This window comes from Roseomonas chloroacetimidivorans (genome assembly GCF_049629625.1).
Taxonomy (GTDB): Bacteria; Pseudomonadota; Alphaproteobacteria; order Acetobacterales; family Acetobacteraceae; genus Roseomonas; species Roseomonas chloroacetimidivorans.
The window spans coordinates 1-54,914 of record NZ_JBNBZS010000031.1; the positions used below are offsets into that span (position 1 = coordinate 1).

The 54,914-nt window shown below is 68.7% G+C and carries 52 protein-coding genes (1 of these 52 running past the window's edge); 19 read left to right on the top strand and 33 right to left on the bottom strand.

Features of this window, described 5'->3' with window-relative positions:
* From ACO1BU_RS20850 to ACO1BU_RS20860, 3 genes are all read right to left on the bottom strand, one after another.
* Positions 1-627, bottom strand: a 627-nt coding sequence (locus ACO1BU_RS20850) for an electron transfer flavoprotein subunit beta/FixA family protein (protein WP_424137896.1), incomplete at its 3' end; no start/stop codon positions are given.
* A gap of 184 nt (positions 628-811) precedes the next feature.
* Positions 812-1,015, bottom strand: a complete 204-nt coding sequence (locus tag ACO1BU_RS20855; protein ID WP_424137897.1) for a twin transmembrane helix small protein — start codon at positions 1,013-1,015, stop codon at positions 812-814.
* A gap of 98 nt (positions 1,016-1,113) precedes the next feature.
* Positions 1,114-1,536 (bottom strand): hypothetical protein, encoded by a 423-nt coding sequence (locus ACO1BU_RS20860; protein WP_424137898.1) that lies wholly within the window; start codon positions 1,534-1,536, stop codon positions 1,114-1,116.
* 79 nt (positions 1,537-1,615) lie between these two features.
* On the opposite strand from ACO1BU_RS20860, the gene ACO1BU_RS20865 reads away from it, so the two are divergent.
* From ACO1BU_RS20865 to ACO1BU_RS20895, 7 genes are all read left to right on the top strand, one after another.
* Entirely contained in the window at positions 1,616-2,665 is a 1,050-nt protein-coding gene (locus ACO1BU_RS20865; protein ID WP_424137899.1) for an NAD(P)H-dependent flavin oxidoreductase, read from the top strand.
* Between the two features lie 121 nt (positions 2,666-2,786).
* A complete protein-coding gene (locus ACO1BU_RS20870) occupies positions 2,787-5,183 on the top strand; it encodes a mechanosensitive ion channel domain-containing protein (RefSeq protein WP_424137900.1) in 2,397 nt (798 codons plus the stop codon).
* Between the two features lie 233 nt (positions 5,184-5,416).
* Positions 5,417-5,743, top strand: coding sequence for a hypothetical protein (locus tag ACO1BU_RS20875; RefSeq protein WP_424137901.1), 327 nt, complete (start codon positions 5,417-5,419; stop codon positions 5,741-5,743).
* A gap of 416 nt (positions 5,744-6,159) precedes the next feature.
* A complete protein-coding gene (locus ACO1BU_RS20880) occupies positions 6,160-7,740 on the top strand; it encodes a hypothetical protein (protein WP_424137902.1) in 1,581 nt (526 codons plus the stop codon).
* A gap of 246 nt (positions 7,741-7,986) precedes the next feature.
* Complete coding sequence (locus ACO1BU_RS20885; RefSeq protein ID WP_424137903.1) at positions 7,987-9,576, top strand: cytochrome ubiquinol oxidase subunit I; 1,590 nt, start codon at positions 7,987-7,989, stop codon at positions 9,574-9,576.
* Positions 9,577-9,581: 5 nt separating this feature from the next.
* Positions 9,582-10,631, top strand: coding sequence for a cytochrome d ubiquinol oxidase subunit II (cydB, locus tag ACO1BU_RS20890; RefSeq protein ID WP_424137904.1), 1,050 nt, complete (start codon positions 9,582-9,584; stop codon positions 10,629-10,631).
* Complete coding sequence (locus tag ACO1BU_RS20895; protein WP_424137905.1) at positions 10,631-10,735, top strand: DUF2474 family protein; 105 nt, start codon at positions 10,631-10,633, stop codon at positions 10,733-10,735. Before cydB ends, ACO1BU_RS20895 begins: the two co-directional genes overlap by 1 nt.
* A gap of 98 nt (positions 10,736-10,833) precedes the next feature.
* Here the strand turns inward: ACO1BU_RS20895 and ACO1BU_RS20900 are convergent, their stop codons facing one another.
* From ACO1BU_RS20900 to ACO1BU_RS20940, 9 genes are all read right to left on the bottom strand, one after another.
* Positions 10,834-12,288: an amidohydrolase family protein gene (locus ACO1BU_RS20900; protein ID WP_424137906.1), complete on the bottom strand. Its 1,455-nt coding sequence runs from the start codon at positions 12,286-12,288 to the stop codon at positions 10,834-10,836.
* Positions 12,285-13,796 carry an amidohydrolase family protein gene (locus ACO1BU_RS20905; protein WP_424137907.1) on the bottom strand — a complete coding sequence of 504 codons (1,512 nt, stop codon included), beginning with the start codon at positions 13,794-13,796 and terminating at the stop codon, positions 12,285-12,287. Before ACO1BU_RS20905 ends, ACO1BU_RS20900 begins: the two co-directional genes overlap by 4 nt.
* Entirely contained in the window at positions 13,793-14,281 is a 489-nt protein-coding gene (locus tag ACO1BU_RS20910) for a (2Fe-2S)-binding protein (protein WP_424137908.1), read from the bottom strand. The genes ACO1BU_RS20905 and ACO1BU_RS20910 overlap by 4 nt, the downstream gene beginning before the upstream one ends.
* A gap of 8 nt (positions 14,282-14,289) precedes the next feature.
* Positions 14,290-15,120, bottom strand: coding sequence for an FAD binding domain-containing protein (locus ACO1BU_RS20915; protein WP_424137909.1), 831 nt, complete (start codon positions 15,118-15,120; stop codon positions 14,290-14,292).
* Positions 15,117-17,495: a xanthine dehydrogenase family protein molybdopterin-binding subunit gene (locus ACO1BU_RS20920; protein WP_424137910.1), complete on the bottom strand. Its 2,379-nt coding sequence runs from the start codon at positions 17,493-17,495 to the stop codon at positions 15,117-15,119. Before ACO1BU_RS20920 ends, ACO1BU_RS20915 begins: the two co-directional genes overlap by 4 nt.
* A gap of 51 nt (positions 17,496-17,546) precedes the next feature.
* On the bottom strand, positions 17,547-18,536 hold the full coding sequence (locus ACO1BU_RS20925) for a Bug family tripartite tricarboxylate transporter substrate binding protein (RefSeq protein ID WP_424137911.1): 990 nt from the start codon (positions 18,534-18,536) through the stop codon (positions 17,547-17,549).
* Between the two features lie 79 nt (positions 18,537-18,615).
* Positions 18,616-19,902, bottom strand: a complete 1,287-nt coding sequence (locus ACO1BU_RS20930; protein ID WP_424137912.1) for a TRAP transporter large permease — start codon at positions 19,900-19,902, stop codon at positions 18,616-18,618.
* Positions 19,899-20,402 carry a TRAP transporter small permease gene (locus tag ACO1BU_RS20935; protein ID WP_424137913.1) on the bottom strand — a complete coding sequence of 168 codons (504 nt, stop codon included), beginning with the start codon at positions 20,400-20,402 and terminating at the stop codon, positions 19,899-19,901. Before ACO1BU_RS20935 ends, ACO1BU_RS20930 begins: the two co-directional genes overlap by 4 nt.
* 5 nt (positions 20,403-20,407) lie before the next feature.
* Positions 20,408-21,397, bottom strand: a complete 990-nt coding sequence (locus ACO1BU_RS20940; RefSeq protein ID WP_424137914.1) for a TRAP transporter substrate-binding protein — start codon at positions 21,395-21,397, stop codon at positions 20,408-20,410.
* Between the two features lie 166 nt (positions 21,398-21,563).
* On the opposite strand from ACO1BU_RS20940, the gene ACO1BU_RS20945 reads away from it, so the two are divergent.
* Positions 21,564-22,499, top strand: a complete 936-nt coding sequence (locus ACO1BU_RS20945) for a LysR family transcriptional regulator (protein ID WP_424137915.1) — start codon at positions 21,564-21,566, stop codon at positions 22,497-22,499.
* A gap of 36 nt (positions 22,500-22,535) precedes the next feature.
* On the opposite strand, the gene ACO1BU_RS20950 is transcribed toward ACO1BU_RS20945, so the two are convergent.
* Both ACO1BU_RS20950 and ACO1BU_RS20955 read right to left on the bottom strand, forming a co-directional pair.
* Entirely contained in the window at positions 22,536-23,858 is a 1,323-nt protein-coding gene (locus ACO1BU_RS20950; RefSeq protein WP_424137916.1) for an ATP-binding protein, read from the bottom strand.
* Between the two features lie 44 nt (positions 23,859-23,902).
* Positions 23,903-25,180 (bottom strand): ABC transporter substrate-binding protein, encoded by a 1,278-nt coding sequence (locus ACO1BU_RS20955; protein WP_424137917.1) that lies wholly within the window; start codon positions 25,178-25,180, stop codon positions 23,903-23,905.
* A gap of 38 nt (positions 25,181-25,218) precedes the next feature.
* On the opposite strand from ACO1BU_RS20955, the gene rsmI reads away from it, so the two are divergent.
* The 4 genes from rsmI to ydfG all read left to right on the top strand — a co-directional run bounded on the left by rsmI (position 25,219) and on the right by ydfG (position 30,541).
* Positions 25,219-26,070, top strand: a complete 852-nt coding sequence (rsmI, locus tag ACO1BU_RS20960) for a 16S rRNA (cytidine(1402)-2'-O)-methyltransferase (RefSeq protein WP_424137962.1) — start codon at positions 25,219-25,221, stop codon at positions 26,068-26,070.
* An 85-nt stretch (positions 26,071-26,155) separates the two neighbouring features.
* Positions 26,156-27,313, top strand: a complete 1,158-nt coding sequence (locus ACO1BU_RS20965; protein ID WP_424137918.1) for a glycosyltransferase family A protein — start codon at positions 26,156-26,158, stop codon at positions 27,311-27,313.
* Positions 27,314-27,446: 133 nt separating this feature from the next.
* Entirely contained in the window at positions 27,447-29,789 is a 2,343-nt protein-coding gene (locus ACO1BU_RS20970) for a xanthine dehydrogenase family protein molybdopterin-binding subunit (RefSeq protein WP_424137919.1), read from the top strand.
* Positions 29,786-30,541: a bifunctional NADP-dependent 3-hydroxy acid dehydrogenase/3-hydroxypropionate dehydrogenase YdfG gene (ydfG, locus tag ACO1BU_RS20975; RefSeq protein WP_424137920.1), complete on the top strand. Its 756-nt coding sequence runs from the start codon at positions 29,786-29,788 to the stop codon at positions 30,539-30,541. Before ACO1BU_RS20970 ends, ydfG begins: the two co-directional genes overlap by 4 nt.
* Positions 30,542-30,646: 105 nt before the next feature.
* On the opposite strand, the gene ACO1BU_RS20980 is transcribed toward ydfG, so the two are convergent.
* From ACO1BU_RS20980 to ACO1BU_RS21010, 7 genes are all read right to left on the bottom strand, one after another.
* Complete coding sequence (locus tag ACO1BU_RS20980; RefSeq protein ID WP_424137921.1) at positions 30,647-32,215, bottom strand: DegQ family serine endoprotease; 1,569 nt, start codon at positions 32,213-32,215, stop codon at positions 30,647-30,649.
* Positions 32,216-32,312: 97 nt separating this feature from the next.
* Positions 32,313-33,665, bottom strand: coding sequence for a sensor histidine kinase (locus ACO1BU_RS20985; protein WP_424137922.1), 1,353 nt, complete (start codon positions 33,663-33,665; stop codon positions 32,313-32,315).
* Complete coding sequence (locus ACO1BU_RS20990) at positions 33,662-34,357, bottom strand: winged helix-turn-helix domain-containing protein (RefSeq protein WP_424137923.1); 696 nt, start codon at positions 34,355-34,357, stop codon at positions 33,662-33,664. The genes ACO1BU_RS20985 and ACO1BU_RS20990 overlap by 4 nt, the downstream gene beginning before the upstream one ends.
* Positions 34,358-34,522: 165 nt before the next feature.
* Positions 34,523-35,923 (bottom strand): AtzE family amidohydrolase, encoded by a 1,401-nt coding sequence (locus ACO1BU_RS20995; RefSeq protein WP_424137924.1) that lies wholly within the window; start codon positions 35,921-35,923, stop codon positions 34,523-34,525.
* Positions 35,920-36,126, bottom strand: coding sequence for a DUF4089 domain-containing protein (locus tag ACO1BU_RS21000; protein WP_424137925.1), 207 nt, complete (start codon positions 36,124-36,126; stop codon positions 35,920-35,922). Before ACO1BU_RS21000 ends, ACO1BU_RS20995 begins: the two co-directional genes overlap by 4 nt.
* 120 nt (positions 36,127-36,246) lie before the next feature.
* Positions 36,247-36,756, bottom strand: coding sequence for a DUF3016 domain-containing protein (locus tag ACO1BU_RS21005; protein ID WP_424137926.1), 510 nt, complete (start codon positions 36,754-36,756; stop codon positions 36,247-36,249).
* Positions 36,757-37,083: 327 nt separating this feature from the next.
* On the bottom strand, positions 37,084-37,290 hold the full coding sequence (locus ACO1BU_RS21010) for a hypothetical protein (RefSeq protein ID WP_424137927.1): 207 nt from the start codon (positions 37,288-37,290) through the stop codon (positions 37,084-37,086).
* Between the two features lie 113 nt (positions 37,291-37,403).
* Between ACO1BU_RS21010 and ACO1BU_RS21015 the strand changes: the two genes are divergently transcribed.
* Positions 37,404-37,898 (top strand): helix-turn-helix domain-containing protein, encoded by a 495-nt coding sequence (locus ACO1BU_RS21015; RefSeq protein ID WP_424137928.1) that lies wholly within the window; start codon positions 37,404-37,406, stop codon positions 37,896-37,898.
* A 26-nt stretch (positions 37,899-37,924) separates the two neighbouring features.
* On the opposite strand, the gene ACO1BU_RS21020 is transcribed toward ACO1BU_RS21015, so the two are convergent.
* Positions 37,925-38,311 (bottom strand): response regulator, encoded by a 387-nt coding sequence (locus ACO1BU_RS21020; RefSeq protein ID WP_424137929.1) that lies wholly within the window; start codon positions 38,309-38,311, stop codon positions 37,925-37,927.
* A 119-nt stretch (positions 38,312-38,430) separates the two neighbouring features.
* On the opposite strand from ACO1BU_RS21020, the gene ACO1BU_RS21025 reads away from it, so the two are divergent.
* Complete coding sequence (locus ACO1BU_RS21025; RefSeq protein WP_424137930.1) at positions 38,431-39,171, top strand: Crp/Fnr family transcriptional regulator; 741 nt, start codon at positions 38,431-38,433, stop codon at positions 39,169-39,171.
* A 113-nt stretch (positions 39,172-39,284) separates the two neighbouring features.
* Positions 39,285-40,808, top strand: a complete 1,524-nt coding sequence (locus tag ACO1BU_RS21030; protein ID WP_424137931.1) for a sensor histidine kinase — start codon at positions 39,285-39,287, stop codon at positions 40,806-40,808.
* A 41-nt stretch (positions 40,809-40,849) separates the two neighbouring features.
* Here ACO1BU_RS21030 and ACO1BU_RS21035 read toward each other — a convergent pair whose 3' ends face one another.
* The 5 genes from ACO1BU_RS21035 to ACO1BU_RS21055 all read right to left on the bottom strand — a co-directional run bounded on the left by ACO1BU_RS21035 (position 40,850) and on the right by ACO1BU_RS21055 (position 46,830).
* On the bottom strand, positions 40,850-41,233 hold the full coding sequence (locus tag ACO1BU_RS21035; protein ID WP_424137932.1) for a response regulator: 384 nt from the start codon (positions 41,231-41,233) through the stop codon (positions 40,850-40,852).
* Positions 41,230-43,173, bottom strand: coding sequence for a PAS domain-containing protein (locus ACO1BU_RS21040; RefSeq protein ID WP_424137933.1), 1,944 nt, complete (start codon positions 43,171-43,173; stop codon positions 41,230-41,232). The genes ACO1BU_RS21035 and ACO1BU_RS21040 overlap by 4 nt, the downstream gene beginning before the upstream one ends.
* Positions 43,174-43,414: 241 nt before the next feature.
* Positions 43,415-44,602, bottom strand: a complete 1,188-nt coding sequence (locus tag ACO1BU_RS21045) for a glycoside hydrolase family 1 protein (protein WP_424137934.1) — start codon at positions 44,600-44,602, stop codon at positions 43,415-43,417.
* 10 nt (positions 44,603-44,612) lie between these two features.
* Positions 44,613-45,761, bottom strand: a complete 1,149-nt coding sequence (glf, locus tag ACO1BU_RS21050) for a UDP-galactopyranose mutase (RefSeq protein ID WP_424137935.1) — start codon at positions 45,759-45,761, stop codon at positions 44,613-44,615.
* Positions 45,762-45,978: 217 nt separating this feature from the next.
* Positions 45,979-46,830: a manganese catalase family protein gene (locus ACO1BU_RS21055; RefSeq protein ID WP_424137936.1), complete on the bottom strand. Its 852-nt coding sequence runs from the start codon at positions 46,828-46,830 to the stop codon at positions 45,979-45,981.
* 418 nt (positions 46,831-47,248) lie between these two features.
* On the opposite strand from ACO1BU_RS21055, the gene ACO1BU_RS21060 reads away from it, so the two are divergent.
* The 4 genes from ACO1BU_RS21060 to ACO1BU_RS21075 all read left to right on the top strand — a co-directional run bounded on the left by ACO1BU_RS21060 (position 47,249) and on the right by ACO1BU_RS21075 (position 49,937).
* Entirely contained in the window at positions 47,249-47,764 is a 516-nt protein-coding gene (locus ACO1BU_RS21060; protein WP_424137937.1) for a YciE/YciF ferroxidase family protein, read from the top strand.
* A gap of 55 nt (positions 47,765-47,819) precedes the next feature.
* Positions 47,820-48,329 carry a ferritin-like domain-containing protein gene (locus ACO1BU_RS21065; protein WP_424137938.1) on the top strand — a complete coding sequence of 170 codons (510 nt, stop codon included), beginning with the start codon at positions 47,820-47,822 and terminating at the stop codon, positions 48,327-48,329.
* 168 nt (positions 48,330-48,497) lie between these two features.
* Positions 48,498-48,923 (top strand): DUF4142 domain-containing protein, encoded by a 426-nt coding sequence (locus ACO1BU_RS21070; RefSeq protein ID WP_424137939.1) that lies wholly within the window; start codon positions 48,498-48,500, stop codon positions 48,921-48,923.
* Positions 48,924-49,019: 96 nt separating this feature from the next.
* A complete protein-coding gene (locus tag ACO1BU_RS21075) occupies positions 49,020-49,937 on the top strand; it encodes a c-type cytochrome (protein WP_424137940.1) in 918 nt (305 codons plus the stop codon).
* Between the two features lie 96 nt (positions 49,938-50,033).
* Here the strand turns inward: ACO1BU_RS21075 and ACO1BU_RS21080 are convergent, their stop codons facing one another.
* The 6 genes in view from ACO1BU_RS21080 to coxB are tightly spaced (at most 23 nt apart) and all read right to left on the bottom strand, a layout consistent with a single transcriptional unit that may run on beyond the window.
* Positions 50,034-50,582: a c-type cytochrome gene (locus ACO1BU_RS21080; RefSeq protein WP_424137941.1), complete on the bottom strand. Its 549-nt coding sequence runs from the start codon at positions 50,580-50,582 to the stop codon at positions 50,034-50,036.
* A complete protein-coding gene (locus ACO1BU_RS21085; protein ID WP_424137942.1) occupies positions 50,563-51,462 on the bottom strand; it encodes a cytochrome c oxidase assembly protein in 900 nt (299 codons plus the stop codon). Before ACO1BU_RS21085 ends, ACO1BU_RS21080 begins: the two co-directional genes overlap by 20 nt.
* Positions 51,459-51,767, bottom strand: a complete 309-nt coding sequence (locus ACO1BU_RS21090; protein WP_424137943.1) for a hypothetical protein — start codon at positions 51,765-51,767, stop codon at positions 51,459-51,461. Before ACO1BU_RS21090 ends, ACO1BU_RS21085 begins: the two co-directional genes overlap by 4 nt.
* A gap of 23 nt (positions 51,768-51,790) precedes the next feature.
* Positions 51,791-52,393: a cytochrome c oxidase subunit 3 gene (locus tag ACO1BU_RS21095; RefSeq protein WP_424137944.1), complete on the bottom strand. Its 603-nt coding sequence runs from the start codon at positions 52,391-52,393 to the stop codon at positions 51,791-51,793.
* On the bottom strand, positions 52,390-54,315 hold the full coding sequence (gene ctaD / locus ACO1BU_RS21100; RefSeq protein WP_424137945.1) for a cytochrome c oxidase subunit I: 1,926 nt from the start codon (positions 54,313-54,315) through the stop codon (positions 52,390-52,392). Before ctaD ends, ACO1BU_RS21095 begins: the two co-directional genes overlap by 4 nt.
* Positions 54,312-54,914: the 3' portion of a cytochrome c oxidase subunit II gene (gene coxB, locus ACO1BU_RS21105; protein WP_424137946.1), read on the bottom strand. 411 nt of this gene lie beyond the right edge of the window; only the last 603 of its 1,014 coding nucleotides appear in the window; its start codon lies beyond the right edge, outside the window — the gene reads right to left on this strand; its stop codon occupies positions 54,312-54,314. Before coxB ends, ctaD begins: the two co-directional genes overlap by 4 nt.

A 54,914-nucleotide genomic window follows, 5' to 3' on the forward strand; every position in this document is an offset into this window, starting at 1 on the left:
CACGCCGAGATCGGCGGGCTTGATCGTCTCGATCGGCTTCTTGCGGGCCTTCATGATGTTCGGAAGGCTGGCGTAGCGCGGCTCGTTCAGGCGCAGGTCGGTGGTGACGATGGCCGGAAGCTTCAGCTTCACCGTCTCCAGGCCGCCATCGACCTCACGGGTGACATTGGCCGCACCGTCGGCGATCTCGACCTTGCTGGCAAAGGTGCCCTGGCCCCAGCCGAGGAGGGCGGCCAGCATCTGGCCGGTGGCGTTCATGTCGTCATCGATGGCCTGCTTGCCGAGGATGACGACCTGCGGGCCTTCCTTCTCGACAATGGCCTTCAGCAGCTTGGCCACCGCGATCGGCTCGACCGTGTCAGCGGTCTCGACCAGGATGCCGCGATCGGCGCCCATGGCGAGGGCGGTGCGGATCTGCTCCTGCGCCTGGGACGGGCCGATGGAGACGGCCACGATCTCGGTCGCGATGCCCTTCTCCTTCAGGCGCACGGCCTCCTCGACGGCGATCTCGTCGAAGGGGTTCATGGACATCTTGACGTTCGCGGTCTCGACGCCCGTGCCATCCGGCTTCACCCGGACCTTCACGTTGTAATCGACGACGCGCTTGACGGGGACGAGGAGCTTCATGCCGGGCGACGGTCCTCTGGCAGGCGCCGGTGCCCGGAAGGGCGAGCGGCGGCGTGTTTGGGGGACCGTGGTCGGCCCCGGACGGGCGGGCGCAAGGCCCGTCGCCGGGCTTCGCATCCGCGGAATCGAAGGGGTCTATACGGCCCGCCCCCAGGCGCGGCAAGCGGTGGGGCGGGGCGGCGCTTCAGCCGCGCGACAGCAGAACCAAGAGGGCAAAGAGGATCAGGGTGACGCCCTGGATCGTCACGCGCCAGCGCATCAGGGCATTGGAGCGGCGCTGATCGTCGCTGCCCCGCACCATGCCGGCCATGCCCATGAAGAGCGTGGCCAGGGTGGCAAGCATCCCGAGGCCGACAAGGATCGTGAGGAGCGTGATCATGATCCGCATGATCTGGGCATCATGCCGCTGCGCGCAACGGTTAGGCCTGCCTGTCCGCCTCATGCCAGGGGTGCGGCGGGAACGGGCGTCCGGTCAGCTTACCCGGCTCAGCTTGCCCGTCGCTTACCTTTGGCGGGCACATCCGGCACCGGTTCGGGGCCAACCATCTTGCGTACCACGGCCAGCAGGGCGGCCTTGGTGGGAAAATCCAGCATGCGGTAGGCGCGCAGGAGGGCTTCCTCGTCACCAGCCAGCAGGCCGAGGCTGCCTTGGTCCTCCTCCAGCACCTCGGCTGGTGGAGCGACGTCCGGGTCCAGGCCAACAAGCCAGGAGACCGAGGTGCCGAGCACCTCGGCCAGGCGGACCAGCCGGGCGCCACGGGGAACAGTGGCCGTGCCTTCCCGCAGGCGGAGGAGGAGGTCAGGCGGAAGGCCGGCCTGGCGGAAAGCCTCCTCGGGCGAGAGATCCAGGCGCTCCAGGCGCGATTCGATCAGCTCGACCATCGGGGGCGGGGTGTTGTCCTGATCCATCGGGCTCCGGGCTGGGGTTAGGTTGCTCCGGGGTGATATGTAGGGATTCACCGGACAGGAGTGGACGGGAGGAGCAGCCATGGCCGTTGAGGATCGCCGGATTCTGGACCTTTTCGGCATCGAGCTGCCGATCATTCAGGCGCCGATGGCCGGGGCGACGACGCCTGAGATGGTGATCGCGGCGAGCGAGGCGGGTGGGCTCGGCTCCCTGCCGGCCGCCCAGTACGCGGCGGGGCCCTTCCGGGAAGCAGTGGCGGCGGTGCGGGCCGGCACCTCCCGCCCGATCAATCTCAACTTCTTCGCCCATGTCATGCCGCCCGAGGATCCGGCGCGGCAGGCAGCCTGGCGCGCCCGGCTGGCGCCCTATTACGCCGAGGCCGGGCTGAACCCCGCCATGCCGGTGCCCGCCGGGGGGCGTGCGCCTTTCGATGCGGATTTCTGCGCGGTGGTGGAAGAATTCCGGCCCGAGGTGGTCAGCTTCCATTTCGGCCTGCCCGAGGCGGAGCTGCTGGCGCGGGTGCGGGCGGCCGGGTGCAAGGTGATGTCCTCCGCCACCACCGTCGCGGAAGCAGTCTGGCTGGCGGAACACGGGGTTGATGCCGTGATCGCCCAGGGATTTGAGGCCGGAGGGCACCGCGGGAATTTCCTGACCCATGACATGGCCACCCAGCTCGGCACCATGGCGCTGGTGCCGCAGGTGGTGGATGCGGTGGGCGTGCCTGTGATCGCGGCGGGAGGAATCGCGGATCGCCGGGGCGTGCTGGCGGCCTTTGCGTTGGGCGCGGCTGCCGTGCAGGTCGGCACCGCCTATCTCTTCACGCCCGAGGCGAAGATCCCGGCCGCGCATCGCGCCGCCCTGGGGCGGGCCGCGCGGGATGGCACGGCGCTGACCAATCTTTTCACCGGGCGGCCGGCGCGCGGGGTGGTCAACCGCATCATGCGGGAGGTTGGGCCACTGTCGGACCTTGCTCCCCCCTTTCCGACGGCGGGCGGGGCGCTGGCGCCGCTGCGGGCGCGGGCTGAGGCGGAGGGGCGGGACGATTTCACCAATCTGTGGTCCGGCCAGGCAGCCGCCCTGGCAAAGGAGATTCCGGCGGGCGAGCTGACGCGGCAACTGGCGGGGTGCTGAGGCTGGCGCCACAGGCGCTGGTATGTGGCATTGCCTGAGCGGCGGAAGTTAAGAGGAGATTAACAAAGGTCAGGGTTCCCTGCTTGACCTTGACGGATCGCCTGGGGTCCAAACCCGCCCCATGCGGTGTCCCACCCCCCTTCTGGCCCTGCTGGCCATTCTGTTCGCGGCGCCGGCCCTGGCCCAGGCGCCGGTCCAGCCGCCGGCCCGGACGACGGCTCCGGCCACGCCTGCGCCTGCCACGGCAGCCGCAACGCCTTCCCCGGCGGAGGCGGAGCGGCTGTTGGGCCTGCTGCGTGACGATGCGCGGCGGGCCGAGCTGATCCGGAACCTGGAGGCGCTCTCGGCGGCTTCGCGGATGGGGGGCGCTGGCGCGGCCGCAGCACCCGGCGCGGCGCCGGCTACCACGCCCCCTGCTGCGGCGCCGGCCAACACCACGCCGAGCGGGGCCGCCCCTGAGCCGGCTGCACCGGCGAATGGGACCGCGCCCGCGCCTGCGGCGCCGGCGGATGCCGGGGTGCTCGCGCCTAACACTCTGGGGGCGCAGCTGTTGATGGGGGCGTCGCAACGGCTGGCGACGCTCTCGGACCAGATCGTCACCAGCATCCAGGCGGTGACGGACCTGCCCAACATCATCTCCTGGGCCTCGGGCGTTGCACGCGATCCGGTGACGCAGGTGCGGGTTTTCGATGCCTCCTGGAAGCTGGCACTGCTCTTCGGGCTCGGGCTGCTGGCGGAATGGGTGGTGTGGCGGGCGCTGGCGCGGTGGCGGGACAAGTTGGATGCCCATGCGCCGGAGCAGGAGAATGTCTGGACCTGGTTCCGCCGCATTCCCTATGTGCTGGCGCGGCTGGTGCTGGACCTGCTGCCTGTCGGCGCTTTCGCCATCATCTCCTACGGCATGGTTCGGGCTGTGCAGCCGCTGCCGACGACGGAGCTGGTGCTGCTGCTGGCGAACAACGCCTACATCGCCATCCGGGCGGTGATGGTGACCTCACGCATGCTGTTCTCGCCCAATTCGGCGCATCTGCGGCTAGTGCCGCTGCATGACGAGACAGCGGCCTACATCACGGTATGGCTGCGGCGGATCGTGGCGGTGCTGGTGGTGGGCTGGGCGGTGGCCGAGGCGGGGCTGCTCTTTGGTGTGCCCTGGGCCGTTTACGATGGGATCACGCGGCTTGCGCTGCTGATCGCCTCGCTCTTCCTCATCATCATTGTCATGCAGAACCGCCATCTTGTGGCGGACCGGCTGCGGGCGCCGGAGCTGAAGCCCGGGGACCACCCGGACCGGTCCCGCCGCCTGTTCCGCGCCCTGCGGGACCGGCTGGCGGAGATCTGGCATGTGCTGGCCATTCTCTACCTTCTGGCGCTCTGGGGTGTCTGGGCGCTGGAGGTGCGGGACGGCTTCGAGCGGCTGCTGCGGGCGAGCGCGCTGACCCTGGTGGTGCTTGGTGTCGCCAAGCTGGCGGATTACGCGCTGCGGCGACTGCTGGAGCGCGGCTTCCGCATCACACCGGACCTGGCGAAGCGCTATCCGGGGCTGGAGCAACGGGCAAACCGCTACCTTCCCGTCCTGAAGGGCGTGGTTTCCGGCGTGGTGAGTGTCATCACCCTGCTGCTTCTGCTCGAGGCATGGGGGATCGAGGCCTTCAGCTGGTTCGCCCGCGGGCAGCTCGGGGCGCGGGTGGTGAGCAGCCTGGTATCCATCGGGCTGACGGCACTGGCGGCGCTGACCGTATGGGAGGTGGCGAATGCCGCCATCCAGCGGCGGCTGACCAAGCTGTCGCGCGATACCCAGGCCGCGCGATCGGCCCGCATCCGCACGCTGCTGCCGATGCTGCGGACGGCATTGATGATCGTCATCGTCATCTTCGTTGCGCTGAACGTGCTGAGCGAGATCGGGGTGAATGTGGCGCCGCTGATCGCTGGTGCCGGTGTCGTCGGTGTCGCCATCGGTTTCGGTTCGCAGACGCTGGTGAAGGACGTGATCACCGGCATGTTCCTGCTGCTGGAGGATGCGGTGGCGGTGGGCGACACCGTCACGCTGGGTGCGCCGCAAATGACGGGCGTGGTGGAACAGCTCTCCATCCGCTCCATCCGGCTGCGTGCGCTGGACGGCTCCGTGCATATCGTGCCCTTCAGCGCCGTGACCTCCGTGACCAACCAGACCCGCGACTTCGCCTTCGCGGTGGTTGATGTGTCGCTGCCCTATGGCGAGGATACGGACCGCGTGACGAAGGTGCTGAAGGAGATATCCGCCGAGATGCGGCAGGAGCCGCGCTGGGCCGCCGCGACGCGCGACGAGATCGACGTGATGGGCGTGGACAAGCTGCTGGAAACCGGCGTGGTGGTGCGGGCGCGGATGAAGACCGATCCCTCCCAGCGGCACCCGGTGGCGCGGGAGCTGAACCGCCGCATCCAGGCGCGCTTCGAGGCGGAGGGGATCAAGATCAACTCGCCCTGGCGAAAGACGCCGGAGGAGGAGGCCGCGGAGTCGGAGGCGCAGCCGGCGGCGTGAGTGGCCTCATCCCTGCGCGAGGCGCATGGCTGCCAGCCGAACGGGAGCTTGCGTTCCGCTGTGGTGGCCATCAGTCTGGCCCCATGTCGTTCTTCCGAACCACGCGCGGGCGCCGAATGCGCCGAATTACCCGCCCGGTCGCCTGACCGGCGCGCAGGCTGATGCCTGCGGCGCGCGGGCGGGCGGCCGGGCCAAAGCCCCCGCCCACCCTTTCCGGAAGAGACACCCCGTTCATGTTCGATGCCGTTCCCGGTGCCCTTGTTGAGGCGCCCGCTTCCGTTCCTGCGCCTGAGGAAGGCGAGCGCGTCCTCGCCATCCGCTATCTGCTGCGTGCCGAGCCCTCACCGGGGCTGCTGCCGCGGCTGCTGCAGCCCTTGGCCAAGCGCGACCTGACGCCGGAGCGCTTCCGGGCGGGGCGCGAGGGCGCGGCAATGCGGGTGGAGATCGCGGTGACCATTCCCGAGGGCATGGTGCATCTGGTGGCCGGCAATCTCCGCTCCGTGGTCGGGGTGACGCGGGTGGAGGTAGAACACGGACGGGTGGCCGGGCTGATCGTTTAGAGCCCTTTCGGAAAGACGTTGAATCAGCTGAGGCGGTTAGCGGCGCCTGGATAAGGGTGCCGCATGTGGAACCCGAAGCATCGTCGCGCCTGTGGCCGATGCGGGCTGCGCTATCCCAGTGATCTGACCGATGCCGAACAGGTGCTGATCGCGCCGCTGATCAGGCCGGCCAAGCGGGACCGACGTCTTCCTCGTCCGGTAGCGCTTCCGAGGCCACCTGCCTGCGTCACAGTCTTGCTCATGCAGGGCTGCGCAAGGTCACACATCAACGCCGCTTGAAGCTGATCTCTCGGTGCTTCCCGTGGCGCAGAAATCCCGGCGGGCAAAGCTGCAACCGTGGGTAGAGAGCCATGCGCCCATGGTACAGTGTGCTTTGGCTTCCTTCAGCGGCTTTCAAAATGAACGCTCTCTCTGGCATGCGCATCGCGGCAAGGCAGGAAGCAGTATCGAACGAAGTCACACCATGGTGGGAGGCACCATGGTTCATGATACTCTGCATGTTCCTTATCGCGGCGCCGCTCATCTGGCCCGATATACCCGGGTTGACCGACCTGCCCGGTCATCTTGGACGTTATAAGATTGCAGTTTCTCTTCAGCATTCGGAGGATCTTCGCCGGTTCTATGAATTCGAATGGGCGCTGGTGCCGAATCTCGGGGTTGATCTGATAGTTGTCGCGCTCTCTCGATTCATCGATGTCGAGCTTGCGGTTAAGCTTATTGCTCTAATGACGCCACCCCTCACCCTCCTGGGTTTTCTCTTGGTGGCGCGAGAGGCACATGGCCGCATATCTCCAACCTATCTTTTTGCGGCTCCACTCATTCTTGGTTACCCCTTTCAATATGGATTCCTGAATTTTACGCTTTCGGTTGCGTTCGCCTTCCTGGCTTTGGGCTTATGGCTGCGCCTTGGGCGATCCGGGCGCATTGGGCTTCGGGCCGCCCTGTTCGTTCCTTTGTCGCTCGCTGTCTGGCTGGTACAAGCCTTTGGCTGGGGCATCTTGGGGCTGCTCGCTTTTGCTTCCGAGATCACGCGCCAGTTGGATCTGAACCGCGCCTTTCCGAAGGCTGCTGTGTTGGCCGTGTATCGTTGCTCCCCGCTGGTTGCGCCGTTGGCGCTGACGCTTGCCTGGCAAAGCGGTAACGCAGAGGCGGCAACTGGAGATTGGTTCAATATCGCATGGAAACTGACCGCGCTTTTAAACAGCTTGCGTGATCGCTGGATTTTTCTCGACCTGGGATCGATCTGCCTGCTCCTATTTTTTATCTATTGTGGCGCGCGCGACCATAAGCTTGCCTATGCAAGGAGCTTGGTGCTCGGTGCAATTCTCCTCTTGTTGGCAGTCCTGTTTCTGCCCCGTATTCTGCTTGGTGGCGCGCATGTGGATAGCCGACTTGCACCCTATGTTTTGGCGGTTGCGATCCTCGGCATACGTCCCTCGCTGACGGGATCCTACAGGTTTGCCAACCTGCTGGCTCTCACTGGTCTTGGCTTCTTTCTTGTTCGTGTTGGATCAAACGCAACGAGTCTGTGGCTTTATGACCGGAGCTACGATGCTGAGCTGCGGGTTCTGGACTACATCCCGAAAGGCGCGCGTGTTGCTGCGTTTGTTGGTGCCGAATGCCACCCACGTTGGGCGACATCACGTCTCGAACATCTGCCGGGAATGGCGATAGTTCGCAAGGATGCCTTTTCAAACGACCAATGGACGGTGAGCGGCAGCCATTTACTTCATGTCAGGTCGCCCTGGACGCATTTCGTCGATCCGTCGCAGTTTGTAACTGCTCAACCATGCGGCAAGGAGAAATGGCAAACCATTGAGGAGGCTTTGACACGCCTGCCGCGAGAGAACTTCGACTATGTTTGGCTCGTGAATCCTCCTCCCTACGAAGCAGCGCTAACCAGTTCTTGGAGGGCGATCTGGGCGCAGGGCACCAGCGCCCTGTTTGAACTGCACCACACGAACGCCGAGCGCAGAACAGAGGTGCGGATACCTTGACGGTGTGCGGACGCCCTGCATCTCGGTTCGGGCGCGAAGTTCGATACTCCCGGTAAATCGCTCACCCCGAAGCAGAACTTTCCGAAGGGCTCTTGGGACGATTCTGTAAGGCGGAACTGACCGGCAGCCATTTGCCGTCAAACCGTGCCATGCGGCCGGCGGATGGCCCTGCCTTCATGCATGTGATTGGCCGGGGGCGCCGCCCTGTCCCATCTTGCGGCCGGGGACGCTCCCTTAGGGCCGGATATGATCGATGCTCTTTTGCCGAGCGCGCTCGACCTGGCGCGCTTTCAGTTTGCCTTCGTGGTTGTCTGGCACTTCCTGTTTCCGGCCTTCACCATCGGCTTGGCGAGTTATCTGGCGGTGCTTGAGGCGCTGTGGCTCTGGACGGGGCGCGCCGTTTACCTCGACACCTTCCGCTACTGGCTGAAGATCTTCGCGGTGGCTTTTGCCATGGGCGTCGTCTCGGGGCTGGTGATGTCCTACCAGTTCGGAACGAACTGGTCCGTGCTGTCGGACAAGGCCGGGCCGGTGATCGGGCCGCTGATGGGCTATGAGGTGCTGACGGCATTCTTTCTCGAAGCCGGGTTCCTCGGCGTCATGCTGTTCGGGATGGACCGGGTGGGGAAGGGGCTGCACATGCTGGCCACCGCCCTGGTTGCCACCGGCACCTTCTTTTCGGCCTTCTGGATCCTTTCGGCCAATTCCTGGCTGCACACGCCGGCGGGCTTCTCGCTGACGCCGGACGGGCGCTTCGTGCCGGAGGACTGGTGGGCGATCATCTTCAACCCCTCCTTTCCCTATCGCCTCGCCCACACCGTCACCGGGGCCTATCTGACCACGGCGCTGATCGTCGGCGCGGTCGGGGCGTGGCATTTGCTGCGGGATTGGCAGAACCGCGCTCCGGTTCGGAATGCCGGGATGGATACGGGCACGGCCGTGCCTTCCCATCATGCGGGACAGCCCCTGGTGGAGGGCGGCGAGGCCATGCTGCAGCCGGCGCCAGGCAGTGCGGGCCATGATCGCGGCGCGGAGGAGAGCGAACGCGGACCGAATCCGCGGGCGCGGCTGATGTTCAGCATGGCGATGTGGATGCTGCTGATCGTGGCGCCCATCCAGGCGGTGCTGGGCGACCTGCACGGCACCAACACCTTCGAGCACCAGCCGGCCAAGGTCGCGGCCATGGAGGGGCATTTCGAGACGGAGCGCGGCGCGCCTTCCATCCTGTTTGGAATCCCGGATGCGGAGGAGGAGAGGACGCGGGTGCAGCTGGCCGTGCCGTATCTGGCCAGCCTCTACCTGACGCATTCCTGGGATGGCGAGGTGCGCGGGCTGAAGGACATCCCGCGCGAATACTGGCCAACCAACATCCCGCTTGTCTTCTTCGCCTTCCGCGTGATGGTCGGGCTGGGGCTGCTGATGATCACGCTTGGACTGGTGAGCGGGGTGATGCGGTGGCGCGGGCGGCTTTATGACACCCCCTGGCTGCTGCGCTGGGCCATTGCCATGGGGCCGGCGGGGCTGGTGGCGGTGACGGCGGGCTGGATCGTGACGGAGGCGGGGCGGCAACCCTTCACCGTCTATGGGCATCTCCGCACGGCGGACAGCGTATCGCCGATCGAGCTGCCGGCGGTGGCCACGTCGCTGGCGGCCTTCGTGGTGGTGTATTTCCTCGTCTTCGGGGCGGGGATCTGGTTTTTGTTCAAGCTGTTCTCGCAGACACCGCGCCCGCGGGAGGGCGCGCCACCGCAGGGGCAGCCGATCCGCAGCGCGGGGATCACGCCGGGGCCCTCGGTTGCGGCCGGGGCCGATCCTGGCCCGCAGCCGGCGGAGTAGAAGCCATGCCGGAGGATTTGACGGGCTGGGCTTTCTGGCTGCCGCTGATCTGGGCGGTGCTGATCGCGCTGGCAGTGTTTTTCTATGTCTGCATGGACGGGTTCGATCTCGGCATCGGCATTCTCTTTCCCTTCCTGCGGGATAAGGCGGAGCGGGACGTGGCGGTGAACTCCGTCGCGCCGGTCTGGGACGGGAACGAGACCTGGCTGGTGCTGGGCGGTGGCGGGCTGCTGGCGGTGTTTCCACTGGCCTATGCGGTGGTGCTGCCTGCCCTCTACATGCCGCTGATTCTGATGCTGCTGGCGCTGGTGTTCCGGGGCGTGGCCTTCGAGATGCGCTTCCGCGCGGACAGCCACACGCAGCAGGTCTGGTGGGACCGCGCCTTCTCCTGGGGCTCCATGGTGGCGGCCTTCACGCAGGGCATCGCGCTGGGCGCCTTCGTGCAAGGGATTGAGGTGCGGGGGCGCGCCTATGGCGGCGGATGGTGGGACTGGCTCACGCCCTTCTCCGTGCTGACCGGGGTGGCGCTGGTGATCGGCTATGGGATGCTCGGCGCCTGCTGGCTGCTGTGGAAGACGGAGGGGGTGCTGCACCGGCGTGCCGCCTCGCTTGCCTGGCCTTTCGCGCTGGCGACAGTGGGGGCGATCGTCATCGTCTCGATCATCATGCCTTTCCTACGGCCGTCCTTCGCGGAGCGGTGGTTCACCTTTCCAAACCTGCTCTTCGCGGCGCCTGTGCCGCTGTTGGTGGCCTTCCTGATCTGGCGTTTCTTCCACGCTCTGTCAGAGGATACGGGCAAGGGAGGCATGGTGGACGCGCGGCCCTTCATTCTGGCGCTGGGGCTTTTCGCGCTGTCCTATATCGGCCTGGGCGTTTCCATGTGGCCGATGATCGTGCCGCCGGCCTTTACAATCTGGCAGGCGGCGGCACCGCCTGCTTCGCAGGGCTTCCTGCTCGTAGGGGCGGCGGTGCTGATTCCGATTATCCTGGGCTACACGGGCTATGTGTACTGGCTGTTTCGCGGGAAGGTGACGAGCGAGACCGGCTATCACTGATGTGGGGGCGGCGGCTGCTCTGGTTCGTGGGGATCTGGGTGGCGAGCATCCTCGTGCTTGGGACGGTCGCGATGCTGTTGCGAGCGGTGCTGAGGGCGGTTTGAAAGGGCTGGAGGAAGAAGGAGTTCTTCTTCCAAGCCCCCATCATCTGTTCCTTCGGGTTTGGGGTACGCCAGTGGCGCTGGCCTGAGAGCGCGCCAGACTACCCGCAGCGATGCATTCCGGCGGCGTAGAATCCGCGCAGGGCCTCGCGCCAAGGGGCGGTGGCGTCGCGCCAGTTGCGATAGCCCTCGGCACCATGGCGGGCCTGGGCGTCCAACTCGGCTTGAAGAGCCGGGAGGTCGAGGCCGGTAAGGATGCCGTCCCGCACCACTTCGCGGCCGGCGACGATCAGGCGGCGCAGGGCTTGGCGGGTGGCGCGCTGGGCGACCAGGGCTTCGTCGGGACTGTCGAGGACGAGATCGGTGGCGAGGGCGGCGCGGTCCAGCACCATGATATCGGCGGGGCCGTCCGGGGTGAGCAGTGTGTCCGTCGCGGAATCGCCGGTGACGACATGGCGGCCGCCATGGCAGGCGGCGCGAAAGAGGGCGTCCAGGGACAGGCCCTCATCGAGCGATGTGCCGCGATGGAGGAGGGAGTTCAGGCGCAGCTCGCGGAAGGCGTCGTCATCATCATCCACGGTGAAGCCATCCAGGCCGGTGGCGAGGGGGACGCGGCGGCGGTGCATCTCGACCATCGGGGCGATGCCGTTGCGGAGATGCAGGTTGGAGCTGGTGTTGATGGAGACGGTGACGCCGCGTTCGGCCAGCAGCTCCATTTCATCGGGCCGCAGCCAGGTGGCATGGGCAATGGAGAGACGCGGAGAGAGGAGGCCGAGGGAGTCCAGGTGGCGGACGGGACCTTCGGGGTGCTCGGCATCCAGGTATTCGCGCTGCAGGCGGGATTCGAGCAGGTGCATGTGGACGCGGCGGCCGGTGAGGGCGGAGCGCTCGGCGATGGCAGCGAGCATCGCGTCCGAGCACCATTCCAGTCCGTAGGGGCCGTATTGCACGTCAACAAGCGGGTCGTCGCAGCTATCGGCCAGGGCGTCGGCGAGGCGGAGCTGTTCCTCGGCGGGCGTTGGCGGGGTGAGGAAGCGCTGTGCGACGAGGGCTCGGGTTTCCGGCGGCAGGAGGGCGAGAATGCGTTCGTCCGGCGCGTAGCCCAGCGCGTTGCGGTCGCGCATGGAGACGGCGATGGCGACGCGCACGCCGACGGTGCGGGCAGCGCGGGTGACATGGCGCAGTTCCTCCTCCAGCCGGTCCGGGCGCTGGGGGCGGGTGTAGTGGACCATGATGGCGCCGCAGCCGCCGAGCGCCTGGCGGCCGAGCGCGGCTGCGACGACCAGATAGGGATCGCAGACCGGCGTGCCGGTCATGGTGGCCAGCCAGAGCTCCAGCGGCAGGTCGAAGGCGCCTAGGGCGGTAGGACGGACACCGCGCGCATGGTCATGCGCATTGGCGAAGGGCGGCATGAGGATGGTGTTCGCCGCTTCGCTGCCAGCCGGTTCGACGGTGGCGATGCGGTCGGCGCTCAGACTCAGGCGCACCGGGGCGCAGGCGGCGCAATGGGCCGTGCCGAAGCGAAGCGGGCGGCCCTGGAGCGTCGTGCCGCTCAATGCAGGCCGCCGTCGTCGAGCGTGAGGCGGTCGAATTCCAGCGGATAGGCGCGGGAGCGGACTTCCAGCCGCATCAGCGCCTCCATCAGGGGCGCGCGGCGTTCGTGCAGCACGGCCAACTCACGTGCCACGGCGTCCTGCGTGGCTTCCGCTTCCGCAGCGAGGGCGGGCAGGTCAAAGCGGGTCGGGCGGCCATTATGCAGGGCCAGACGGCCATCCACGAGGACATGGCGCAGGGAGCGCGCGGGTTCCGCATGGACAAGCTGACGCACGGCGCTGTTCAGCGGCAGCCAGGCCGGGTCGGACAGGTCGAACAGGGCGAGATCGGCGCGATGGCCGGGGCGCAGGCTGCCGACCACGCCTTGCAGGCCGAGGGCGCGGGCACCGCCGAGGGTCGCGGCGCGGAATGCGGCGATGGCTGCTTCCTCCGGGCTGCCGGCCTGCATGGACCAGTAGAGGGCGGCGTGGCGCATCGCGGAGAAGAGGTTCTGGGCGTCACCAGCGCTGCTGTTGTCGCAGCCCAGGGCGAGGTTCACGCCGGATTGCGCGTAGCGGCGCACCGGGGCGGCACCGTTCAGCAGCTTCAGATTGGCACCGGGATTATGGGCAAGATGGCCGCCGGCATCGCCGAGGCGGGCAATTTCTTCCGGAGCGATCCAGACGCCATGGGCAATGACGAGGCGTTCGTTCAACAACCCGTGGCGTTCGAGACGGCCGAGCAGGGAGAATCCGTCTGCTTCATGCGCGGGCTGCCGTGCCAGCACGGCCTGGGCGCGGGTTTCGTAGAGATGGGTGCAGACGGGCAGGTTGCGTTCGCGCGACAGGGCGGCGGCCCATTCCAGGATCGCGGCGGAGCAGCGCTGCGGGGCGGAAGGGGCGAGGACGGTACGGAGCAGGGGGCCGTCCACGGCATCCAGCAGGTCCTCGGCAAGGCGCATAGCCGGGGCGGGATCGGCATCGCCGGGAAGCGCGGCGAGGATTTCCGGCGGTAGGGCCTCGCGCGCGAAGGGGAGCGTGTCGGCCATGGCGCGGTCGCCAAGCTGCCAGCCCAGCAGGGCGCGGAGGCCGATGCTGCGATGGGCATCAATGACCGCTTCGGCCTGGGCGCGGTCGGCGCCTTGCAGCGTGACCATGTCCTGCACGGTGGTGATGCCATGCATCAGGCATTCGGCGGCGTGGAGACGGGTGCGGAGATGCACCTCCCCGTCTGGGCGGCGGGGCCAGGCGCTGGGGAAGGCGAGGGCACCCCAGGCATCCAGCGGCAGGCCCTCGAAACAGCCACGCAGCAGCGTGTCGTGCGAATGGGAATGCGCGTTGACGAAGCCGGGGGTGACGAGAAGGCCGCGCGCATCCAGGCGGTCCGCGCTCTTGCCGCGTTGCGTGGCTTCGTCGCCCGTCGCGACGATGCGGCCCTCCTCGATCAACAGGTCAGCGACCGGTGGGCGGTGGAGGTCGTCGCCCTCCGGGTCCAGCAGTCGGCCGCCGGTGATGAGGAGGGGGCGGGTCATGCGCGCAGGCTCGCGGCGGCGGCCTGCACGGCATCGACGATGGCGTGGTAGCCGGTGCAGCGGCAGTAGTTGCCGGAAAGGGCCTCGCGGATTTCCTCGCGGGTGGGATCGGGGTTCTTCGCCAGGAGTTCGGCGGCCTGGAGCAGCATTCCCGGCGTGCAGAAGCCGCATTGCAGGGCGGCGCGGTTGAAGAAGGCGTCCTGAAGCGCGCGGATGCGGCCGCTCATCGTGGCGCCCTCGATGGTTTCAACGGTGGCGCCATCGGCCTGCACGGCGAGCATCAGGCAGCCGCGCACGACCTTGCCATCCACCTGCACATGGCAGGCGCCACAGACACCGTGCTCGCAGCCGACATGGCTGCCGGTGAGGCCGGCGCCGTGGCGCAGCCAATCCACCAGGGACTGGCGCAGCGGGACGCGGGCTTGGATGGGCTCGCCATTCAGGGTGCAGGCGATGTCGGCGGTGGGCTCGTCGGGGAGGTCCATGGTGGGTCTCAGGCCTGGCCGGTGGCGCGGCGGAGCAGCACGCGGGCGAGGTGGATGCGGTGGGCGGCGGTGACCTCGGCGCCGCCCATGGCGTCGAGGCTGGCGAAAGCAGCGCAAGCGGCTTCGACGCCATGGGCGACGAGGGCGGTTTCGGCCTCCGTCTGTCGGCGGGTGGCGGATTCCACGCCGCAGAGGGCGATGCGGGCCTCCGCGATGCGGGCGCCGTCATGGCGCAGGGCAAGGGCGAGGCCGGCCATGGCGTAGTCGCCATGGCGACGGGAGACCTCCTGGAAGGAATGGGTCCAGCCCGGGCGGATGGCCGGGATTTCCACCTGCAGGATCAACTCGCCGGGTTCGAGCGCGGTGGCATAGACGCCGAGGAAGAAGTCCTCCGCCGCGATGCGCCGCTCGCCCCGGGCCGAGGCGGTGACGATGGTGGCGCCGAGGCAGGTGACGCAGGCCGGCATTTCGGCCGCGGGATCGGCGAGGCCGAGGCTGCCGCCGAGCGTGCCGCGGTTGCGGATGGCGGGATGCGCGACATGGTGCAGCGCCTGGGCCAGCAGCGGCGCGGCCTGTTGCACCAGGGGCGAGGCCAGCACATCGGCGTGGCGGGCGCGGGCGCCAATGGTCAGGATGCCATTCGCCAGGGTGATCGCGTCCAGGCCGGGGATGCGGTTGATGTCCACCAGCATGCCGGGGCGGGCCATGCGGAGATTGAGCATGGGCATCAGGCTCTGGCCGCCGGCGAGGATGGCGGCCTCCGCGCCCTGTTCGGCGAGAATGGCGAGGGCGCCATCCAGCGTGTCGGGGCGGGCATAGTCGAAGCGGGCGGGCTTCATTCGGCAGCCTCCAGCGTGCCGAGGGCGCGCAGGATCACGGTGGGGGTGATGGGAAGTTCGGAGACCTTCGCGCCGCGCGAGGCGAGCGCGTCATTCACCGCGTTCAGCACGGCGGCGGGGGCGCCGCAGGTGCCGGCTTCGCCGGCGCCCTTGGCGCCGAGGGCGGAGCCGGAATAGGGCGTCTCGACATGGCCGACGGTGATGTCGGGCGCGTTGTCGGCCATGGGCAGGAGATAGTCGGCGAGGGTGCCGGTCAGGAACTGGCCGGTGATGGGGTCGTAGCGGCAGGCTTCCAGCAGCGCCTCTCCGATGCCCTGCACCGCGCCGCCACGTACTTGTTCATCCACCAGCAGCGGGTTCAGCAACCGGCCGCAATCGCCGACCACCCAGTGGCGCAGCGGGGTGACGATTCCGGTGTCGGGATCAATCTCCACGAGGCTGGCCTGGAGGCCGTTGGTGGTGAGGAAGACATCCTCCTCACGCCGGAACTGATGGGTGGCGGTGAATTGCGGCTGCATCCCGCCCGGCAATTCATGGCCGCGGAAGAAGACAGTGGAGGCGAGCTCGGCCAGCGCCATGCGTGGCGTGCCGCTGGCATCGACCACCTGGCCGTCCCGGACATCCAGCGCCTCGGGCGTGGATTGGAGAAGGGCGGCGGCGGTCTTGAGGATTTCGGCGCGCAGCTTGCGGCCGGCGCCCCAGGCGGCCTCTCCGCCGATGCTGGCACCGCGCGAGGCCCAGGCGCCGCCGCCATGCGGGGCATTGGCCGTATCGCCAGTGTGGATGGTGACGCGGGATGGGGCAACGCCCACGGCATCGGCCACGACCTGAACGATGCCCTGCTGGATGCCCTGACCGATCTCAGCAACCGAGGCGCGGGCGACGACATCGCCGGTGGGTTCCAGCGTGACGACGACGGTGTCCATCGCGGCCACCGGCACATGGGCCGCGCCATAGGCCGCGGGACCGGAGGCCGTGTATTCGACCACGGCCGAGAAGCCGAGGCCGATGCAGCGGCCCTCGGCGCGCATTGCCTCGATCTCTGCGCGCAGCTTCGGCAGATCAAGCAGGCGCTCGAACTCCGCGAGGGTGGCGGTGTGGGAGAGTTCGGCCATGCGGCCGCCGGCGGGGTTGGTCCAAGGCATCATGGCCTCGGGCAGGAAGTTGCGGCGGCGGAACTCCAGCGGGTCCTCGCCGCGCGCGGCGGCGGCCATGTCCACCAGGCGCTCGGTGGTGGCGCAGCCGATGGGGTGGCCGACCGAGCGGTACTGGCCGGTGGGCACCTTGTTCTGGAGCGCACAGCGCAGCCGGGCGCGGTAGGCGCCGAAGTGATAGGGCGCGCCGACCGTGCGGAGGACGCTCATCGCCTCCACGGTGGAGGAGCGGGGATAGATGGAATAGGCGCCGAGGCCCTGGATGTCGTCGGCATCGAAGGCGAGGATGCGGCCTTCGGCATCCACGGCCATGCGGGCATGCATGACGTGCTCGCGCGCGTGAATGTCGGCCATCAGCGCCTCAATCCGGTCGCAGACATAGCGCACGGGGCGGCCGATGAGGCGGGATGCGGCGCAGACCGCGACCTCATCGGGATAGACATGCATCTTTATGCCGAAGCCGCCGCCGACATCGCCGGCGATGACGCGCACGCGGCCCATGGGCAGGTCCAGCAATTCCGCCAGATGCACCTGCATCTGATGCGGGATCTGGTGGGACATGCGAACTTCGAGCGCCTCGGCCGCCGGGTCGTAAGTTGCCAGCACGCTGCGGGATTCCAGCGGCACGCCGGTGTGGCGGGTGAAGGTGAAGCGCTCCTCTACCACCAGGGCCGCCTTGGCGAAGGCGGCTTCCACATCGCCCTCGCCGAATTCGGTGCGCCAGGCGAGGTTGGAGGTGAGGCCCTGATGCGTGGGCGGGGAGGCGGCGTCCAGCGCCTTGGCCGGATCGGTCACGGCCGGAAGTTCGTCCCACTCAAGCTCGATCAGTTCCAGCGCGTCCTCTGCGATGGCGCGGGAGGCCGCCAGGACGAGGGCGACGGGTTCGCCCTGGTAGACGGCGCGCTCCCGGGCCAGCGGGCCCTGTTCCGGGGAGACGAGGCCGGGGAAGGCGCGGGACTGGGTACGCCAGCTTCGGCAGAAGGGGGCCAGATCCTCGGCGGTCAGGATGGCGCGCACGCCGGGCAGGGCGCGGGCGGCGTCGCGGCCCGTGATGCGGAAGCCGGCATGCGGGAAGGGGCTGCGCAGGAAGGCGGCGTGCAGCTCGCCCTTGGCGGCGGAGTCATCGGTGTAGCGGCCACGACCCTCGATCAGGCGACGCGTGGCGGCGCGGGGCATGGGGCGGCCGATCCAGCCATCCTCAGGCAGTGCTGTGTCGGGCATGACGAACCTTGCGAAGTGGCGGGAGGGGGCGCGCCCCTGCCGCAATGGAATTCAGGTGACCTTCACGCCGGCCTTGCGGATCAGGGCGTGCCAGCGCGGCGTGACCTCGCGCACCAGGGCGCCCAGCCCCTCCGGCGTGCCGGGGGCGGGGGTGTGGCCGATCTCGATCAGCTTCGCCTGCACGGCGGGCACGCGCAGCGCGTCGTTCATCGCGGCGTTGATGCGGTCCACGATGGGTTTCGGCATGCCGGCTGGACCCCAGACCGCATCGAAGGTCGCGAGGTCGAGGCCGGTGACGCCCTGTTCGGTGAAGGTGCTGAGATCGGGCATGGAGCTGGAGCGGTTGGAGCCGGTCATCGCCAGGCCCTTCACCGCGCCGGCCTGGATGTGGCTGAGCACGCTGACCGGGGTGGCGAAGGAAACATCGATGCGGCCGCCCAGCATCTCGGTGATCGCCGCCGCCTCGCCGCGGAAGGGGATGTGCTCCATCGGAACCTTGTGGTCCTGGTGCAGCACTTCGCCGAACAGGTGGGCTGCGGAGCCGTTGCCCCAGGTGCCGTAGTTTACGGGGCGGCCAAGGGCCTTGGCCCAGGCGATGAAGCCCGGTGCATCATTGAAAGGAGCAGCCTTCGGGGCGGTGAGCAGGATGCTGGCATGCACGGCCATGCCGATGGGCGTGAAGGCCGTCATCGGGTCGAAGGGCAGGTTGGGGTAGAGCGCCGCGCTGCTGGTGATCGTGCTGTTGATGGTCAGCATGAAGGTGTGGCCATCGGGCGGGGCCTTGGCCACGACATCGGCGCCGATGGTGCCGACCGCGCCAGGGCGGTTCTCGATCACCAGGGGGAAACGAGCCGTTTCCCCGGGCTGGCCCAGGGCGGGGGACATGTGCTCGGCCAGCAGGCGGGCGATCACGTCGATGGCGCCGCCGGGCGGGAAGGGCAGGATGAAGCGGATGGGGCGGCTGGGAAAGGCCGCCTGGGCGCGTGCCACGGCCGGGGCCGCGAGAGCGAGGCCGAGGAAGGTGCGGCGCTTGGTGGTCATCGGGAAGTCAGTCCTCCGGTGATGGCCGTTTGCGTCTGTGGCGCGCGGTCCAGGCGCCATTCCTGCCCTGGCGCCAAGCTCATGTCAGGCTGTGCAGGCCGAGCGCCGCAGGCACGGCATAGACCACGATCGGCACGAAGGCGATCAGCAGCGCGACGGCGAGCATGGTCAGCAAATAGGGCCAGAGATGCCGCGTCAGCTCCGGCAGGGTCGCGCCGCTGATGCCGAGGATGATGTAGAGGCCAACGCCGAGCGGCGGGGTGAAGAGCGCGATGCCCATCACCGTGGTCATCACCGTGCCGTAGTGCAGCAGGTCGATTCCCAGTTCCCGCGCGATGGGCACGAAGACGGGGATGAGCATCAGCATGCCGGGAATGCCGTCCAGCAGCGCGAAGAGTACGAGGAAGACGAGGATGCTGAGGATCATGAACATGGTGCGCCCGCCGCCCACCGAGGCGATCAGCTCGGCAAGGGCCTGGGGCACCTGCTCCACGGTCATGAGCCAGGCCAGGATGTTGGCGCCGGCGATCATCAGCATCACGGCGCCCGTTGCGATGCCGCTGCGCACCAGGGCGCGGGCGAAGAAGGCGGGCGTGATTTCCCGGTACAAGACCGTGCCGGCGATGGTGGCATAGGCGACGGCGACGACAGCGGCTTCGGTGGGGGTGAAGAGGCCGCCGAGGATGCCGCCGAAGATGATGACGGGAAGCAGCAGCGCCCAGCCGGCGCTGAGGAAGGCCTGAAAGCGACCGCGCCAGGACACGCGCGGCTCGGGCGAGAGGCCCGCGCGGCGCTCCTGGATCCGCAGATGGATCATCAACGCGCCGGCCATGATGAAGGCCGGCAGGAAGCCCGCGGCGAAGAGGGCGGCGACGGAAGTGTTGGTGACGCTGCCATAGACGACCATGGTCAGGCAGGGCGGGACGAGGATGCCCATGCCGGCGGCGGCGGCCACGATGGCGCCGGCGCGCGCGCCGCTGTAGCCGCGTTCCTTCATGGAGGGGATCATCACCGAGCCCACCGCGGCCGCATCGGCATTGGTCGAGCCGGAGATGCCGGAGAAGAGCATCATCGCCAGCACCACCACATTGCCCAGCCCACCGCGCACATGGCCGACCAGGGCGGTGGCGAAGGTGATGAGGCGGCGGGAGATGCCGCCTGTCTCCATCAGCTCACCCGCCAGGATGAAGAAGGGGATGGCGAGATAGGTGAAGCTGTCGATGGCGCCGAAGGTGCGGCTGGCCACGATGTCCATCGGCACGCCCTCCATCAGCCAGAGGCCGATGGCGGCGGCGCCGCCCAGCGCGAAGGCAATCGGCGTTCCGATCGCCACGAAGACGAGGAAAAGGGAGAGGACTGCGGTCATCCGACGGCTTCAGGCAGCGGCGCCTCGGGCTGAGGCTCTTTGATGAGCAGCCCGGCGAGCAGGTGGAAGAGCATGAGCGCGGCGCCGACCGGGATGGCCGCATAGGGCAGCGCCATGCCGATGGGCAGGGTGGCGGAATCCTGAAGGGATGCCTGGGCGGTTTCGTTCATGCCGGTGCGGACCAGGATGGCCAGGAAGCCCGCGCTGACCACGAAGGCCGCCGCCCGCGCGGCCAGGCGGCCGGCGCGGGGGAAGCGCTGCACCAGCGCGTCCAGCACGTAATGCGTCCCCTCCCGCGTGGCGAGCGCGGCGCCGAGCAGGCTGACCCAGACGAAGAGGTAGCGCGCGGCTTCCTCGGACCAGATCAGCGGCTCGTTGAAGGCGTAGCGCGCGATCACCTGGGCGAGGGTCGCCCCCGTCATCGCCAGAACGAGCAGGGCGAGGACGAAGGCTTCCAGACGTGCAAGCCAGGTGTCGGTGAAGCGAAGAAGGGACAGCATGCCGTTTAGCCGACGGCGGCGACGATGCGATCGACCAGCGGCTTGCCGAGCCGCTCCTCGAACTGCGTGTAGGTCTTGCGGCCGACCTCGCGGAAAGGGGCCAGATCGGGCTGGGTGACGTTCACGCCGGCGGCCTTGATCTGGTCCATGGCGCTGACATCGCGCTTGTGGCGGTCTTCCATCACGGCCTTGCGGCCTTCCAGGGAGGCCTTGCGCATCACGGCCTTCAGTTCTTCCGGCAGGCGGTTCCAGCCGCGCTCGCTCATGACGAAGGTGTTGACCAGCATCATGTGGTTGGTGATCGCGAGGTTCTTCGCGACCTCCAGGTGGCGGGAGGAAAGGAAGGTGACGTTGTCGTTCTCCGCCCCGTCCAGCACGCCCTGCTGAAGGGCGGTGTAAACCTCGCCCAGCGCCATCGGCGTGGGCGCGGCGCCGAGGCCACGGAAGAGGGCGATGAAGGAGGGGTTGGGAATGACGCGAATCTTCAGGCCGCGCAGATCGTCCACGGCGTTGACGGCCTTGCTGCGCGTATAGATGTTGCGGAAGGTCACTTCCCAGAAGTTCACCACGCGGAAGCCGGAGGTCGCGGCGCGGCGCACCAGCTCTTCCTCCACCACCGGGCCGTCCAGCAGGCGGAAGGCAGCGGCCTCGTCCTGAACCAGGTAGGGCAGGTCCAGCACGCCGAATTGCGGGATGAAGGTGACCATGCTGGCGGAGGCGTCGATGATGCCGTCCAGCACGCCAGCCTGGACGTTCTGCCACATCTCCCTCTGCGCGCCGAGCTGGCTGGAGGGGAAGAGGTTGATCTTCAGCTTGCCGCCGCTCTCCTTCTCCGCCACTTCCGCCATGTGGCGGGCACCGACCAGGATGGGATGCTGCGGGTCCAGCGCGCTGCCGATGCGAAGGGTGCGGACTTCCTGGGCGGAGCCACGGATGGCGAAGAGAGGGAGGGTACCGGCCGCCAGCAGAGAGGCGCCCAGGGTGCGTCGCTTCATCGTCAAAGATCTCCTCGGCAGGTCGCCAGGCCCCGTCACGCGCCGGGGCGATACCTTCAGCCCGTAATGGTCCTTACGGTGCATTGAGGGTGAGCGCTATCCAATGCGTGCCGCTCGCCGAAGAAGAGTTTTTCGTGCAAGGTGATGCCGAATTGGCATCAGGCCCATGACGTCGCGCAATCTCCGCATCCATGCTCCAGGCATCCAGTATTTCGACGCGGTGCGCCGCGCCGGTTCCATCCGGGAGGCGGCGCGACGGCTGAATATCGCCTCCTCCGCCGTCAACCGGCAGGTTCTCAAGATCGAGGACGAACTGGGCGCCAAGCTGTTCGAGCGGTTGCCGGGCGGGCTGCGGCTGACGGCGGCGGGGGAGGTGCTGGCGCAGCATGTGATGACCGTGTTGCGGGATGCCGAGCGGGCGCGGTCGGAGCTGGACGCGCTGCATGGGCTGCGGACCGGCCATGTGGAGCTGGTGACGCTGGAGGGGCTGTGCCACCGCGTGGTGCCGGAGGCGGCGGCCTCGCTGGCGGCGAGCCGGCCGCGCATCACGCTAAGCACGGATATCCTGGGCAGCGCGGAGATCCCCGATGCGATTCTGTCCGGCGACGCGCATCTGGGCCTGGCCTTCGAGGTGCGGCGGCGGCCGGGGTTACGGCAGCTGGCGGTGGCGCGGTTGCCGCTGGGGGCGGTGGTGCCGCCGGATTCGCCCTTGGCGGGGCGGGCCTCGATCGGGTTAGGGGATTGCGCGGGGATGCCGCTGATCCTGCCGCGCGGCAATTTCGCCAACCGCGACCAGATCGAGGCGCTGCTGGAACGGCGCAGCGCGGGGCGGCGCGTACGCTACGAGGCGGGCTCGGTGGAACTGCTGAAGCAGATGGTTCTGCGCGGGCTGGGCATCGCCTTCATGACCCGTGCAGGGCTGGAGACGGAGCTGGAGGCCGGGCGGTTGGTGCATGTGCCGCTGCACCAGGGGCGGTCCGCGGTGCTGAGCGAGCTGGGGCTCTATGCCCGGGCGGAAACGACGCTGCCGGCCGCGGCGGCGGCCTTCGCGCAGCATCTGGGGGAGATCATGGGGCGGATGGCAGAAGCGCGGGGCCGGTAGGAGAAGGCCGGAGGCCTTCCTTTTCAGCCAGCCTTTTCAGCCTCCCGGCAGCCAGACCTTCATCACGGTCCCCCGCCCAAGCTCACTCTCGATCAGAAGCCGGCCGCGGTGGTGGCCGACGATGTGCTTCACGATGGCAAGGCCAAGCCCGGTGCCGCCGGCCGCGCGGGAACGGCCGGCATCGACGCGGTAGAAGCGCTCGGTCAGGCGCGGGATGTGCTCGCGCGCGATGCCCGGCCCGTCATCGGCCACGCTCAGCAGCACGCCCGGGGGCAGGCCGCCTTCGGGGGAGGACAGGGCGCGGACGGAGAGGGTGATCTTCCCGCCCTCGCGCCCGTAGCGCACCGCGTTCTCCAGCAGGTTGCGCAGCACCTGGGCGAGTTGGCCGGGATCGGCCGGGGTGACGGTGGCGGGGGAGAGATCGAGGGTCAGCTTGGCGTTGCGGCTGGCCAGGATGGGGGCCATGGCGGCGGCCTCGTCCCGGGCCAGGGCGTCCAGCCGGGCCTCGCCGGTGGGGGCCTGGTGCTCCGTCATCTCGATGCGGGAAAGGCCGAGCAGATCCTCGATGAGGCGGCGCATGCGGTCGGCCTGCTCGGCGATGATGGTCAGGAAGCGGGTGCTTGCCTCGGGATCCCCGGCGGCGGGGCCGCGCAGGGTCTCGACGAAACCGATGATGGAGGCGAGCGGCGTGCGCAGCTCGTGGCTGGCATTGGCCACGAAATCGGCGCGCATCCGTTCCGCCGCGCGGGCCTGGGTGCGGTCAGCCAGCACGATGAGAAGGCGGCCACCATCGGAGAGGGGCGGGTCGAGCGGGATGACCTGGGTGGAGAGGTCGCGTGCCACGGGCACGGGCAGCATCGCCTCGGCAGTCTGCGGGGCGCCCTCGGCCAGGGCCCGGTCCACGGCGCCGGCGATCCGGGGGTGACGGAGGAAGGCGGCGGTGTCCGCGGTGTGGCCATCCGGGCCGGTGCCGAAGAAGCGCGCGGCGGCGGCATTGGCGCGGAGCGGGCTGCGATCCCCGGCCAGGACGATCAGCGGATCGGGCAGGGCTTCGATGATGGCGGCATCGGCGCGCCGCATCCGGCTGAGCTGGGCTTCCCGCTCCGCCAGGCTGCGGGTGAGGCGGGCGGCGGCTTCCGAGACGCGGGCGGCCGAGGGCAGCAGGGGATCATGCGGCGGGGCGGGGCGGCCCTCGGCGGCGGCTCGCAGATCGGCCTCCAGCCCGGCCAGTGTACCGAGCCAGGCCCGGGCGAGGAGCAGCGCGGCCACGATCGTGGCCAGCAGCCCGAGGACCGCCGTGGTGGGATCGGCCCCCTGGGCGAGCAGGAGCAGAAGGGCGGCGGTCGGAACACCACCCATAAGCCCCGCCACCCGGAGCAGGGCCGGCCAGGAGGGACGTGCGCTCAGAAGCCGGCCAGACCAGGCAGAAGCGGCGGGTCGACCGGCTGCGGCTCGGCGCCCGGGGACAGCGCATAGACGGCCAGCGCTCGCTGCACCTGCCCGTCGGGCAGCAGGCGATAGGTGCCATCAGCGCCGGTCAGCGGCTCGTTCACCGGCAGGCGGGCCTGGGCGGTGGGATTGCCGGGCTGCACGGCCCGCAGCGCCGCCGCCGTCGCGTCATAGGCTGTGGCGGCGAGGCGCGGGGGACGCTCCCCAAAGGCGGCCTGATAGCGGGCTTCGAAGCCGCTGCGGGCGATGGGGTCGGGGCCTGGAATCCAGGCGCCGGCCAGGGCGGGCTCGCTGGACAGGCTGGCGTCGCCGAACCAGAGCAGGGTACCGCCTAACCGCATCGCTGGGCTGGCCAGGCCGGCACTGGCCAGGGCCGCGGCCATCTCGCGGGCCTGGGTGCCGCTCTCTCCGAGGATCAGCAGGCCGAGGCCCTCCTGGCCGGCCTGGGCGGCGACCTGCCCGGCCGCCTGGGCGCGGGAGGCGGCGTTGGGATAGGTGACGACGACGGGCGGGGGCAGCCCGGCATCGCGCGCCGCGTTGCGGAGGGCGGCGGCGAGCTGGCGGGTGAAGGCGCCTTCCGGCCCGGCGAGGCCGACGCGCTGGATGCCGGCCGCCTGGGCGGAGGCGAGGAGCCGCCGCACCTGCTGGGCTGGGGTGATGCCGAGCGGCCAGACACCGTTGCCGCCCTGGTCCACGTCATTGGTGAAGGCCAGCACGGGTACCTGCATCGCGCGGGCCTGGCCGGCGGCGGCGGCCGTCTCGGCGCCGGTCAGCGGGCCGACCACCACGCGGGCGCCCTCGGCCAGGGCGGCGCGCGCGGCCTCTGAGGCGCCGCCGGCCGTGCCGGTGGTGTTGCGCGGCATCAACTCCACCCCGGGCTGCCCGGCATCGAACAAGGCGAGGGTGGCTGCGTTCATCATGGCGGGGCCAAGGGCCGCCTGTGGGCCGCTCATCGGCAGCAGGACGGCGATCTTGGCGGTCGGGGGCTCCTGCGGAACCTGCGCGGCATAGGGGTTGGGCCCGCCGAAGAGCGGCGCGGCAGGACGGGCCTGGAAGCTGCGCGGTTGCGGGGCGCAGGCGGCCAGGCCCAAAACGGCCAGCAGGGCCGCGAGGCCTCCCAGGCGGCGTCCCGCCCCCTTGGAGAGCGGCAGGCGGACGTCATGGCGCGAGGAGACCGGGTTTGCAGTGCGACGGGGATGAAGGGCCGGGGCCCGGAACGGACGAGGATCCACGCGGGGTCCCTTCTGGTGCTGGCGGTCAGGTCGCAGGAATCGCCCCTGGTTTATGGCTGGTCGCGACCCCCATCGGCAACCTGGGGGACCTCTCTCCCCGCGCGGTCGTGACCCTGCGGGGGGCGGATCTGATCCTGTGCGAGGACACGCGGGTGACGGCACCGCTGCTGGCGAGGCACGGGATCGGCGTGCCCCTGCACGCCCTGCACGACCATAATGAGGCGCAGGAAGTGCCGCGGCTGCTGGAGCGGTTGCGGGGCGGGGCAAGGCTGGCGCTGGTCTCCGATGCCGGAACGCCGCTGGTGAGCGATCCCGGTTACCGGCTGGCGCGGGCGGCGATGGCGGCGGGGATCTTTGTTTCCGCCGTGCCGGGGCCGAATGCGGCGGTGATGGCGCTGACCCTTTCGGGCCTGCCGCCGTTGCCTTTCCTGTTCATGGGCTTTCTGCCGCCGAAGGCGGGGGCGCGGGCGGAGGCGATCGCGCGGCTGCGCGCGGCGGAGGGGGCCGGGCTTTCGGCCACGCTGGTCTTCTTCGAGGCGCCGCACCGGCTTGCCGAATGCCTGGCTGCCCTGGCCGAGGGTTTTGGCGATCGCCCGGCGGCGGTGGCGCGGGAGCTGACCAAGCGATTCGAGGAGGTGCGGCGAAATTCCCTGCCGGCCCTGGCCGCGCATTACGCGGAACATGCGGCACGGGGGGAGATCGTGGTGGTGGTGGGTCCGGCGGCGGCCGATGCGCCGAGCGGCGTGGAGGAGGTGGATGCGCGGCTGCGCGCCGCGCTGGCCGCCGGGGAATCGCTGCGCGATGCCGCGGCGATGGTGGCGGCGGCCACGGGGCTGCCGCGGCGGCAGGTCTATGCCCGGGCGCTGGAGCTGGGGCGGGAGGAAGGCTGACCGTTGCCTTCCCGCCGCACAGGCCCTAGCCATCCGTTCTTGAATGAATTTCACGAAGCCGCGAGCGTGAGGTGGGGCGGAAGCCATGAGTGATGGACTGCCTCTTCCGGCCCTGCATGCGGAACCGGCGCCTGTTCCGCTGGACGTGCCGATCATCCTCTTCGGCTTCAATCGGCCGGCCTATCTGGAGCGGGTCTGCGCCTCCCTGTCGAACCAGCGAGGGGTGGTGCTGAACCCGCGACGGGTCTTTCTGCTGCAGGATGGGCCCGTCTCCCCCCGAACCGGGCTGCGCTATGCGGAGGATGCGCAAATCGAGGCCTCCATCGGGGCCTTCCGCGCGCATTTTCCGCGCGGGCAGGTCGCGGCGGCGCGCGGAAATCTGGGCATCGCGGCGAATATCCGGCGCGGCGAGGCCTTGGCCTTCGAGGCGCTGGATGCCGATTGCGCCTATTTCTTCGAGGACGACCTGGAGCTGGGCCCGGAATATCTGCGTATCATGGAGGCGTTGCGGGCGCTCTCGGATCGTGACCCGCGCGTCGGCTATTTCGCGGCTTATGGCGACCACCATATCGCGCTGCCCGGGCCAGAGGCGTGGCTGACCATGTTGCAGCACCATTGGGGCTTCGGGCTGCGGCGGGAGCCCTGGAGGCGGCTGCGGGCCTGGCTGGCGCCCTATTACGAGATCCTGGACAGGGCCGATTATGCCGCCCGGGACCATCTGGCGATCTTTCGCTGGATGGAGTCGCTGGATGTCGCAACGGGCGCTTCTTCGCAGGATGCGGTGAAGACGGTGGGCTGCAACGCCCTGGGCATCGCGCGGGTGATGACCGATGTTTGCTTTGGCCGCTACATCGGCGCCCAGGGCGCCTCCTTCCGCGAGGAAAAGTTCCGGGCCATGGGCTTCGACCGCATGAGCTGGGTGGAGGGGCCGGAACACCGCCTGGCGGCGGGGGTGGATGCGCAGGTGTCCGCCATCATCTCCGAGCCGCGCAAGCGGCATGAGCAGTACCGGGCCGAGCGCCTGCCGAAGCTGCTGGAAGAGCAGGCGCGCACACGGCTGGAGCGGGACCGGCCGGCGACGCGCGAGGATGTGGTGATGCTGTTCCGGTACCTGCTGGACCGGCTGCCGGAGGATGAGGCGGTGGAATCGCTGGCCGAGCGGCACTCCGTGCGGCAAGTGCGGGACATCCTGCTGGGCAGCCGGGAGTTCCGCGGGCGCAATCCGCGCCCCGCCGAGGGCTGAACCGGCCGGGCCGGGACGGCCTGCTGGCCAGGGACGCGGCCGGGGGGGCTTTCGCGGCGCAGCATCTCCGCCCACCTTGCGGCGGTATCCCGGTGCGCTCCGCCGGGGTCTGGACAGAGGTTAGGATGCCCGCATGAACGCCCCGATCGACCCCTCCAGGCTGAAATTCGGCATCGGCCAGCCCGTCTCCCGGAAGGAGGACCCCGTGCTGCTGCGGGGCCAGGGGCGCTACAGCGACGACCTTGCCCTGCCCGGGCAGGTCTATGCGGTGATGGTCCGCAGCCCTTACGCCCATGGCGTCCTGAACGGGATCGACATGACGGAGGCCGCCGCCATGCCGGGCGTGCTGGCCATTTATACCGGACGTGATCTGGAGGCGGCGGGGATTGGCCCCATGCCGCTGCTGATCGGGCAGAAGAACCGCGACGGCAGCGCGCCGCGCCCGCCGCGGCAGCCCGTGCTGACGACGGACAAGGTGCGCTTCGTCGGCGATCCCGTGGCCATCGTGGTGGCGGAAACGGCGAAGCAGGCGCGGGATGCCGCGGAGGCGGTGGTGCTGGACATCGATCCGCTGCCGGCCGTGACCGAGGCGCGCGACGCCGTCGCGCCGGGGGCGCCGCAGCTCTATGACGACGTGCCCGGCAATCAGCTCGTCGATTTCCACTACGGCGATGCCGAGGCGGTGGCGGCGGCCTTCGCGCGGGCGGCGCATGTGACGAAGCTGCCCATCCGCAACAGCCGCGTCGTCGTCTCCCCGATGGAGCCGCGCTCGGCGCTCGCGACCTGGGAGGATGGGCGCTACGTGCTGCGCATGGGCAGCCAGGGCGTGTTCGGCATGCGCGGCAACATCGCCAAGGTGATGGGCGTGAAGCCGGAGGAGCTGCGCGTGCTGACGGGCAATGTCGGCGGCTCCTTCGGAATGAAGGCGAGCGTCTATCCCGAATATCCCTCGCTTCTCTATGCCGCGCGGCAGCTCGGGCGGCCGGTGAAGTGGACGGATTCGCGCTCGGAAAGCTTCCTCTCAGACAGCCATGGGCGCGACCATGATTTCGAGGCGGAGCTGGCGCTGGACGCGGAGGGGCATTTCCTCGCGGTGCGGCTGACGGGCTACGGCAATCTCGGCGCCTATATGAGCAACGCGACGACGCTGCCTTCCACCGGCAACACGGTGAAGAATGTGATCGGCGTGTACCGCACGCCGCTGGTGGAGGTTTCGACGCGCTGCGTCTTCACCAACACCACGCCGGTCGGCGCCTATCGCGGCGCGGGGCGGCCGGAAGGCAATTATTACATGGAGCGGCTGGTGGACACGGCCGCGCGGGAGATGGGGATCGACCGCGTGGAGCTGCGCCGGCGCAACCATATCCGTGCCGACCAGATCCCCTATGACGCGCCGTCCGGCATGCGTTACGACAGCGGTGACTTCCCGGCGATCCTGGAGGAGGCGCTGGCCGCGGCGGACTGGGACAACTTCCCGGCACGACGCGCGGAGGCCCGGAAGCGCGGCAAGCTGCGCGGCATCGGGATCGGGCACTACCTGGAGGTGACGGCGCCGCCCTCCAAGGAAATGGGCGGCATCCGCTTCGACGAGGATGGCGGCGTGACCATCCTGACGGGCACGCTGGATTACGGGCAGGGCCATGCCTCGCCCTTCGCGCAGGTGCTGGTGGACCGGCTGGGTATCCCGTTCGACAGGATCCGGCTGCAGCAGGGTGACAGCGACCTGCTGATCGCGGGCGGCGGCACGGGCGGCTCGCGCTCGATCATGGCGAGCGGGCAGGCGATCGTCACGGCCAGCACGCAGGTGATCGAGAAGGGGCGGAAGCTCGCGGCGCAGGCGCTGGAGGCTTCGGCGGAGGATATTGAGTTCTCGGATGGCCGTTTCGCCATCGTGGGGACGGATCGCGGCATCGGCATCCTGGAGCTCGCCGAGCGCGCGCGCGGGATGGGGACGCTGCCGGATGGCACGCCCGCCACGCTCGATGTCTCGACCACTGACCAGTACGAGGACTCCGCCTTCCCCAATGGCTGCCACATCGCCGAGGTGGAGGTGGACCCGGATACGGGCGAGGTGGCCGTGGTCAGCTATGTGACGGTCAACGACTTCGGCGTGCTGGTGAATCCGATGCTGGTAGCGGGCCAGGCGCATGGCGGCATTGTGCAGGGTATCGGCCAGGCGCTGCTGGAGCAGACGGCCTATGACCCCGAGGGGCAGCTGCTGTCCGGGTCCTACATGGATTACGGGCTGCCGCGGGCGGGGCATGCGCCTTTCTTCGGTTTTGCCAGCCATCCCGTGCCGGCGCGCACCAATGTGCTGGGGGTGAAGGGCTGCGGTGAGGCGGGCTGCGCCGGTTCGCTGCCCTCCGTCATGAATGCGCTGGTGGATGCGCTGGCCGAGCGGGGGGTGAAGCATCTGGATATGCCGGCGACGCCGCCGCGCGTCTGGCAGGCCGTCAATGGAGGAGCCGTGGCATGATCGTTCTCGTCACCGGGGCGACGGCCGGGTTCGGCTTGGCCATCGCGCGCCGCTTCGCGCAGGACGGCGCGAAGATTATCGCGGCCGGCCGGCGCGCCGAGCGGCTCAATGCGCTGCGGGACGAGCTGGGCAGCGACAAGGTGCTGCCCCTGGTTCTGGATGTGCGGGATCGCGTGGCCGTGGAGACGGGTATCGGCGACCTGCCGCCCGAATGGTCCGGGATCAGCGTGCTGGTGAACAATGCGGGCCTCGCTTTGGGGTTGGCGCCGGCGCAGCAGGCGGATCTCGATGACTGGGAGGCGATGATCGATACCAATGTGAAGGGTGTCGTCTATGTCACGCGCGCGGTGTTGCCGGGCATGGTCTCCCGCGGGCATGGGCATGTCATCAATATCGGCTCGACGGCCGGTGAGTGGCCCTATCCCGGCGGTAATGTCTATGGCGCGACCAAGGCCTTCGTCCGGCATTTCAGCCTGAACCTGCGGGCCGATCTGCATGGCACGCCGGTGCGGGTGACGGATATCGAACCCGGGCTGGTCGGCGGCACGGAGTTCAGCAACGTTCGCTTCCACGGCGACGACGCGAAGGCGGCCTCGATTTATGAGGGCGCGGATGCGCTGACGCCGGAGGACATCGCCGATGCCGTGCACTGGGTGGCGACGCGGCCGGCGCGGGTGAATGTGAACACGCTGCAGGTGATGCCGGTGGCCCAGAGCTTCGGGCCGCTGCGGGTGCACAAGCCCGGGCGCTGAGGCCAGAACCGAAGCCGCCGCGATCTCCGGTTGCGGGGATCGCGGCGGAAGATCGGGGAAGTTCGGGCCGCGCGGGAGGGATGCTCCCCCGCCGCCCGCTCTCTGTCAGCCCTGGCGCGGACCGTGGCCGTGAGCCGGCGCCTGCACCGCCACGAAGGCGGGTTGCCCGTCCCGGATCACCTGCAGGGCCACGGCGCCATCATTGCTCCGCAGCGCGTCGCGAATTGCGGAGACGGCTTGCTCGGGGTTCTGCACCTTCTTGCCGCCAATGGCGGTGATGACGTCGCCCTGCCGCAGACCGGCGTCGTCCGCCGGACTACCCGGCTGAACCTCGGCGATGACGGCGCCCTGTGTGCCGCGCGGCAGGTCCAGGCCGGCCTGCTCCGCCTCCTCCACCGTCGCCAGAGCGACGCCGAGGCGGCCGCGCTGCTGGCCTTCGTCACCCGCATCATTCGCGGCCTGCTGGTCGCGAAGCGCCGCGACCTTCACCTCAAGCCGCGTTTCCTTGCCGTTGCGTTGCGCGATCAGGGTGGTTTCCGTGCCAGGCCGCAGATCGGCAATCGCACGGGCCAGGTCGCGCGGGCTGTGCACGGGGGTGTCGCCCACCGCCGTCACGACATCGCCGGGCTGCAGGCCGGTGCGGGAGGCCGGGCTGTCGGGTTCGACCTGGGCGACCAGGGCGCCCTCGGGCTTTGGCAGGTGCAGGGCGCGGGCCATGGTCGCATCAACCGGCTGTGTCATCGCGCCGAGGAAGCCGCGTTCCACCCGGCCGTGCTCCCGGAGCTGCGTGATGACGCTGCTGACCAGGTTGGACGGAATGGCGAAGCCGATGCCGATCGACCCGCCGGAGGGGCTGAAGATCGCGGTGTTCACGCCGATGACCGAGCCGTCCAGCGCGAAGAGCGGGCCTCCGGAATTGCCGCGGTTGATGGGCGCGTCGATCTGCAGGAAGTCGTCATAGGGGCCGCTGTGGATGTCGCGGCCGCGCGCCGAGACGATGCCCGCCGTGACCGTGCCGCCGAGGCCGTAGGGGTTGCCGACGGCCACCACCCAGTCGCCGGGCCGGGCTGTGTCGGAGTTGCCGAGATTCAGGAAAGGCAGCGGGGCGCCGGCATCAACCTTCAGCAAGGCGAGGTCGGTGCGTGGGTCGCGGCCGACGATGCGGGCAGGCAGTTTACGCCCGTCATCCAGCGTCACCTTCACCTCGGTCGCGCCGTTCACGACGTGGTTGTTGGTGACGATATGGCCCGCGGCATCGATGATGAAGCCGGAGCCGAGCGCCTGGACCTGGCGGCCCTCGCCGCGGCTGGGACCCTGTTCGCCGAAGTAGCGGCGGAACATGCGATCCTGCGGTGAGCCCTTGGGGAAGGGGGAGCCCACATTCTCGGCCTCGGCGCGCTCGGTGGCGGTGATGGTGACGACGGCCGGGCGGACGCGCGCGACGAGATCGCCGAAGCCGGGCAGCGCGACCTGCGGGGCGGCCACGGCGGGGGCGTTGGGCTGCGTCTGGGTGGGTTGCGCCTGTGTCTGGGTCTGGGCCGGTTGAGTCAGATTCGGCTGGGCTTGGGCGAAGGCCGGCACGGGAAGCCAGCCGGCGGCGCCGGAGAGGGCGGTGCCGGCCAGCAGCAGGGCGCCGAGGGCGGCGCCCCGGCGGCGGTTGGAGGGGTTCGACATCTGCCTGTGTCCTGTTCCTGCGACGGATGGCCCGTCGGATGGCGGGAATCTGGGACGGCGGCGGTGGAGGATCGCCGACAGGATCATGAAAGGGATTTCAGAATCCGGGAGGCGTCGCCCGTGGGAGAGTCAGCGCCGCCCGGAGGCCGGGGGCGGGCGTGGCGTCATCCAGCGTCAGGGTTCCGCCATGCAGGCGGGCCACGGCGGCGACGAGCGAGAGGCCGAGACCCGTGCCCGGCGTGCCCCGGCTGCGGTCCAGGCGATAGAAGCGGCGCATGACCTTGTCGCGCTCCTCCGGTGGGATGCCTGGGCCCTGGTCGGAGACTTCCAGCCCTGGTTCCCCTGATGCGGAAGCGGGGCGGAGCACGACGCGGATGGTGCCGGCGCCATGGGTCAGGGCGTTGTCCAGCAGGTTCGCCAGGGCCTGGCGCAGCAGGGCCGCGCTGCCGGTGGCGCGTTGGCCCGGGGCGATGGCCGTTTCGATCTGGCGACCGGCTTCCTCGGCCACAGGGGCATAGGCCTCGGCCACCTGGGCGACCAGGGCGGAGAGGTCGAGCTCGGCGAAGCCCTCGCGTCCCGTTCCGGCCTCGGTGCGGGCGATGCGGAGGAGGGCGGAGAAGGTGGCGAGGATCTGGTCGAGTTCCTCCAGGGCGCTTTCCAGCATCTCGGCATCCGCCTCCGGATCCCGGGCGCGGGCCAGGGCGGCTTCCAGCCGTTGCCGCAGGCGGGAGAGCGGGGAGCGCAGGTCGTGGGCGATGTCGTCGGTGACCTGCCGGACCTCGGCCACCAGGGTTTCGATCCGCGCCAGCATGGCGTTGATGGTGACGGCGAGGCGGTCGAACTCGTCGCCCCGGCCGCTTTCCGGCAGGCGCTGGGTCAGGTCGCCCGCCATCACGGCCTGGGCGGCGGTGCTGATGCCGGCGAGGCGTCGTTCCAGCCCATTGGCGAGCAGGAAGCCCAGGCCCATGGCGATCAGGGCGGCCAGGCCACCGGCCACCGGCGGTGTCCAGGCCAGGGCCAGGGCGGCGCGATCAACGGAGGAAAGGTCGGTGGCGACGATCAGGTTCGCGCCGCCGGGCAGGATGGCGCCCAGGGCGCGGAGCGGGGGCTCACCGCCGGGCGGAGTAAGCGTCGCGAAACCGCGAAGGATGGCGGGAGGGGCGGGCAGGCGGCCGGCGATGGGGCGGCCATCGGGGGTCTGAAGAAGCACGAAGAGCGGGCCACGGCGGCGGGTGTAGATCTCCGCGGCCTCGGAGAGCCCGCGCAGGCCATAGGTCTCGTAGTCACGCAGCAAGCCCTCCGCCTCAGCCGCGAGGACGAGGTCGAGCTGCTGGCGGAGTGCGCCCTGCGCCCGCAGCCAGCCCCAGCCCGCGCCCAGGAAGGAGGTGACGAGCACGACGACCGCGATGGTCATCGCCACCCGAGGGGCGAAGCTGCGGAGGCGGATCACCCTGGGGCCCTGGCCGGCTCCGGCGGAGAAAGCATGTAGCCGGCGCCCCGCACGGTGCGGATCATCGGCGCCTCCCCGCCGCCTTCCAGCTTGCGGCGCAGGCGGCTGACATGGACATCCACGACATTGGTGGTGGGATCGAAGGAGAAGTCCCAGACCTTCTCCAGCAGCATGGTGCGGGTCAGCACCTCGCCGGGATGGCGCAGCATGTATTCGAGCAGGCGGAACTCGGTCGGCAGCAGCTCGATGGCGCGGGCGCCGCGGGTGACGGTGCGGCGCAGCAGGTCCATGCGGAGGTCGCCCACCACCAGCTCGTGCTGCTCGGCCTGCGCGGCAGGGCGGCGGGCCAGGGCGCGGATGCGGGCGCGCAGCTCGGCGAAGGCGAAGGGCTTGGCGAGGTAGTCGTCCGCCCCGGCTTCCAGCCCCTCGACCTTCCGGTCCACCTCGCCGAGGGCGGTGAGCACGAGAACGGGGGTGGTGATGTTCGAGGCGCGGAGGGCGCGCAGGATCGTCAGCCCATCCGGGCCGGGCAGCATGCGGTCGGTGACGATGACGTCGAAGGGTTCGTTCAGGGCCAGGAAGAGGCCGTTCCTGCCGTCCTTGGCCACGTCCACGACATGGCCTTCCTCGCCCAGCCCCTTGGCGACGTAATCGGCGGTGGCGACATCATCCTCGATTAGCAGGATGCGCATTCGGCCCTGACCCTCGTGACCGGTCCCGGGCGCAACCCTTAGCGGCAGTTTACCGGCGCGACGATCCCTCGGCCTGCGTCCCCTCCTCGATAACGGATCGCGGGGGCCGGGGGCCCCGGCGGAGGTCCAGCAGGCAGAGCCTCCTGCAGCCGCCTCCACGACCGTTCATGACACCGCTGGGCGGCATCCCACCACGCCGATCCGTTCCAACGCCCGTGCGACGCGCAGGGCCAGATCCTCTCGCCAGGGTGGCGCGATCACCTGCACGCCCAGCGGCAGGCCGCCATCCAGCCAAACCGGCACGGCGCAGACGGGCAGGCCGATGAAGGAGATGGGCTGGGTGAAGACGCCGAGATTCGGGCGCAGCGGCAGGGTCGCGCCATCCATCGCGATGGTCGTCCGGCCCAGCATGGGGGCGCGGCAGGGGGTGGAAGGGGCGAGGATGATGTCCACCCTTTCGAACAGCGCCAGCACCTGGCTGCGGTACCAGCGGCGGAAGCGCTGTGCGCGCTGGACCCAGGCGGCGGGGATGGCGGCGCCGGCAATCAGGCGGTCCCGCGTGGCCGGATCGAAATCAGCCGGGCGCGCGCGCAGGCGGGGAAGGTGGAGGGCGGCACCCTCGGCGGCGGTGATGACATAGGCGGCGGCGCGGGCGCGATGTGCCTCGGGCAGTTCGATGCGGTCCGTTGCCCCGAGCGCCGTGGCCACCTGGGCCACGGCGGCGAAGCAGTCCGGATCGCCGCCGCGCGCGAAATAACCGCCTGCGACGGCGATGCGAAGGCCGTTTGCCCCGGCTTCCAGGGCGGGAAGCGCGGGTTCCGCCGGGCGTGGGGCCTGGGCGGGATCCTCGGGATCCTCGCCCTGCATGGCGTCATAGGCGAGGACGAGATCCTGTACCGAGCGGGCGAAGGGGCCGAGATGGTCGAAGGATGAGACGAAGGGGAAGCTGCCGGCGCGGCTGAGGCGGCCATAGGTGGGCTTGAGGCCGAAGAGGCCGCAGAAGGCGGAGGGCACGCGGATGGAGCCGTTGGTGTCGGAGCCGAGCGCCAGCGGCACCATGCCCGCCGCCACCGCCGCGCCCGAGCCGCCGGAGGAGCCGCCGGTCATGCGGCTGGGGTCATGCGGGTTGCGGGACGGGCCGTCATGCGCGTTCTCGCCGGTGAAGTCATAGGCGTATTCGCCCATGTTGAGGCCGCCCAGCAGCACGGCGCCGGCTGCCTCCAACCGGCGAACCAGGGCGGCGTCCCGCGTGGCGGGCGCGCGGGTCCGGTTGATCAGGGAGCCGGCGCGGGTGGGCCGGCCCGCGATGTCGAACAGGTTCTTCACGGCGAAGGGCACGCCGGCCAGCGGGCCGAGCGGCTGGCCGGCCGAGCGGCGCGCGTCCAGGGCGTCCGCAGTGGCCAGGGCGCGGTTTGCGGTGATGTCGGTAAAGGCGTTGATGCCGGGGTTCAGCGCGGCGATCCGCGCCAGCGCGGCCTCGATCACCGCGCGGGCGGTGGTCGTGCCGGATGCGACGGCTGCGGCGATGGCCGAGGCCGTGGCACCGGCGCCCGTGACCTCGCTCATGTCCGGAACACCGGCGCAGGCTCGGCCTCGTCCTCCAGCGGGAAGGACTGCACGAGGCGCGCGGCGTTCCCGATGGTTCTCAGATTCGCCAGGATTTCGCCGCGCCAGGCCGGGTCCACCGGGATACCGTGCAGCGCGGCAGCAGCGTCGAGACAGATGAGCAGCGCGGCGTCATCCGGCAGCGGGGGCAGGTCTTCGGGCATCGGATCCTCCTGGCCGGTGGGCTGGCCGCGGCATCGGCGCCCATCCGTGCCACGGCGCGAGGAGCAGGATGCAACCGGTATGCCGTCCAGGAGACCGAACTGTCCCGGTTTGGGCCGCCGTCAGCCGCGCCGGCCGGGGAAGCGGGTCTGGAACCAGTCGTCCAGCATTGCCTTTTCGGAGAAAAGCCGGTCGCCAGAGCGCAGGCGGCCCGGGCGCATATCGAAGGCCTGGTCGCGCAGCTCATCCTCGCCGGTGCTGATTGTCCGTCCGCCTTCCTGCAACCGGTAGCGCAGGGCGATGCGGGGCCAGGTCACCGGCGTCACGACGCGGGCGTCCCTTGCCTCGAGGCGCCAGGGCTCGAACCGCCCGGCCAGATCGATATCGGTGATCTCGACATCGAGCCTCTGGCCATCCGGCAGCCCGTTCCTGGCCATGTGTTCGATGTGCCCGGCCAGTTCGCGCAGGGCCGGGGCGTTGGCCTTGGCAGGGCGGTCGCTGTTCAGGTTGGCATCGGTGAAATGTTCCGGGGCGATGAAGGTAACATGGGCGTCGCCTGCCCGGGCTTCGGATCCGCCACCCGCGATGGCCAGGAGCAGCACGGCTGCGGCAAGGGACCTGACGGAACGCATCTCTGCTCTCCCTTCTTCCGAGTGGGTGCTGGAGATGGGGTGCCTGAGCTGGTGCGTCATGGGCCTGGGCCGGGCAGCCAGCTGCCTTGCCATCATGTCGGGTGGGAGCATTCCCGTACCGGGATGTGAGCCCGAACTGCCGGCTGTGTGGGGAATCCATGATCCGGGCGCGGGCACGTGCCATTCGTCGCGTCAGGCCCGGAAGGTGGGCGATAGATCCACGACGCCGCGTTCCAGCATCGTCTCCTAGGCGGCGGCTCCGTCCCGTCCCGGTGTCACCGAGCCGGTGTCACCAGGGGGATGCGGGCCAGCCTCGCTCCGTTCGCCTCAGGCCAGCTTGCCGTTCTCGCTGGCGGTGGCCGGCGGCGTTCGGTCCATCAATGCCAGCACCTGCTTGTTATCCTGGCGATCCGGCGAGCGACGCTCCGGTGCGACGCGCAGAGAGGACGGGCTGCAAAGCCCAAAAACCAGCCGCGCCTGAAGCAGTCTGCGGTTGAGTTCAGCGGGGGAAGACGTTTCGACCATGCTTCTCATGGATGCATTCGATGGCCGGATTGATCTTTAACATATAGTAATTAACGCATCGCCTCTTCCTGATACTTGCTCGCCTCCCGCCAACAGAGTGCAACCGGAAGGGAGACCCGCCTGTGACGCATGTTTCGGCAGGCCTGCCAGAGGCTGGGCACCCGCTTGATATGCCACCCCCGATCCGCCGGATGCGGGCCAGACCGGTGGATGCCCATGTGGGCCGCCGCATCCGGCTGCGCCGCAATCTTATGGGCGTGAGCCAGCATGAACTGGCCCAGATGATCGGCGTGACCTTTCAGCAGATCCACAAATACGAGCAGGGCCAGAATTGCATCGGGGCGAGCCGCTTGTTCGACCTGGCGCGGGCCCTGGACGTGCCGATCGGTTTTTTCTTCGAGGAGATGCCCCCGCGCGAAGGCTCCGCCTGCCAGGATTCCGAGGGGGATGGAGTGCCGGCTGACCTGCTCCGGCAAGGGGAGATGCTGGATCTCGTGCGCGCCTACCGGCGCATAGAGCGTCCAGCCACCCGCCAGCGTATTCTGGCCCTTATCAGGACGCTGGTTCCCGCCGATCAGGATGTGACGGACGTGCTGGCCCGCCCGCCTGCCTCGTGACAGGCTGGCGCTGCGGCGGCCTGGCTTCAGGCGCGCTGGGACAACGCGCTCAGGGCGCGGACCAGCGCGCGGGGATCGAACGGCTTTTCCCAGTGCGGCACGTCCATAAAGCGCGCCGGCAATGCGCTTTGCGTGTATCCGGTGGCGAGAATAAAGGGCACTCCGCGGTTGTTCAGGGCATCAGCTACCGGGAAGGCCGCATCACCCCGCAGGTTCACGTCGAGCACCGCGAGGTCGATCCGCTCCGTCCGGGAGAGCAGGGCAAGCGCCCCTTCGGCGGTCGCCACCGGGCCGATCACCGCGGCGCCAAGATCGCTGAGCGCGGTCGCCAGATCATCCGCGACGAAGAATTCATCCTCCACCACCAGAACCCGCTGGCCAGACAAGTCCTTCGGCGGTGTCGTTTCGGTCATGGACCCGGTGCCTCTGTCTGTCGCCAACGTCTGTCCGGCGGGGCAAAGCACCCCGCAACTACCCATGTTAACGCACCGGACGCAGGAGCGTCACCGGCCTGCGTCACAGGAATCCTTTGATGTCAAATCCTCTGGTCCGAAAACTGGAACAGTTCACACGGCTTGCATCCTCCGAAAAACAACTTCTTGATGAGCTTGCCGCCAGTGGGGTTCGCCAGATCGGGGCGCGCGAGGACATCATCCGGGAGGGGGACCAGCCGCAGGTCCTGAACCTCCTGCTTTCCGGATGGGCCTGCCGTTACAAGCACTTGGAGGATGGGCGGCGGCAGATCATCGCTTTCTTCCTGCCTGGTGACCTGTGTGACAGCCATGTTTTTGTTCTGCGGGAAATGGACCATTCCGTCGGGGCCCTGACCCCCGTGACCTTCGCCCAGATCCCCCGCCGGCGGGTGGAGGAGGTCTCGCTGGCCTATCCCCGCATCACCCAGGCGCTCTGGTGGGAATCGCTGGTGAGCACCGCGGTCCAACGGGAGTGGACGGTCAGCCTCGGCCAGCGTGACGCGCTTGAGCGCATGGCGCATCTTCTGTGCGAGCTGTTCCTGCGGCTCCGGGGTGTTGGCCTGACGGATGGCAATCGCTGCGAATTTCCGCTCACGCAGTCCGAGCTGGCGGATGCGATGGGGCTTTCCACGGTGCATGTGAACCGCACGCTTCAGGAGATGCGGGCGGCAAACCTGATCGTGCTGAAGGGGAAAACCCTGGTTATCCCGGATCTGGAGGCTCTTCAGCTGGCCGCCCAGTTCAACCCCAATTACCTGCACCTCGGTCGCGAGGGGCAGCATCTGGACGCGAACGACTAGATGCCGGGCGGACGGCTTTCCCTTGCACTTCCACGGCTCTTGTTGCCTGGAAGGCGAGACGCAGATCTCCCCCGGCCCGTATGTGGGCGCGTTCTTGCGGCGGCGGGCGTAGCATGACCCAGGTTGCGATTTCGCGCCCGCCTCCTGGCTGGCCGGCAGGCGGCGGCACCATGGGCGGGCTGGTTCGCTCGTATGACTGGGCGGCAACGGCGCTCGGGCCTGTCTCCTCCTGGCCGGATGGCCTCTGCGTAGCCGTCGAGATCTGCCTGGCCTCGCCCCTGCCGGGCTTCGTCGCCTGGGGGGCGGAGCTGATCCAGATCCATAATGACGCGGCCATTCCCCTGACGCGCCGCGAGCCCAGGGAGGCTCTCGGCAAACCGCTGCTCGAAGCCTGGCCGGCGATCGCGGAAACATTGGGCCCGATGGCAGCCCGCGCGCGGTGCGGCGAGGGGGGCCTGCGCGAGGATGTCGGCCCCGGCGCGGCGCAGGAGGACGTGCCGGACCCATGGTGCGGCACACTGTCCTGCGTTCCGCTGCGTGACGCGGCGGGTGGAATTGCCGGACTGCTCGGCACCCTTGTTCCGGCCAGCGCCGGCCCGGCGATGGCGCAGGACAGCCGGCGGCTGCGTAGCCTCGTGGAGGGCATTCCGCAGCTCGTCTGGCGGGCTGCCGATGGCGGGCATTGGACTTGGTCCAGCCCGCAATGGACCGCCTATACCGGCCTGTCCGAGGCGGCGAGCCAGGAGCTGGGCTGGCTGTCCGCCCTGCATCCCGAGGACCGCGAGGCGGCGATGGAGGCGTGGCGCCGGGCGGAAGCCGGGGCGGGCTTCGAGGTCGAGTACCGCATCCATGACGCCCGGGAGGGCCGTTACCGCTGGTTCCAGACCCGCGCCAGGCTCGTGCGCCATGAGGCCGGGATGCCCGTGGAATGGGTCGGCACCTCCACCGACGTGGATGCGCTGCGCCGCATGGCGCAGCAGCAGCGCCTGCTTCTCGCTGAGTTGCAGCACCGGGTCCGCAACACGCTGGCGGTGATCCGTTCCATTATCCGCCGTACCGTGGAGGCGAGCGAGACGGTCGAGGACCTGGCCATGCATGTGGACGGGCGGATCGACGCCTTCGCCCGGGTGCAGGCCGCCGTGACCCGTGATCCCGGGGCCGGGCTGGATCTGGCGCAGCTGATCGCGGACGAGCTGCGCGCCCAGCTGGCCCGGGAGGGCCGGCGGGTGCGGGTGGACGGGCCGTCTGTGCAGCTGCGCGCCAAGGCCGCGGAGTCGCTGGCACTGGCCATCCACGAGCTGGCCACCAATGCGGTGAAATACGGTGCCCTGTCCTTCCCCGGGGGCGCAGTGGAGGTGGTCTGGGAGGTCGAGGAAAGGGCCGGCGCCCGGACGCTTGTGCTGGTCTGGCAGGAGAGTGGCGTGCGCGGCATGAGGGAGGGGCCGCGGCACCGAGGCTTCGGGACCGACGTGCTGGAGCGCAGCCTTCCCTATGAGCTGAACGCGGAGGTGCGGCAGGAATTCAGGCCGGATGGGCTGTGCTGCAGGATCGAGCTGCCCCTGTCGGACTGGGTGCTGGCCCCCGCCTCCCCGGAGGGTGAAGGGCCCGGCCACGGCAGCCTGACGGAAGCGCTCTGACAGTAAGGCGCGGGGGCACCGCTTCCCCCGACGGCTACGGGTCAGGCCAGGCTGAGGCGCCGCAGGACCTCGGTCAGGACCTGGAGCCCGATCGGCTTCTCCAGATGCGGCGCGTCGGCGAAGCGCGGGTCGATGGAGCGGTGGCCATAGCCAGTGGTGAAAACCAGGGGCGTTCCGACGCGCTGCAAGGCTTCGGCCAGCGGGTAGACCTCCTCCCCGTCCAGATTTACGTCGAGCAGAGCCAGGTCCGCCCGGTCTTCCGTGAGCAGGGCGAAGGCGGAGGTTATATTCGGGGCGGGGCCGAGCACCCGGCCGCCAAGCTGTTCGACCATCGTGCACAACTCGTCCGCGATCAGATACTGATCCTCGACGACCAGCACCGATCGGCCTGCGAGGGGGCGGGTGGTGTTCCCGGCGGCGGTCATGCGGCGGTTTCCCTGCCGCGGCCCACCGGTTCCATGGCGTCCTGCTCCCATGCGATCACGTGCCGCCCAAGCGGCAGCTCGACCGTGCAGCGCACGCCGTCGAGGCCGAATTCCAGCGCCGTGGCCGCATCCAGGTCATAAGGCAGGGCGCGTTCGATCAGGCGGCGGCCAAAGCCGGTGCGGGCGGGAGGCTTATCCGGCATGCGGACGCCATGCTCCTGCCAGGTGAGCGCGAGGCGGGCGCCGTTGCTGGTGTTCGTGACGCCCCATCGCACGGTGAGCTGGCCCTCCTTGGTGGAGAGTGCCCCGTATTTCACGGCGTTGCTTGTCAGCTCGTGAATACCGAGGGCGAAGGTTTCCGCTGCCTTGTCCTTCAGCAGGATGGGCGGGCCGCCAATCTCCACCCGGTCGTTTCCGTTTCCGGTGCTGGCTTCCAGCTCATCCCGGATCAGCTCGTCCAGCCGGATGCCGCCGGTCCCGCGGTTGGCCATCATGCTCTGGGTGCGGGCCAGCGCGTCGATGCGGCCCGGAAACCGGGCGGCGAACTCCGCCAGATTCGTCGAGCTTTCGAGCGAGCGGGCCGTGAGGGAGCGCACGACGCCCAGGATGTTCTTCACGCGATGCTGCAGCTCCGCCATCAGCAGGTTCTGCTGCGCCTCCGCCCGGCGCCGCTCGTCCACGTTCTGCAGCACGCCGAGCAGCTTTCCGCCATTCCGGCTGCCGCTGAAGCGGACCCATACCTCCCCGCGCAGGCCATTCATGCGGACTTCCACGTCCAGCGTCCCGCACTCCTCGATCGCGGCGTGAAAGGCGGTGGAAAGGCGGTGCCGGTCCTCCGCCGCCGTCCTGGCCAGAAGCGCGGGGAGGGCAGGCGGCGGAGGGATGTTGAAGGCTGTCTCGAAACCCTCGGAATGGGTAAACTGGCGGCTTTCCACATCCAGTTCCCAGATTGCGATCCGCGCTGCCGTGGCGGCGAGCCGCGTGCGTTCTTCCGCGGCTTGCTGGGCTGCCTGGGCGACGGTGGCCGCGGTGATGTCGAGGAAGGTGATCACCACGCCGGCGATGAAGTTGTCCACGCTGCGATAGGGCAGCACGCGCGCGAGATAGCGGCCGCCTTCCGGCGTGCCGATCTCCCGCTCGACATTGGAGAGGGTGCGCAGGACGCGCCGCACATCCTCCGCCAGGTCCGGATAAGGCAGGCGAGCGGCGATATGGGCGATGGGACGGCCCAGGTCGCTGTCGGTGAGGTGGAACACCTCGGACAGGCTGGGGGTGAAGCTTTTCACCCGCAGGTCGTTGTCGAGGAAGAGCGTCGCAATCCGGGTGGATTCGAGCAGGTGCTCGATCAGCCGCTGCAGCCGGGCCGGGATCTCCTCCAGCGGCACGCGGATATCGGCCATGCCGGCGGCGCCATCGATATCCTGGGGATCGGGTTCGGGGTGCTCTGGTTCAGCCTCGGCGATGGCCAGGCCGCCGCATTCCTTCAGCCGGGCGATGCCCAGGCTGCCTGCGGCTTTCACGGCTGCCAGGATGATGCCGACGGCGGCGTTGCGCCGCTGTTCGGCAAGGGAGAGGAGGAAGGTGTCCACCGTGCCGCGATGGCCCGACCGTTGCTCAGGCTGGGAGAGGCGCAGCTTGCCGTCTTCGAGCGTGACCATGACGCCGGCCGGCGCGACATGAATCTGGTTCGGCGCCAGCCGGTCGCCGTCCGCGGCGATGCGGGCCTGTGGGCCGCCATGGGCGTTCAGCGTGGCCACAAGCGCGTCGGTGTCGAGAGGGTGCGTGGCTTCCGACACGATGACGAAAGCCGCATCGCTGTCGCGTGGTATGAGGGCGAAGAGGCGTTCAAGGGACCGGAAGGCCGGGGCCGAGGCCCCCAGGCCGATCACGGCCACCGGCCCGCTTTCGGGCGGGCCGATCTTCCCGGTCTGGTCACTCAAGGCATTCGGCTCCCTCGCCCCTTGAATGACCTATACCGGCTTCGGTCCGAGTGCAGGACTCTGAAAAATTCAACCGCCAAGGGCCGGGTTCGGTCCGGCGGTCGGTGCGCCGCTCCAGCGTGGCGGGGCGAACCGTGTTTTTTTGGCGGCCCGTGCCGAGCGGGATCGTGCCGTCGGCCGCGAGCATGTCCGCCGCCCGGAACGCGTCCGGGCGGCGGGCCGGCCCGGGCGCGCCGCCTGGTCAGGCCGCGGCCAGGGTCCGCAACTCGGCGGCCAGTTCCTCCAGCGCCTCCGGGTCTTCGGGCACCTCTTCCCCGCGAAGCATCTGGTCGAACAGCTTCTGCTGCCGCCGCAGTTCCTTCGCCAGGGGCTCGTGGCGCGAGCGCTGCCCGTTCGTGGCCTCCATTTCCCAGAGACCGTTCGGGCAGTAGCGGTCATTGTCCCAGCCGAGGTGACTGACGACGGGATAGAGGCAGATGCCGCTGATCGGTACGCCGGCGCGCATGGCGGCGCGCACCTCCGCGCCGACATAGCGGAGCCAGGGCGCGCGGACGGATCCCTCGATGCTCGTCTCGGCCAGGAAGATCGGCTTGCGGTAGCGGTTCCAGGCGTCCAGCAGCAGCTCGCGGAAGGGGCGGTAGCGCGGGTCGCCGGCCGCGATCTTCTCGCCCAGATATTCCCACTGGTTGTTCCAGTAGTAGTTCACGCCCATTACGTCGAAGCCGTCATCGCCGCCGCCCAGCTCGGGCCAGCCCCGGCCCAGCAGCGCATCCCAGCCCTCCCATTGGGAGGCGGTGTAGATCTTCGCGTGCTCCTCATGCTCCGGCTTCAGCGGCACGACGCGGATGAGGGGATCGACCACGATGATCCGGGTGCCCGGCACCGCTTCCCGGGCGGCGCGGGCGGCCTTCAGGGAGGCCGCAATGAGGCGCTGCTTTAGCTCGCCGCCGCGGTGGCGCAGGGTGGGGTTGAAGTGCCCGACTTCGGCGCCCGCCCAGGCCCAAAAGGAGATTTCGTTGACGGGGCAGAGGATGGGGGGCTGGCCTTCCACCTCCAGCGCCAGCCGGGCAAAGGCGGCGGCATAGCGGGCCAGCGAGTCCGCGAATTCATCCGACATGGGGTCGATGAAGTCGGGATAGCCGTAATGCGCGAGATCCCAGGAGACGCGCACGCCGTTGCGGCGGGCAGCCCGCATCTGCGGAAGGATGCTGGACCAGTCATATTGGCCCGGCTTCGTTTCGATCAGATGCCAGCGCGCACCGTCGCGCGCACCGAACATACCTTCGGCAGCCAGGGCCGCGTAGTCCTGCTCGGCGAGCTCGTCGTGGCGGGTCGATGCCACCAGGTCCAGCCGGCGGTTGTCATGCCGCCGGTGGGTTGAGCACTCAAAGCCCCCCATGAAAAAGCTGGGGAACAGCCTGTCTACCATCAAAAGCGCCTCACTCTCCCGCCAGGGTGGGGCGCGCCTCCTTCTCTGCGTGCGGCGGCACAGCGGCCTCGATACGCCGGAAGGTTGCCAGCGCCTGGGCCACCACCTGATCCATGTTGTAATAGCGGTAGGTCGCGAGCCTGCCAACGAACCACACATCCGGCGTGGCGTCGGCCAGGGCCTCGTACTGCTTGTACAGGGCAGCGTTTTCCGGCCGCGGCACGGGGTAGTAGGGGTCGCCCTCGGCGGAGGGGAATTCGTAGGTGACGCTGGTCTTCGGGTGAACCTGTCCGGTCAGGTGTTTGTACTCGCTGACCCGGGTGAAGGGCACTTCCTCGCCCGGATAGTTCACGGTGCCGACCGGCTGGAACCACTCCCGGTCATGGGTTTCGTGCTGGAAGACGAGGGAACGGTAGGGCAGCTTGCCGAAGCGGAAATCGAAGAACTCGTCCACCGGGCCGGTCCAGACCATCCGGCGATGCGGGATCTTGTCCTTCACGGCGGCGTAGTCGGTGCTGGTCATGACCGTGATGTTCGGGTGGTCCAGCATGCGGCGGAACATGGCGGTGTAGCCATCCAGCGGCATGAACTGGTGCGTATCCGTAAAATAACGGTCGTCGTTGTCGGCGCGGGTCGGCACGCGGGAGGTGACGGAGCGGTCCAGTTCGGACGGGTCCAGGCCCCATTGCTTGCGCGTGTAGCCGCGGAAGAAGGTCTCGTAGAGCTGCCGGCCCACACGCGACACCACGACATCCTCGGAGGTCCGGATTTCTGCGACCGGCTCGGCGCGCGACGCGAAGAAGGCCTCGACCTCCTCGGCCGTGGTCAGGCTCAGCGCGTTCATCCGATTCACCGTCGTGCGGTTGATCGGCATCGGCACGAGCATGCCGTCGGCCAGCCGCGCGAGCACGCGGTGCTCATAGGCGCGCCATTTCGTGAACTGCGAGAGATGGGCGAAGACCGCTTCGCTGTTCGTGTGGAAGATATGCGGGCCGTAGCGGTGGATGAGGATCCCGGCTGCGTCCAGCTCATCGAAGGCGTTGCCGCCGACATGGTCGCGACGATCGATGACACAGACGCGCTCACCGCGCACGGAGGCCAGGCGTTCCGCGAGGACGGAACCTGCGAAGCCCGCGCCAACCACCAACCAGTCAAACATGAGAGCCACCTGTCGCGATCATCTGATTGTCGTGCCGGGATTTTGCCCGGAGCGGGAGGTTCCGTGGATGGAAGAGGCGGATCAGCGGCGGGCGGGGCGCCGTGCTGTCTGGCGACGAGGGAGGAACGGTCATCACTCCTGCTGTGATTCAAGGCGGCCGGGGCGCGCCGCAAGGCTGCGCCCCGGCCGGGGTTCCATTGCTTGGATGGCTATAGCATCAAACCGTGGTGGCGCCAGTCGGCGGTACCATGCTGGTCTGCTCGGTCTGGGCACCACCATCGGGGCGGGCCGGGGCGAGCTGGGGGATATCCCCAAGCGGCTTGGAGATCATGGCCTCGAACTGGCCCTTGCCGTCCAGCGAGGGACCGCTGGTCCAGCGTCCTTCCGGCACCGAGCCATCCGCGCTGTGCACGAAGAAGGCGTAGGCGAACTCGCTCTTTTCCTGGGACTGCGGGAAGCTGTTCGGGATCGGCAGCGCGGCCGTGCCACCCAGTTCCTCAATCACCGCCAGCCACTGTTGCTGGTGCATGGTATCGCGCGCGATCAGGAAGGAGAGCATCTCCTTCATGCCGGGATCATCGGTCATCCCGTAGAGGCGCGTGGCGAGCGCGCGGCCGGTCGCTTCAGCGGCGACATTGGCGTACATGTCTGCCGCGAGATTACCGCTGGCATAGACATGGCTGGCGTTGAAGGGAACGCCGTTGCAGTTCTCCGGCGTTGCGCCGAGGCCCGTCGAGAGGATGTGGCGCAGGTTCATGCCGTTGAGGACCGCACCGGCCACGGGATCCCTCGACATCTCTTCCTGGAAGGAGAGCGGAGCGCCTTCGAGATTCAGGGCGACGGCAGTTGCCAGCATCTCGACATGGCCGATCTCCTCCGTTCCGGTATTGAGGAGCATGTCGCGGTACTTCATCGGCCCGCGCGCGCCCCAGGACTGGAACAGGTACTGCAGCATCACGCGGATCTCACCCTCCACGCCGCCGATCGCCTGCTGCAGAGCCCGCGCGAAGACAGGGTTGGGTGTTTCGACCCGAACCGGGAACTGAAGTCGTGGATTGGCGAAGAACATGGCTGCTTCCTGTCGAAGAAATGGGCCGCCGGCGCAGCTAGCGACGGAACATCGGCCCCGGTTTAACCTAGGATGAGGCGCACAAAGGATTGACGGGCCCTTGCGGCGGGGGAGGAGGGCTGCATGGAGGTCATGCGGAAGACCCGCCTCCTTCAGAGCAGGCCCGCTCCGGTGTCCGAACGCGCAGATCGAGCTTACGCCATCTCCGTCACGCATCTGTGAGACAGCTGTGCCCGTGACACAGGTTGGCCGGCAAAGGCCGATGACGGGCGCGGTGCTGATCCATGTTAACGATTACAAAGATGTGAGTGGGGTGCTCGAAAACACGGTACCGCAGATGTGTTGTTCGCCCGCAACATCCAACGCGGCCAGCCGGGCATCGGGCAGGGCGCGCCAGTGAATGAGGGGAACAGGCCATATGTCCGAGCTGCGCGAAATGCTTGTGGACCAGCTGAAGGACGCCTTCAGCGCCGAGAAGCAGGCGATCCAGATCATGAAGCGGACGCTGCGCAAGGCATCCGAGCCGCAACTACGGGAGGGCATCGAGGCGCATATCGCCCAGACCGAGGAGCAGCGCGACCGCGTGGAGCAGGCGCTCGAACTGATGCAGGTGCGCCCGGGACGGAAGGTCTGCGAAGCGATGCGTGGGCTGGTCGAAGAGGCCGTGCAGGAAATGGAAGAGCAGGACAAGGGGCCGGTCATGGATCTGGTGATCGTGGCCAGCCAGCAGCGGATCGAGCATTACGAGATTGCGGCCTATGGCACGATGGTCGAGTTGGCCAAGGCAATGGGCGAGAAAGAGGTCGCCAACCTTCTGGCCCAGACGCTGGCCGAGGAGAAGGCGCAGGACGGGCTTCTGACGAAGGTGACCCGCAGCGCGATCCTTCCGGCTGCGCTGCGCGCTGAGCAGGAAGAAGAAGAGGTGGAAGCCTAGCGCTTCGGCCACTTCATCCCAGATCGATCACACGGCATAACGGAGGACTGACACCATGCAGGAAAGCATTCGCGAGATCTACGTGACCGGATTGGTCAACGCACGATCCGTCGAGACGGAGGCGATCCAGCTCCTGTCACGCCAGGTGGAGCGGCTGGAAAACTATCCGGAGGTGGAGCAGGTCCTGCGCCGGCACATCACCGAAAGCGAGCAGCAGCGTGACCGGCTGGACGCCATCCTGGAATCCCTGGGAACTTCCAGCTCAGGCCTTAAGGATCTTGTGACCGGCGCGATGGGCAACATGGCCGCCATGGCGCATGGGATTGCGCCCGACGAGATCCTGAAGAACTCGCTGGCGAACTACGCCTTCGAGCATTTCGAGATCGCCTCTTACAAGTCGCTGCTGACCCTGGCGGATCTGGCCGGGGACACCCGTTCCCCCGCCGCGTTGCAGGAATCGCTGCGTGAAGAGGAGCGGATGGCGCAGTGGTGCGAGGACAACCTCGACGCGATCGTCCGGAAATACGCGATGCGTTCCGCCCAGGGGACGCAGGCCGGCATCTGAAGGCAGGCGGCCGCGGTGCGGCCGCCCTTCTTCCAACAACGTCCCGGCCGATCGGCAGGACCAATGGTGGAGACGACCTTGCTCGAACGACGGATATTGGGCGTTGCCCTTGCGGGGGCGGCGCTGGCCGGCTGTGCCGCAAACTCCCAGCCAGCCCTTGGGCCCGGCATGGCCGGCACCCCGGGTGCTCTCCGCAGCACGGCGCTGCAGGGTGGCGCCTTCCTCATGCAGACGGGGCAACTCGGCATGAACAGGGCGCTGCGGCCGGAGCTGCGCCGCTTCGCGACCTTCGAGGTGAGCGAGCAGCAGGGCATCATGCAGGCCATGGCACTGCAGGGTGAGCGGGTGAGCCCGCCGCCGCCGACGCAGCAGCAAGCGGCCCTGATGCAGCAGCTCCAGGCCGCGAACGGGGCGGAGTTCGACCGTCTGTTCGTCGCCGCGCAGACCCAGGGGCACCGCGAGGCGCTGGCTGTCTATCAGGCCATTCAGCAGAGCGGCGCATCGCCGCTGTCGGACCGAGGCATCGCTATCCTGGCGGCCGACCGGATCCGCGAACACCTGAACTTCCTGGAGTCCTTCGGCCCGCGGGGCTGACGACCTCGGAGCAACTTCCGTCATCACCCGGTCCTGATACAGACGGCGCATGACAGGCTCTTGTGTGAACGTCTTATCAGCAGGCAGGACCGGGTGATGGTCCGCATTCTGCTTCTTGTGGCCGCGTTTCTGGTTCTCTGCGCCGGCGGCGTAGGATGGGTGGTCACGGCGCCGCGTCCCGGCTTCGCCGAGGCAGATGCACCGCGTTTCGAGAATGGCGATGCGGCACGCGGCAGGCTCGTGTTCAACGCAGGGCAATGCTCGTCCTGTCACGCCTCTCCGGGGCAGCCGGACCGGTTGCGCCTTGGCGGCGGCCTCGCATTGGGTTCGCCATACGGCACTTTCTATCCGCCCAATATCTCACCTGATCCGGAAGACGGGATCGGGCGCTGGCGCGGCATCGACCTGGCCAATGCACTGATGGCGGGCGTGTCGCCGGGCGGGCAACACTATTATCCCGGCTTTCCCTATACGAGCTACGCGCATATGCGCCCGGAGGACGTGCGGGACCTATGGGCGTATCTGCGGAGCCTGGAGCCGGTATCCGGACGTGCACCGCCGCATGACCTTCCCTTTCCCCTGACCATCCGGCGCGGTGTCGGCGCCTGGAAGCTGCTTTTCTTCGACCGGACGCCGGTCACGGATGATCCGTCCAAGGATCCGGCTTGGAACCGCGGGCGCTATCTGGTCGAGGCAGTGTCGCATTGCGCGGAGTGTCATTCGACGCGGAACCTGCTGGGCGCCATCAAGCCTTCGGCTCGCTTCGCCGGCGGGCCGGACCAGGAGGGGACGGGCTTCGTGCCGAACATCACGCCCCAGGCGATCGGCACATGGTCGGTCGACGATATGGTTGCGGTGCTGACCACGGGCATGACGCCCGACCTGCGGAAGGCATCGTCTTCCATGGCTGATGTGGTCAACAACATTTCCGCCCTGCCGGAGGGCGACCGGCGGGCGATTGCCACCTATGTCCACTCACTTCCATCTCGGCCGACGCCCGGGATGCAGAACTGAGGGCGGCGCTTCTTCGGGCCGAGCGCGCGCGAGATTCAGCGGTGCACTGGCGCCACCGGCAGAAGAAGGCGGGAGAATGCCTCTCCCGGACTTCTTTCAGCGGCTGTAGAGATAGGCCGCTACGTCGCGCGCTTCCGTCTCCGTGATGCCCGTGGCCGGCATGGCGGTGTTCGCCGAAAAGGCGCGGGGATTCACGATCCAGTTGATCATGTTCTGCGGCGTGTTGCGCGCGACGCCCCCGACATAGACGCGTTCCCGCATGCCGGTCAGCGGTCCGGCCACTTTTCCATTAGCACCAGGCATGCCGGGGATGGTGTGGCAGCCGCCGCAGCCATAGCGCGTCATCAGCGCCGGAGCGCGGCTCGGGTCGCCTGAGGTCAGGGCCTTCGCGACCGCCTCTTTTTCCCGGCTGGCCATCAGGCCCATGCCGCCGACGCCCAGCGTGCCCAGGAGGAGGAGCCCGAGGCCGATCGCCGCGAAGGCGCGGAAGCGCCAGCGCGGCGGCCGGGTCCGTCCCAGCTCGGACTCTCCCGGCGGGGTCAGGCCGGGGCCCTGGACGAAGCGCAGCGCCGCGGCGCCAAGCAGGAGGGCGGCGAGCCCCCGAAGCCCCATCCGCCAGCGGCCTTTAGAGAGAGCGGGGCGCATCGGCTGCCCTCCAGGCCCGTCCGGACCGTCGCACCCAGGAAGCGAGCAAGGCGAGCGCCACCCCCGCATAGATCGTTCCGGCCGGAACCCACATGACGAGGCCGGCGAGCTGCTGGTCCTCCAGCGGCGTGAGGCCCCACAGGCTCGATCGGGCGGTCTGGGCGCCGTAGAGCACGCGGGGCGCGAAGGTGAGCAGTGCGCCCAGAAGACCCGTATGGAGCATGGTGAAGAAGACATGGGCGGCCGCGGGGCCGGGTTCGCTGCGCCGGAACAGCGACCACCAGAAGAGCAGGGCGGTCACGAAGAAGCTCAGATGCTGGAGCCGGTGGATGCCGACATGCAGCACGGTGGCATCGAAGAAGGCGGGCACGTGCCAGATCCAGATGGCGGCGCCGTGCAGGAGGTTCGCCGCCAGAGGGGTGGTGAGCCCGTTCCAGGTGGCGCGCAGCGGGCGCAGCCGCCCGATGCGCCAGACCGGACGCCGCAGGCCTGCCGGAAGTGCCCAGGCGAAGGCGCCGCCCGGCCGCGCCAGCACCAGCAACGGGGCCGAGACGGCCATGACGATCTCGTGCTCCACCATATGCAGCGTGAAGAGCCGTTCGCCGAACCAATGCAAAGGGGAGAGGAGCGCGGTGGCGAGCGAGAGCCAGCCGGCCGCGTAGATGGCGGCCTGGCCTGTCCCGACTCCTCGCCCGATCCCGGCATGGCGCCAGAGGCGGAAGGTGCCGCCGGCGAAGAGGATGAGCGAGGCCAGAAGCGGCGTCACCACCCAGGGATCTAAGGTCCAGCTTGGGCCGTGGCCATGATCCGCGCCGCCATGTGCCTGGGCGCCGCCCGCGCAGAGCAGCAGCCCGAGCGTGAGGGGAAGGGCGCGCCTCATCTTTCACATCCCGTCAGCACCAGGACAGAGGCGGCCTGCAGGATCTGCGCGAAGGCGAAGACGACGCCGAGCAGCGCCGCGACCGAGCCGACGAAGCCGAGCGGTCCGACCCGGGGATGGCGCAAGGACGAGGCGCGATAGGAGATGAAGGCCCCGATAAGGGAGGCACCGACGCCCAGGAAGGTGGTCAGGATGCTGGTCCGGAATCCCCCGCCGCATTCCGGGTAAGGCAGGATGAGACCCAACTGCATATTGAGCCACCAGAAGGCGGGGCCGAGGAGGGCGCCGGCCCAGGGCAGGAGCATCCGCCATCCTGTGTCGGGCGCCATCATAGCCGTGGCACCCAGTAAAGGCAGGCATAGAGCGGCAGCCAGGCTGCGACCACGAAATACCAGTAGAGCGCGTTGTCGCTCACATCCCCGAAGCGGCGCTTGTTGTCCCCGTGGCGGGTGAACATCACGGCGGCCAACACGAAGGTGTCGGCCACGTCTGTGATAACGTGGGTCGTGTGCAGGCCGAGCAGAACCCAGAGAATCGAGCCATAGGCGTTGCTGTCCCAGGACACGTTGAGGGCTTTGAACTCGAAGATCCGGATGATCAGGGGAATGATCCCCACCACCGACATGATGACCATGCCGATCCTCACCTTGCGGAGATCTTCCGCCTTCGCCCAGCGCGCAGCGAACCAGTTTGGCAGCAGGCTCGCGAGCAGAACGAGGGTCATGACCGTGCCGGGCCCGAGATCGGGTGGCGGGGCGCCGATCGGCCACTGCGGCGCAAGGCTGAAGAGGTAGAGATAGACAGTGATTGCGATGGCGAAGCCCGTGCCCTCGATCAGCATGAAGGCGAGGGTGCCCCACCAGGTCTGGCTGGCGCTGCCCTTGCCGTGCAGGGGGAGATGGGCGAGATCCGCGACGACCCGGTGCCTCATGCGTCATCCTCCGGCGTGCCGCGGGGCCAGAACCATCCGATCAGGGTTATCGCGACGGGGATGGAGCCCCAGACGACCGCCCAGGGCGTGAAGATGGAAGCGACGAGCATGATGCTGGTCGCGACGGCTGCAAAAAAGGGCCAGATGGAGTTGCGGGAAGATGTTTCCCGGACCTCGGGCTTTGCCTCGGCCATGGTGGTGATGAGAAGCTCCCGCCGGCCCACGGCGAGGCCTTGCGCCACTGGCAGGCCCTCCTTCTCATCCCAGAGTGGGTTCGAACTGGTCACAACCGGGATACGGGCGAAATTGTAGGGCGGCGGCGGGGAGGAGGTCGCCCATTCCAGGGTGGAGGCATTCCAGGGATTGTCGCCTGCTGGCGTGCCAGACCGGGCGCTGCGGACGACATCGATGGCGAAGAGCAGGAAGCCGGCCGCGAGGGCGACGGAGCTGAAACTGATGAAGAGGTTCCAGCCGCCCCAGCCCATCTCTGCCTGATAGGTGTAGACGCGCCGCGTCATGCCCTGGAGGCCCAGGATGTGCATGGGGAAAAAGGTGAAATTGAAGCCGAAGAAGAGCAGGCCGATCACCCAGCGGCCGAGGCGCTCGCTCATCATCCGTCCCGTGATCTTGGGGAACCAGTAGTAGATCGCCCCGATCAGCGGGAAGACCGCGCCGCCGATCAGCACGTAATGGAAATGCGCAACGATGAAGTAGGTGTCGTGCACCTGGGTGTCGATGGGCACGGAGGCGACCATTACGCCGGTCATCCCGCCGAGGATGAAGGTGAAGAAGAAGGCGAGGATGCACAGGAAGGGCGTGCGGAAGATCGGGCGGCCCAGCCAGATCGTCGCCACCCAGCAGAAGATCTGCACCCCCGCCGGTATGGCGATCGCCATGCTGGAGGCCGTGAAGAAGCTTTCCCCCATTCGCGGTAGACCGGTGGTGAACATGTGATGGACCCAGAGGCCGAAGGCGAGGAGGCCCATGGTCATCAGCGCCAGAACCAGTGGCAGATAGCCGAAGATCGGGCGCCGCACGAAGGTGGGCAGCATGGAGGAGATCATCCCGACCGCCGGGATGAAGACGATGTAGACCTCCGGATGTCCGAAGAACCAGAAGAGATGCTGCCAGAGCAGCACATCGCCGCCTTCGGCCGGGTTATAGAAATGTGTGCCGACGAGCCGGTCCAGGATCAGCAGGGAGCTGCTCGTCACCACGGCCGGCATGGCCATGATGATCATGAAGGAGGTGACCAGCATGCCCCAGACGAAAAGCGGGATGCGATCGAGCGACATGCCGGGGGCGCGCTGCTTCAGCACGGTCACAACGATCTCCACCGCGACGGCCAGGGCCGAGATCTCGGTGAAGGTGATCATCTGCGCCCAGATGTCGGCGCGCTTGCCGGGCGCGTATTGCGGGCCGGAAAGCGGCACATAGGCGAACCAGCCGACATCCGGCCCCATCTGCAGGAGAAAGGCGCCCCAGAGCAGGAGGCCACCGAACAGGAAGACCCAGTAGGAGAACGCGCCCAGGCGCGGGAAGGCGATGTTGCGGGTGCCGATCATCAGCGGCACCAGATAGAGCGCGACCGCTTCACCGATCGGTACGGCGAAGAGGAACATCATGTTCGCGCCGTGGATGGTAAAGATCTGGTTATAGAGATCCGGTCCGATGATCCGGCTTTCCGGTTGTGCGAGCTGGAGCCGCATCAGCATCGCCAGGAGTCCGCCCAGGAAGAGGAAGGCGAAGGCGGTGACGATGTAGCGGCGGCCGATGATCTTGTGGTCGACGGCGGAAAGGATGCCGATCAGCCCGCCCGGCGTGCGCCAGGTATGCGCGAGCCGCCGCTCCAGGCTGCCTGGGTCACGCGCCTCGTCGAAGGTGGTGTCGCGCCGGTCCGGGTTCTTCTCCTCGGCGGTCATCGCAGCCTCGTCAGATAGGCCGAAACGGCCTGCAATTCGTCCGGGGTCAGTGGCACCATGGGCATGTTGTTGCCGGGTTTGATGGTTTGGGGATCGGCGATCCAGGCGGCCAGCGCGCCGCGCGTGGTCGGCAGCATGCCGGCGGCGATGGTCTGACGGCCGCCGACATGGGTCAGGTCCGGCCCCAGCGTGCCGGCGGCGGAGGTGCCGCGCACTGTGTGGCAGGCGGAGCAGGCCTTGCTTTCCACGATTTGCCGGCCGGCTTCCTCTTCCGGGCCGTGCGGATCGGCGGCCTCGGCGATCTGGGCGGTGCGCCAGCGCTCGAATTCTTCCGGTGGCTCGACGATGACCAGCAGCGCCATATGAGCGTGCTGAAGCCCGCAGAATTCCGCGCATTGCGCGCGATAGGTGCCGGGCTGGGTCGGGGTGAGGGTCAGGGAGTTGTCGCGCCCGGGGATCATGTCCTGCTTGCCAGCCAGATTCGGCACCCAGAAGGAATGGATGACATCGGCGGCCGAAAGCTCGAACCGGACGGGCCGGCCCAGGGGAAGGTGGATTTCGTTGGCGGTGATGAAGACCCGGTCCGGCGAGGGGTCGGC

Excerpts from the sequence above, each read along its gene's own strand:
- ACO1BU_RS20950 (WP_424137916.1), bottom strand. The coding sequence starts at position 23,858 with ATGGGTGGTGTTCCGACCGCCGCCCTTCTGCTCCTGCTCGCCCAGGGG.
- glf (WP_424137935.1), bottom strand. The coding sequence starts at position 45,761 with ATGTTTGACTGGTTGGTGGTTGGCGCGGGCTTCGCAGGTTCCGTCCTC.
- ACO1BU_RS21055 (WP_424137936.1), bottom strand. The coding sequence starts at position 46,830 with ATGTTCTTCGCCAATCCACGACTTCAGTTCCCGGTTCGGGTCGAAACA.
- ACO1BU_RS20965 (WP_424137918.1), top strand. The coding sequence starts at position 26,156 with ATGAGTGATGGACTGCCTCTTCCGGCCCTGCATGCGGAACCGGCGCCT.
- ACO1BU_RS20885 (WP_424137903.1), top strand. The coding sequence starts at position 7,987 with ATGATCGATGCTCTTTTGCCGAGCGCGCTCGACCTGGCGCGCTTTCAG.
- ACO1BU_RS20970 (WP_424137919.1), top strand. The coding sequence starts at position 27,447 with ATGAACGCCCCGATCGACCCCTCCAGGCTGAAATTCGGCATCGGCCAG.
- ACO1BU_RS20870 (WP_424137900.1), top strand. The coding sequence starts at position 2,787 with ATGCGGTGTCCCACCCCCCTTCTGGCCCTGCTGGCCATTCTGTTCGCG.
- ACO1BU_RS21005 (WP_424137926.1), bottom strand. The coding sequence starts at position 36,756 with ATGCGTTCCGTCAGGTCCCTTGCCGCAGCCGTGCTGCTCCTGGCCATC.
- ACO1BU_RS21025 (WP_424137930.1), top strand. The coding sequence starts at position 38,431 with ATGTCAAATCCTCTGGTCCGAAAACTGGAACAGTTCACACGGCTTGCA.
- ACO1BU_RS20865 (WP_424137899.1), top strand. The coding sequence starts at position 1,616 with ATGGCCGTTGAGGATCGCCGGATTCTGGACCTTTTCGGCATCGAGCTG.
- ACO1BU_RS20905 (WP_424137907.1), bottom strand. The coding sequence starts at position 13,796 with ATGACCCGCCCCCTCCTCATCACCGGCGGCCGACTGCTGGACCCGGAG.
- ACO1BU_RS21085 (WP_424137942.1), bottom strand. The coding sequence starts at position 51,462 with ATGAGGCGCGCCCTTCCCCTCACGCTCGGGCTGCTGCTCTGCGCGGGC.
- ACO1BU_RS21000 (WP_424137925.1), bottom strand. The coding sequence starts at position 36,126 with ATGCCCGAAGACCTGCCCCCGCTGCCGGATGACGCCGCGCTGCTCATC.
- ACO1BU_RS21075 (WP_424137940.1), top strand. The coding sequence starts at position 49,020 with ATGGTCCGCATTCTGCTTCTTGTGGCCGCGTTTCTGGTTCTCTGCGCC.
- ACO1BU_RS21045 (WP_424137934.1), bottom strand. The coding sequence starts at position 44,602 with ATGGTAGACAGGCTGTTCCCCAGCTTTTTCATGGGGGGCTTTGAGTGC.
- ACO1BU_RS20940 (WP_424137914.1), bottom strand. The coding sequence starts at position 21,397 with ATGAAGCGACGCACCCTGGGCGCCTCTCTGCTGGCGGCCGGTACCCTC.
- ACO1BU_RS20920 (WP_424137910.1), bottom strand. The coding sequence starts at position 17,495 with ATGCCCGACACAGCACTGCCTGAGGATGGCTGGATCGGCCGCCCCATG.
- ACO1BU_RS20880 (WP_424137902.1), top strand. The coding sequence starts at position 6,160 with ATGCGCATCGCGGCAAGGCAGGAAGCAGTATCGAACGAAGTCACACCA.
- ACO1BU_RS21065 (WP_424137938.1), top strand. The coding sequence starts at position 47,820 with ATGCAGGAAAGCATTCGCGAGATCTACGTGACCGGATTGGTCAACGCA.
- ACO1BU_RS20875 (WP_424137901.1), top strand. The coding sequence starts at position 5,417 with ATGTTCGATGCCGTTCCCGGTGCCCTTGTTGAGGCGCCCGCTTCCGTT.
- ACO1BU_RS20915 (WP_424137909.1), bottom strand. The coding sequence starts at position 15,120 with ATGAAGCCCGCCCGCTTCGACTATGCCCGCCCCGACACGCTGGATGGC.
- ACO1BU_RS21035 (WP_424137932.1), bottom strand. The coding sequence starts at position 41,233 with ATGACCGCCGCCGGGAACACCACCCGCCCCCTCGCAGGCCGATCGGTG.
- ACO1BU_RS20930 (WP_424137912.1), bottom strand. The coding sequence starts at position 19,902 with ATGACCGCAGTCCTCTCCCTTTTCCTCGTCTTCGTGGCGATCGGAACG.
- ACO1BU_RS20935 (WP_424137913.1), bottom strand. The coding sequence starts at position 20,402 with ATGCTGTCCCTTCTTCGCTTCACCGACACCTGGCTTGCACGTCTGGAA.
- ACO1BU_RS20995 (WP_424137924.1), bottom strand. The coding sequence starts at position 35,923 with ATGAGCGAGGTCACGGGCGCCGGTGCCACGGCCTCGGCCATCGCCGCA.
- ACO1BU_RS21010 (WP_424137927.1), bottom strand. The coding sequence starts at position 37,290 with ATGAGAAGCATGGTCGAAACGTCTTCCCCCGCTGAACTCAACCGCAGA.
- cydB (WP_424137904.1), top strand. The coding sequence starts at position 9,582 with ATGCCGGAGGATTTGACGGGCTGGGCTTTCTGGCTGCCGCTGATCTGG.
- ACO1BU_RS21080 (WP_424137941.1), bottom strand. The coding sequence starts at position 50,582 with ATGCGCCCCGCTCTCTCTAAAGGCCGCTGGCGGATGGGGCTTCGGGGG.
- ACO1BU_RS20990 (WP_424137923.1), bottom strand. The coding sequence starts at position 34,357 with ATGCGCATCCTGCTAATCGAGGATGATGTCGCCACCGCCGATTACGTC.
- ACO1BU_RS21020 (WP_424137929.1), bottom strand. The coding sequence starts at position 38,311 with ATGACCGAAACGACACCGCCGAAGGACTTGTCTGGCCAGCGGGTTCTG.
- ACO1BU_RS21070 (WP_424137939.1), top strand. The coding sequence starts at position 48,498 with ATGGCCGGCACCCCGGGTGCTCTCCGCAGCACGGCGCTGCAGGGTGGC.
- ACO1BU_RS21095 (WP_424137944.1), bottom strand. The coding sequence starts at position 52,393 with ATGAGGCACCGGGTCGTCGCGGATCTCGCCCATCTCCCCCTGCACGGC.
- ACO1BU_RS21060 (WP_424137937.1), top strand. The coding sequence starts at position 47,249 with ATGTCCGAGCTGCGCGAAATGCTTGTGGACCAGCTGAAGGACGCCTTC.
- ACO1BU_RS20855 (WP_424137897.1), bottom strand. The coding sequence starts at position 1,015 with ATGCGGATCATGATCACGCTCCTCACGATCCTTGTCGGCCTCGGGATG.
- ACO1BU_RS21090 (WP_424137943.1), bottom strand. The coding sequence starts at position 51,767 with ATGCTCCTGCCCTGGGCCGGCGCCCTCCTCGGCCCCGCCTTCTGGTGG.
- ACO1BU_RS20945 (WP_424137915.1), top strand. The coding sequence starts at position 21,564 with ATGACGTCGCGCAATCTCCGCATCCATGCTCCAGGCATCCAGTATTTC.
- ACO1BU_RS20925 (WP_424137911.1), bottom strand. The coding sequence starts at position 18,536 with ATGACCACCAAGCGCCGCACCTTCCTCGGCCTCGCTCTCGCGGCCCCG.
- ACO1BU_RS20980 (WP_424137921.1), bottom strand. The coding sequence starts at position 32,215 with ATGTCGAACCCCTCCAACCGCCGCCGGGGCGCCGCCCTCGGCGCCCTG.
- ACO1BU_RS20895 (WP_424137905.1), top strand. The coding sequence starts at position 10,631 with ATGTGGGGGCGGCGGCTGCTCTGGTTCGTGGGGATCTGGGTGGCGAGC.
- ctaD (WP_424137945.1), bottom strand. The coding sequence starts at position 54,315 with ATGACCGCCGAGGAGAAGAACCCGGACCGGCGCGACACCACCTTCGAC.
- ACO1BU_RS20860 (WP_424137898.1), bottom strand. The coding sequence starts at position 1,536 with ATGGATCAGGACAACACCCCGCCCCCGATGGTCGAGCTGATCGAATCG.
- ACO1BU_RS21030 (WP_424137931.1), top strand. The coding sequence starts at position 39,285 with ATGACCCAGGTTGCGATTTCGCGCCCGCCTCCTGGCTGGCCGGCAGGC.
- ydfG (WP_424137920.1), top strand. The coding sequence starts at position 29,786 with ATGATCGTTCTCGTCACCGGGGCGACGGCCGGGTTCGGCTTGGCCATC.
- ACO1BU_RS20910 (WP_424137908.1), bottom strand. The coding sequence starts at position 14,281 with ATGGACCTCCCCGACGAGCCCACCGCCGACATCGCCTGCACCCTGAAT.